This is a genomic window from Granulicatella elegans, assembly GCF_020735385.1.
In the GTDB taxonomy this organism is placed as follows: domain Bacteria; phylum Bacillota; class Bacilli; order Lactobacillales; family Aerococcaceae; genus Granulicatella; species Granulicatella elegans_B.
Map to the genome: position 1 here is coordinate 403,700 of NZ_CP085953.1, position 57,671 is coordinate 461,370.

At 31.8% G+C, this 57,671-nt stretch carries 45 protein-coding genes and 3 pseudogenes (2 of these 48 running past the window's edge); 4 read left to right on the top strand and 44 right to left on the bottom strand.

Annotated features, from left to right (window positions below; translation table 11 throughout):
• Both LK443_RS02100 and LK443_RS02105 read right to left on the bottom strand, forming a co-directional pair.
• A protein-coding gene (locus LK443_RS02100; RefSeq protein ID WP_227931943.1) for a BglG family transcription antiterminator crosses the window boundary here: on the bottom strand, positions 1-938 show its start. The gene continues 994 nt to the left of window position 1, outside the view; 938 of the gene's 1,932 nt are visible here — the first part of the coding sequence; it begins with the start codon at positions 936-938; its stop codon lies beyond the left edge, outside the window.
• Positions 939-1,214: 276 nt separating this feature from the next.
• The gene (locus tag LK443_RS02105; RefSeq protein WP_227931944.1) at positions 1,215-3,854 is read right to left on the bottom strand and encodes a YhgE/Pip family protein; all 2,640 of its coding nucleotides are present in this window, start codon (positions 3,852-3,854) and stop codon (positions 1,215-1,217) included.
• 129 nt (positions 3,855-3,983) lie between these two features.
• Between LK443_RS02105 and LK443_RS02110 the strand changes: the two genes are divergently transcribed.
• Complete coding sequence (locus LK443_RS02110) at positions 3,984-4,541, top strand: TetR/AcrR family transcriptional regulator (protein WP_227931945.1); 558 nt, start codon at positions 3,984-3,986, stop codon at positions 4,539-4,541.
• A 90-nt stretch (positions 4,542-4,631) separates the two neighbouring features.
• Here the strand turns inward: LK443_RS02110 and LK443_RS02115 are convergent, their stop codons facing one another.
• The 5 genes from LK443_RS02115 to LK443_RS02135 all read right to left on the bottom strand — a co-directional run bounded on the left by LK443_RS02115 (position 4,632) and on the right by LK443_RS02135 (position 9,748).
• Entirely contained in the window at positions 4,632-6,152 is a 1,521-nt protein-coding gene (locus tag LK443_RS02115; protein ID WP_227931946.1) for an ABC transporter permease/substrate-binding protein, read from the bottom strand.
• Complete coding sequence (locus LK443_RS02120) at positions 6,145-6,876, bottom strand: ABC transporter ATP-binding protein (protein ID WP_227931947.1); 732 nt, start codon at positions 6,874-6,876, stop codon at positions 6,145-6,147. Before LK443_RS02120 ends, LK443_RS02115 begins: the two co-directional genes overlap by 8 nt.
• A gap of 55 nt (positions 6,877-6,931) precedes the next feature.
• Positions 6,932-7,381, bottom strand: a complete 450-nt coding sequence (locus LK443_RS02125) for a MarR family winged helix-turn-helix transcriptional regulator (RefSeq protein WP_227931948.1) — start codon at positions 7,379-7,381, stop codon at positions 6,932-6,934.
• Positions 7,382-7,518: 137 nt separating this feature from the next.
• Positions 7,519-8,874, bottom strand: a complete 1,356-nt coding sequence (locus LK443_RS02130; protein WP_227931949.1) for a hypothetical protein — start codon at positions 8,872-8,874, stop codon at positions 7,519-7,521.
• Between the two features lie 13 nt (positions 8,875-8,887).
• Positions 8,888-9,748, bottom strand: a complete 861-nt coding sequence (locus LK443_RS02135) for a methyltransferase domain-containing protein (protein ID WP_227931950.1) — start codon at positions 9,746-9,748, stop codon at positions 8,888-8,890.
• A 181-nt stretch (positions 9,749-9,929) separates the two neighbouring features.
• Here LK443_RS02135 and LK443_RS02140 point away from each other — a divergent pair, with 181 nt between their 5' ends.
• Entirely contained in the window at positions 9,930-11,072 is a 1,143-nt protein-coding gene (locus tag LK443_RS02140) for a CobW family GTP-binding protein (protein WP_227931951.1), read from the top strand.
• A 313-nt stretch (positions 11,073-11,385) separates the two neighbouring features.
• On the opposite strand, the gene LK443_RS02145 is transcribed toward LK443_RS02140, so the two are convergent.
• From LK443_RS02145 to LK443_RS02205, 13 genes are all read right to left on the bottom strand, one after another.
• Positions 11,386-12,024, bottom strand: coding sequence for a hypothetical protein (locus LK443_RS02145; RefSeq protein ID WP_227931952.1), 639 nt, complete (start codon positions 12,022-12,024; stop codon positions 11,386-11,388).
• A 26-nt stretch (positions 12,025-12,050) separates the two neighbouring features.
• Positions 12,051-12,974, bottom strand: coding sequence for a flotillin-like protein FloA (gene floA, locus LK443_RS02150; protein WP_265416438.1), 924 nt, complete (start codon positions 12,972-12,974; stop codon positions 12,051-12,053).
• Between the two features lie 92 nt (positions 12,975-13,066).
• Complete coding sequence (locus LK443_RS02155) at positions 13,067-13,708, bottom strand: NfeD family protein (RefSeq protein WP_227931954.1); 642 nt, start codon at positions 13,706-13,708, stop codon at positions 13,067-13,069.
• An 82-nt stretch (positions 13,709-13,790) separates the two neighbouring features.
• Positions 13,791-14,000 carry a hypothetical protein gene (locus tag LK443_RS02160; RefSeq protein WP_227931955.1) on the bottom strand — a complete coding sequence of 70 codons (210 nt, stop codon included), beginning with the start codon at positions 13,998-14,000 and terminating at the stop codon, positions 13,791-13,793.
• Positions 13,951-15,705: a recombinase family protein gene (locus LK443_RS02165; RefSeq protein WP_227931956.1), complete on the bottom strand. Its 1,755-nt coding sequence runs from the start codon at positions 15,703-15,705 to the stop codon at positions 13,951-13,953. Before LK443_RS02165 ends, LK443_RS02160 begins: the two co-directional genes overlap by 50 nt.
• A gap of 55 nt (positions 15,706-15,760) precedes the next feature.
• Positions 15,761-15,898: a hypothetical protein gene (locus LK443_RS02170; RefSeq protein ID WP_227931957.1), complete on the bottom strand. Its 138-nt coding sequence runs from the start codon at positions 15,896-15,898 to the stop codon at positions 15,761-15,763.
• 303 nt (positions 15,899-16,201) lie between these two features.
• Positions 16,202-17,554 carry an MATE family efflux transporter gene (locus LK443_RS02175; RefSeq protein WP_227931958.1) on the bottom strand — a complete coding sequence of 451 codons (1,353 nt, stop codon included), beginning with the start codon at positions 17,552-17,554 and terminating at the stop codon, positions 16,202-16,204.
• A gap of 42 nt (positions 17,555-17,596) precedes the next feature.
• A complete protein-coding gene (locus LK443_RS02180) occupies positions 17,597-19,060 on the bottom strand; it encodes an ABC transporter ATP-binding protein (protein WP_010815646.1) in 1,464 nt (487 codons plus the stop codon).
• Positions 19,061-19,062: 2 nt separating this feature from the next.
• A complete protein-coding gene (locus LK443_RS02185; RefSeq protein WP_010815645.1) occupies positions 19,063-19,797 on the bottom strand; it encodes an energy-coupling factor transporter transmembrane component T in 735 nt (244 codons plus the stop codon).
• Positions 19,797-20,366, bottom strand: coding sequence for an MptD family putative ECF transporter S component (locus LK443_RS02190; protein ID WP_227931959.1), 570 nt, complete (start codon positions 20,364-20,366; stop codon positions 19,797-19,799). Before LK443_RS02190 ends, LK443_RS02185 begins: the two co-directional genes overlap by 1 nt.
• Positions 20,367-20,460: 94 nt before the next feature.
• Complete coding sequence (locus tag LK443_RS02195) at positions 20,461-22,194, bottom strand: ABC transporter ATP-binding protein (RefSeq protein ID WP_004838467.1); 1,734 nt, start codon at positions 22,192-22,194, stop codon at positions 20,461-20,463.
• The gene (locus LK443_RS02200) at positions 22,188-23,933 is read right to left on the bottom strand and encodes an ABC transporter ATP-binding protein (protein ID WP_010815643.1); all 1,746 of its coding nucleotides are present in this window, start codon (positions 23,931-23,933) and stop codon (positions 22,188-22,190) included. Before LK443_RS02200 ends, LK443_RS02195 begins: the two co-directional genes overlap by 7 nt.
• A 93-nt stretch (positions 23,934-24,026) precedes the next feature.
• Positions 24,027-24,650 carry a TetR/AcrR family transcriptional regulator gene (locus tag LK443_RS02205; RefSeq protein WP_010815642.1) on the bottom strand — a complete coding sequence of 208 codons (624 nt, stop codon included), beginning with the start codon at positions 24,648-24,650 and terminating at the stop codon, positions 24,027-24,029.
• A 306-nt stretch (positions 24,651-24,956) separates the two neighbouring features.
• Between LK443_RS02205 and LK443_RS02210 the strand changes: the two genes are divergently transcribed.
• Both LK443_RS02210 and LK443_RS02215 read left to right on the top strand, forming a co-directional pair.
• The gene (locus tag LK443_RS02210) at positions 24,957-25,313 is read left to right on the top strand and encodes a plasmid mobilization protein (RefSeq protein WP_227931960.1); all 357 of its coding nucleotides are present in this window, start codon (positions 24,957-24,959) and stop codon (positions 25,311-25,313) included.
• A gap of 1 nt (position 25,314) precedes the next feature.
• Positions 25,315-26,646, top strand: coding sequence for a relaxase/mobilization nuclease domain-containing protein (locus tag LK443_RS02215; protein ID WP_227931961.1), 1,332 nt, complete (start codon positions 25,315-25,317; stop codon positions 26,644-26,646).
• Positions 26,647-26,666: 20 nt separating this feature from the next.
• On the opposite strand, the gene LK443_RS02220 is transcribed toward LK443_RS02215, so the two are convergent.
• From LK443_RS02220 to LK443_RS02340, 24 genes and pseudogenes are all read right to left on the bottom strand, one after another.
• On the bottom strand, positions 26,667-27,164 hold the full coding sequence (locus LK443_RS02220; protein WP_002836648.1) for a TIR domain-containing protein: 498 nt from the start codon (positions 27,162-27,164) through the stop codon (positions 26,667-26,669).
• Entirely contained in the window at positions 27,165-28,586 is a 1,422-nt protein-coding gene (locus LK443_RS02225; RefSeq protein WP_002836649.1) for an SIR2 family protein, read from the bottom strand.
• A gap of 34 nt (positions 28,587-28,620) precedes the next feature.
• Positions 28,621-28,836 (bottom strand): hypothetical protein, encoded by a 216-nt coding sequence (locus LK443_RS02230; RefSeq protein WP_002836650.1) that lies wholly within the window; start codon positions 28,834-28,836, stop codon positions 28,621-28,623.
• A 100-nt stretch (positions 28,837-28,936) separates the two neighbouring features.
• Complete coding sequence (locus LK443_RS02235; RefSeq protein WP_005399336.1) at positions 28,937-29,152, bottom strand: helix-turn-helix domain-containing protein; 216 nt, start codon at positions 29,150-29,152, stop codon at positions 28,937-28,939.
• Between the two features lie 130 nt (positions 29,153-29,282).
• Positions 29,283-29,939, bottom strand: coding sequence for a DNA-binding protein (locus LK443_RS02240; protein WP_227931962.1), 657 nt, complete (start codon positions 29,937-29,939; stop codon positions 29,283-29,285).
• Between the two features lie 43 nt (positions 29,940-29,982).
• A complete protein-coding gene (locus LK443_RS09365) occupies positions 29,983-37,554 on the bottom strand; it encodes a helicase-related protein (protein ID WP_265416430.1) in 7,572 nt (2,523 codons plus the stop codon).
• Positions 37,555-37,636: 82 nt separating this feature from the next.
• Complete coding sequence (locus tag LK443_RS02255; protein ID WP_002836656.1) at positions 37,637-39,850, bottom strand: hypothetical protein; 2,214 nt, start codon at positions 39,848-39,850, stop codon at positions 37,637-37,639.
• 35 nt (positions 39,851-39,885) lie between these two features.
• Positions 39,886-40,848 carry a DNA cytosine methyltransferase gene (locus LK443_RS02260; RefSeq protein WP_227931963.1) on the bottom strand — a complete coding sequence of 321 codons (963 nt, stop codon included), beginning with the start codon at positions 40,846-40,848 and terminating at the stop codon, positions 39,886-39,888.
• Complete coding sequence (locus tag LK443_RS02265; protein WP_012290743.1) at positions 40,841-42,562, bottom strand: DNA topoisomerase 3; 1,722 nt, start codon at positions 42,560-42,562, stop codon at positions 40,841-40,843. Before LK443_RS02265 ends, LK443_RS02260 begins: the two co-directional genes overlap by 8 nt.
• A 63-nt stretch (positions 42,563-42,625) precedes the next feature.
• Positions 42,626-43,492: a CD1107 family mobile element protein gene (locus LK443_RS02270; RefSeq protein WP_002836659.1), complete on the bottom strand. Its 867-nt coding sequence runs from the start codon at positions 43,490-43,492 to the stop codon at positions 42,626-42,628.
• Between the two features lie 14 nt (positions 43,493-43,506).
• Positions 43,507-45,858, bottom strand: coding sequence for a leucine-rich repeat protein (locus LK443_RS02275; protein WP_227931964.1), 2,352 nt, complete (start codon positions 45,856-45,858; stop codon positions 43,507-43,509).
• Positions 45,845-46,084, bottom strand: a complete 240-nt coding sequence (locus tag LK443_RS02280) for a hypothetical protein (RefSeq protein WP_001080402.1) — start codon at positions 46,082-46,084, stop codon at positions 45,845-45,847. Before LK443_RS02280 ends, LK443_RS02275 begins: the two co-directional genes overlap by 14 nt.
• 14 nt (positions 46,085-46,098) lie before the next feature.
• A complete protein-coding gene (locus LK443_RS02285) occupies positions 46,099-48,678 on the bottom strand; it encodes a CD1108 family mobile element protein (RefSeq protein WP_019117163.1) in 2,580 nt (859 codons plus the stop codon).
• Positions 48,679-48,685: 7 nt separating this feature from the next.
• A complete protein-coding gene (locus LK443_RS02290) occupies positions 48,686-51,109 on the bottom strand; it encodes a VirB4-like conjugal transfer ATPase, CD1110 family (RefSeq protein ID WP_002842305.1) in 2,424 nt (807 codons plus the stop codon).
• Positions 51,000-51,410 (bottom strand): PrgI family protein, encoded by a 411-nt coding sequence (locus tag LK443_RS02295; protein WP_008902108.1) that lies wholly within the window; start codon positions 51,408-51,410, stop codon positions 51,000-51,002. The genes LK443_RS02290 and LK443_RS02295 overlap by 110 nt, the downstream gene beginning before the upstream one ends.
• 1 nt (position 51,411) lies before the next feature.
• Positions 51,412-51,702, bottom strand: a complete 291-nt coding sequence (locus LK443_RS02300) for a hypothetical protein (RefSeq protein ID WP_002838520.1) — start codon at positions 51,700-51,702, stop codon at positions 51,412-51,414.
• Between the two features lie 9 nt (positions 51,703-51,711).
• Positions 51,712-52,575 (bottom strand): VirB6/TrbL-like conjugal transfer protein, CD1112 family, encoded by an 864-nt coding sequence (locus LK443_RS02305; RefSeq protein ID WP_227931965.1) that lies wholly within the window; start codon positions 52,573-52,575, stop codon positions 51,712-51,714.
• A gap of 19 nt (positions 52,576-52,594) precedes the next feature.
• Positions 52,595-52,693: pseudogene (locus LK443_RS02310) on the bottom strand (Maff2 family mobile element protein); the annotation flags it as partial.
• Positions 52,694-52,846: 153 nt separating this feature from the next.
• Positions 52,847-54,706, bottom strand: coding sequence for a group II intron reverse transcriptase/maturase (ltrA, locus tag LK443_RS02315; protein ID WP_227931966.1), 1,860 nt, complete (start codon positions 54,704-54,706; stop codon positions 52,847-52,849).
• 725 nt (positions 54,707-55,431) lie between these two features.
• A pseudogene (locus LK443_RS02320) lies at positions 55,432-55,560 on the bottom strand (Maff2 family mobile element protein); the annotation flags it as partial.
• A gap of 3 nt (positions 55,561-55,563) precedes the next feature.
• Positions 55,564-55,875: a single-stranded DNA-binding protein gene (locus LK443_RS02325; RefSeq protein WP_227931967.1), complete on the bottom strand. Its 312-nt coding sequence runs from the start codon at positions 55,873-55,875 to the stop codon at positions 55,564-55,566.
• Positions 55,876-56,040: 165 nt separating this feature from the next.
• Positions 56,041-56,853 (bottom strand): annotated as a pseudogene (locus LK443_RS02330) (VirD4-like conjugal transfer protein, CD1115 family); the annotation flags it as partial.
• 11 nt (positions 56,854-56,864) lie between these two features.
• The gene (locus tag LK443_RS02335) at positions 56,865-57,050 is read right to left on the bottom strand and encodes a transposon-encoded TnpW family protein (RefSeq protein ID WP_062570877.1); all 186 of its coding nucleotides are present in this window, start codon (positions 57,048-57,050) and stop codon (positions 56,865-56,867) included.
• 111 nt (positions 57,051-57,161) lie between these two features.
• Positions 57,162-57,671: the 3' portion of an ORF6N domain-containing protein gene (locus LK443_RS02340; RefSeq protein WP_000797008.1), read on the bottom strand. 480 nt of this gene lie beyond the right edge of the window; the window shows 510 of its 990 coding nt (coding positions 481-990); the start codon falls outside the window, past its right edge; it ends in the stop codon at positions 57,162-57,164.

Consider the following 57,671-nt stretch of genomic DNA (forward strand, 5'->3'; position numbering starts at 1 on the left):
CTTAAATAATCGTCTTGCTCAAAGTGAATACCCGCTAGCTCACCAACTAAAGCTATAAATTCATCTACTGTTTTCTCAATTTGAGTATTGGACTCTAAATAAGTATTTTCATAATTCCCAATAGTAATTAAGCTCTGAGAAAGAGAAATGATTTCCTTCTCGGCAACTTCTTTTCCAGAAACTTCATTCAATAAATCTCTAGCTAACAAGTATGTTTCAATTATTTTAGGATTATTGCTATCTAAATCATTTTGTTGTTCTATAAAATATCCGTGTTTCCAACGAATATCGAAAATGACCAAGTCCATTAATAAATAATGACGATATTCATAACAAACTAAAAATTTATATTTTTCTAACAACTGATTCATAATTTGGATAATTTCTTGAACTCTATTCTGATTAATACATCCATAATTCGATAATCCTGTTAAATTAAAATGAATTAATCCACTTAACAGCTTATTACGAAAGAATTTTCTAATATTGTCTTCCAAACCATCCAATGAAATTTTCCCTTGATGTTTAATCAATCTGATTCCATTCTTGTTAATTTCTTTTTCCAGTTCATGAATTTCTCTTCTTATAGTTGATTCACTCGTGAAATTTTCAATGGAATAATCTAAAATATCAATTTCATTTTTCAGTATAAATGTAGATAATAGTTTATACTCTTCATTTTGCTTATTTGTTGTTTGAGAAACTTGAAAAGTTTTCTTCAATTGTTCTTTATATTTTTCATCTATTTCAATATAAATCCCCGTACTAGGTTTTTTCTTTATTTCTGAAGAAAAAGCTTTTAAATATTGATTAATTACTGAAATATCATTGTAAATCGTTTTAGTGGAAACCAGATACTGTTGAGCTAACACCTTCCCCGTAACAGGATCGTTTTCTTGAATTAACCGATTCAATAGATCTACCTGTCTATTATTCATTAAAATCACCCTCCAACCATTTCCACATTTCCATTTTAAACCGCTTGCAAAAATATATTAAGTCAACTTTTTTCCAGAACATTGTGGAAGTTTTATTTTCCACTCGTAAAATTACAAATTTCGATTATAGAAATGCAGAATTTATTTTCTATTATTTTCCTACTTTATCCCTTCTTAATCAATACCTCCCATCAAATTTGTAAATCAAAATATAAAAAACGACTTTTAACTATTAGAAAAAATCTAATAGTAAAAGTCGTTAATTTATCCTAAATTCTACTCTTCCCCCACACCAGGTCGATACGCAATAACTCCTAATCCCATAAAGATGACTAACGTCACAATTAAGAATATTACTTGTTCCTGAATCGTTCCTGTCATCGAAATCGTTTGTCGTAATCCTGATACTGAATAACTCATTGGAAGCCATGGATTGATACTCTTGAAGAAATCATTCGTCAATGCAAGTGGATAAGTTCCTGCACTTGAGGCTAATTGTAATAATAAGAGTATTAATGAGAAGAATGCTCCCACACGAGAGTTCCATGTTGTTAATGCCGTTACCATTGCCATAAATGTGATGCTCGCTAATACAATAAGAAATAATGTTTTCATTTCATGGACTGCTGTTAATCCAATAGCATGTACTCCAGCATAAACAAGTATTCCTGCTAACACCGCAATAATTCCATTAATTTCTAAACGAGCTTTAAACCAAACCCAACGTGTTTCTGGATGTCTTCCAGATGGTAGTTTTGCAAAGATCATATTCGTTGATAATGCTGCCACAAACAATGCAACAGAAATCATATATGGAGCCATCGCAATTCCGTTAACTGCTACGGCATCATGATCTGTTTTTGATAATGCCAATGGATTGGATAAAGTTTTCGCATTTGTTTCTTCTGTCGAAGCTAATGCTAATTGTTCATTTGCATCCATTAACCCACTACTTAATGTAGTGACTCCATCATATAAAGTTTCCAATCCAGTTGAAAGAGTATTTCCTCCATCAGCAAGTTTTTCTGAACCTTCTGCAATTTTTTGTGATCCATCCGTTAATTTAGAAGAACCCGAAAGGAGTTGCTCAGATTTTTGATTTAACTGACTTGTTCCTGATTGTAAGGTAGTCATTCCAGATACTAATTCTGAAGATTTTTGATTTAATTGATTACTTCCAGAAGAAATTTTTTCAATGTTTGTGACTAGTTCAGGAGCTTTTTGTGCCAATTGTCCGACTCCGGAAGTTAAAGTTGAAGATTTTTTGGCCAATTGAGAAGAACCTGACGCTAACTGACTGACACTACCGTTTAAAGTACTGTTTTTAGAGCTTAAATTCTTGGCTCCTTGGGCAACTTTATCCACTCCACTTGTATAAACACCTACACCACTTTGAATAGCTTGGCTAGCTGGAACTAGTTGTTGACTTACTGCTGTCTGTAATGTCCCAATTCCTCCTGTTAATTGAGTTAATGACGTAGAGGCTAATGGCAACACTTGTCCTGCTGCAGATTGTAATTTAGCAACACTTTCCGCTTGAGATTTTGCATTTTCCAAATTCTCTTTTAATTCTTGAATCGTCAATAAAATTTCTTTTGCAGCTTGCACACTCGTATTCGTTTGATTTGATACAGCTTTTGTTAATTCTGCTTGTTGTTCCGCACTTAAAGTACTATACGCATTTGTTGATTGAATGGCTGTTAACGCAGCTTGACTATTCTCCTTTACACTTTGTGCTGAAGCAGCAATTGTAGATAAAGCATTCGTTACTTCACCCATTAATGCTGTACTTCCAGTTGCATTCGCTGATTGAATGGCTTGATTTAATTGATCTAAACCAGCTGCCAATTGAGAAACTTGACTACTCTTTTGTGCAGATGCCTCTAATTGACTCGATAATTGCTGAATTCCTTGATTTAATTGTTGAACTCCATTTCGCAAAGTTTCTGATTGCCCTGCCAATTGACTCGCCCCTGAAGATAAGCTATCCACTCCAGAAGTGTATGCTTGAACTCCACTAGATAATTGATTCAACCCGAAGTCTAGTTTTACCACTCCTCCAGCATACGCTTGAACCCCGTCGTTTAATTGTTGGATTCCAGATGCTAATTCTGGAGTTTTAGAAGATAATTGATTTAAGCCATTATCTAACTGAGAAACAGCTCCTGTGTAAGTTAACAATCCATTATGGAAGCTTACTACACCTGAATCGATTTTTTTAACAGCATCTGTATAAGTCGTTAATCCACTCGTAAATTGCTCTGCTCCATTTGAAAAAGTAACACTTGATTGAGCTAAAGTTTGTAAATTAGTTGCTAATTGTTGGCTTCCCTCTTTTAATTGATTGGAACCTGAAGCAAGAGTTTGACTTCCTTGCGAAGCTTGTTCCATTCCATCTTTTAAAATGCCCATTTTTTCAAATAAAGCTTTTGCATAAGTTTCTGTCACGTTTTTCGCAACAGTTTGCCTTAATTGAACCATTGCTGAATCACTCATTTTACTAGCGATAAAACTATGACCACTAGAAGTTTGGTAATCAATATTCATTTGTTCTGGATGATTCGTTAAAATCGATGCAGCTTTTTGGGATAAATCACTAGGTAATGTCACGACCATATAATAAGTCCCATCTTCTAGTCCTTCTATCCCTTCTTCTTCTGTTACAAAATGAAAATTCAACGCATCATTATCTTTCAAATTCGAAACCATATCTTCACCAATATTCATCGACTCTCCATTATACGAAGCAGCCTGGTCTTTATTGACAACTGCTACTGGTAATTCAGATAACTTTCCATATGGATCCCACATAGAAGATAAAAATATAATGTTATATAAAGCTGGAATCAGTGCAATTCCTACCATCACAATAATAAAAGTTGGTTTTTTCAAAATGGCTTTCCATTCTCTAAACATATAACTCCTCTTTTCTGTACACACTGTCTAATTTTTGATAAAATAGATTATACATCAGTAAAAACAGATATCAAGCAATAAAATTCATTTTTAGACACAGTGTGTAAAAATGTTTATAAAGGAGATATTATGACAGAGAGTAATAAACGACAAAAAACAAAACAAGCCATTGAAAATGCCATGGTACACTTACTAGCAGAACAGCCTTTCGATCAAATTAGTACGGTAAAATTAGCCGAAGAAGCCGGAATCAGCCGTTCTAGTTTTTATACGCATTACAAAGATAAGTACGACATGATTGATCACTACCAAAGTCGACTTTTTCATACGCTAGAATATATATTTGGGAAATGTGCTGATAACAAACAGCAAGTTCTTTTAGAAATTTTTGAATATTTACAGTCTGAGCCTCTTTTAGCCGCATTATTATCTGAAAATGGAACAAAAGAAATTCAAAATTTTCTTCGCAATAAATTGCTTATTTTACTAAAAACGGATATATTAACACGCTCTGCAAATCGCCCATTAAATGAAACAGATTTAGAATATTGTGGCGTTTATTTAGCCAATGCATTATTTGGTGTTTGTCAAACATGGATTGCTCACGGTAAAAAAGAAAGCCCTCAAGAAATAACAGACTTTTTATTCCCACTAACAAATGCCGTTAGTGAAGTTTTTTCTAAATAAACACGAAAAAGGCATAAATCATACGATCAAGATTTACGCCTTTCTTTTTTTGACGTTTTTAAAAGCAAGAAGATTTTTTTCTTGTCTTTCTCACCGTTTTAATAGATTAACCTTCACTAAATATTCTCTAGCAACTTCTTCAGCAGGTCTTCCATTTGCACCTACTTCAAAGTTCATTTGACTCATTTCTTCTTCAGAAATTTTTCCAGCTAATTGATTTAAGACTCCTTCTAACTCAGGATGTTTTTTCAACAATTCTTGTTTCATTAGAGGAGCCCCTTGATACGGTGGGAATAATTGTTTATCATCCTCTAATACTTTTAATTGGTAACGTGAAATTTCTGCATCTGTTGAATAAGCATCTGTAACTTGAATATCACCAGATTGAATCGCTTGATAACGTAATGCAGGTTCCATTGTAGCTACATCCAATTGTAAGCCATACATACTTTGCAATCCTTTATTTCCGTCTTCACGATCATTAAATTCTAGTGTAAATCCAACTTTTAATGGACGATTCACTTTTTTTAAATCAGAAATTTTTGTTAATTTTTCATCTTCTGCTAGTTGTTTTGGTACGGCAACTGCATAAGTATTTTGATACGCCATTGGTTTTAAAAATACAAAACCATCTTGTTCTAAAATTCCTTTACGAGCTACTTCGTACACTTCTTCAGGTTCATGACTTACTTTAGGTTTATTCTTCAATAAACTTTCTGTAATCGTTCCTGAAAATTCTGGGTAAATATCAATATCTCCCTTTTTCAATGCTTCATATAAAAAATTCGTCTTTCCGAAGTTTGGCTTTACTTCGACTTTTAATCTTGTTTGATCTTCAATTAATAACTTATACATATTCATCAAAATCTCAGGTTCTGCTCCTAATTTCCCTGCAATCACTAGTTTATCTGATGTTTGCATTTTAACAATTGTTGGAGCATAAGAAGCTCCTAATCCAATCATTAAGACTACAAAGGCTGCCAAAATCGTTCTTAATTTTGCAGTTTCCATCCATTTCAATAAGAAGTTGAATAAAATTGCTAAAATTGCAGCAGAAATAGCACCAATCAAGATTAAACTTGAATTATTTCGATCAATTCCTAATAAAATAAAGCTTCCTAATCCCCCTGCACCAATTAATGCTGCTAAAGTCGCTGTTCCAATAATGAACACCGCTGCAGTACGAATCCCCGACATCATTACAGGCATTGCTATGGCAATTTCAAATTTTTTAAGACGTTCAAACTTTGTCATTCCAAACGCAATTCCTGCTTCAACTAAACTTTCATCAATTCCTTGTAGCCCTGTAATTGTATTTTGTAAAATCGGGAATAGCGCATATAACACTAAAGTCGTTAAGGCTGGCAATGTTCCAATTCCCATTAATGGAATAAATAATCCAATTAACGCTAAAGATGGTAATGTTTGAATAATTCCTGCAATTTGTAATAAAAATCCAGAAACCTTTTTCGATGGACTCACTAATACTGCAATAGGAATAGCAAGGACTACTGCTAATAATAAGGCTAATAACGAAAGTTGAAGGTGTTGCCCAAGGGATAACAGCCACTCACTATTTCTCTCTTGAAATGTTCGAATGAATTCATTCATGATGTTCTCCCCCTTTAAATAATTCTTTGACAAACTCATTAGCAGGTTGCGTTTGAATTTCATAAGGAGTAGCTACTTGTACAATTTCTCCATCTTTTAATACAGCAATTCTATCAGCTAATTTTACGGCTTCATCTGTATCATGTGTGACAAATAAAGTTGTCATTTTAAATTCTTGATGCAGTTGTTTTGTTAAATCTTGTAATTGTTTACGGCTAATGGCATCTAATGCCGAAAAAGGTTCATCCATTAATAATATTTTTGGAGTCGCAATAATAGCCCGAACAATTCCTACTCGTTGTTGTTCTCCTCCGGATAATTCTTTTGGATAACGATGTGCATCATCTTCAAAAGAAAGTCCTACTTTTTCTAATAATACCCTCGTTTGTTCTTGAATTTGTTCTTTTTTCCAACCTTTCATCTCAGGAATTAAAGCAATATTTTCTGCCACTGTTAAATTTGGAAAAAGTGCAATTTGTTGCAAAACATATCCAGTTTCTAATCGTAATTCTCGTTGATGATGATCTTTAATCCGTTTTTCATTTAAGTAAATATTTCCATCTGTCGGTTCAATTAATTGGTTAATCATTTTCATCATCGTTGTCTTCCCTGAACCAGATGGTCCCACTAACACCATAAATTCACCATCTTCAATGCGTAAATTAACATTTTTTAAGACAGGTTTTTCTTCATAGCGTAATGCTACATTTTTGTATTCAATCATTTTACCTTCTTCTTTTAGTAAAAGCAGATTGTATCAACAAACGGCTCCTCTAATTTTACTCCTGTTCTCCATCTTTTAAATTTTGCAGAATTCGATTTAAATAGTTTTCTACTTGTACAATTTCTTCTTCCTTAAATCCTGCATAGAAGATTTTTCCTAATTCACGGCTAACTTTTTCTCCAATTTCTTTTTGAGATTTTCCTAATTCCGTTAAATTCACATATTTTCTACGTTTATCTTTCGGACAATCTTGCATACAAACTAAGCCTTGTTCTTCTAATTTTTTTAGCATACTTGTTAATGTGTTGTTCGCTAAACCTGTTCTACAGCTCAATTCTGTACATGTAATATACCCATCAGTATCATTCCATAAAACAGACAGTATTTTTTCTTGTTCACTTCTAAAAAGAGCATCCGGTTCTTTACTCAATAGTTTTTGATAAAGTCTTCCATTTAATAAACGAATATGGTGAATGAAACATCCCCCATTCTTTTTACCATCCATGCCATTTATTTCCCTTCGTTTTTTATTTCTATATAGAACTATATTCTTTTTTATCTACTTTGTCAATTACTTTTATATAAAAATTCTATAAAAGCACAAAAAAGAGCGTTCTGACTCGAACACTCCTCTTCCATTCATTAATCTACTTTTTTCATTTCTTCAAACATTTCATCATTAACATAACAGCCAAGAGCTGGGTTTTCTGATGGGTTAATCACTACATCGAAAGCTTTTGTTACTTGCGATAACGTCTGAATCATTCCACTCCAGCTTTCATCATAAATTTGTCTCAATCTCTTCCAATCTGTATAGAAGACCATTGCTTCTTTTTCATCTTTCCCTGGTAGAATCGCAATATTCATTTTTTCTCCAGATTGTAAGTCAATTTGAGCATTTGAATCTGCATTTTCTAATTTAATTGGTGTTAAAAATTTTGCTTTTGGTAATTCTAAGCATAAGAAACGATAGTATAATCCGTGCATAATTTTTTGTTCTTCTGTTTGTGGCATTCCTAATTGACCTAATAACAAGATCCATCTCATGGTGTCAGGATTTGTAACTGGAATATCTTCTTCTGCTACTCCTGTATAATCAGGTGCTACAATAATTCCTTCTGCAGCAAGAGATGTTTGTTCTGTTACAAGATGGACTCCTGTCGCTCCGTTTTGGTAGAAAGTTTCTAAGAAGAAATTCTCAATTCCTTTTCCATCTTCTCCTTTTTGAATACGACGTAATTCAAAAATGTCTGTATCTGCAAATCGAGAAGCTAGCCTTTCTTCATACGCTACTGGAGCGACAAAAATCATTGGCGAACTGCAAATAAAGCCACCTTCTTCTCTTTGTTGTGTTTGAGAGAATAAATAAGGTTCTTCTGTTTTTTTAGAATAAACCGTTACTAACTCATCTGCTTGTAATAATTTATCTCGCACGGCAATCATTAATTGTTCAATCTTGCCGACATTTGCAGTATGCTCTTCTAGTGTTTCTTGTGAAGCATTCATATGACAGTATAGTAAAAATACACGTGCAATTTCTGATAAATCCGCTAAGCTTAAGGTCTCAATATCTCTTTGTGTTAAAACACCTTCTTGACGTCCCACAAAGACATTTCCTAATGTATTAACAAATGTTTTATAGATTTCTTCCTTCTCGGCACCTTCTTCATGTAACACCGTTCCTTTTTTAATACCTAAAGGCATCGCATCTTCTAACCAAAGAGCCACTGGTTCATCTGTTACTTCAAACACTTTTTCTCGCTGACCATTTTCCATTGCATAAATCGCAGAAGTTGTGACAGTTCCATTGTCATCTCCAAGATTTGTCAACCAAACAAAATCCCCTACTTTTAATGTTCCTTCGACATTTCCTGTTACCACTAAATCTAGAGAGTCATCACTAATTTTATAGACATCTTCTACCCCTAATTTGAATATTGGTTTGTCTTGAGCGGTTGCTTCTGTTTCTTGTTTTTTAAATAAATCTTTTAATCCCATTTTCTTTCCTCCGTTAATTCTTTTCTCCAACTAATATCCATAAATGAACTGTAATTGTTTCTAAAGGATGATTTTTACTATATTCCTGATCTTCAATACTCGCTCCCCAATATAAAGGAGTCATTTGTAATAAGTGTTCATACATTTCTTTTGTCAGTGTCACTTGATAGGAAACTTCCTTCATCTTCATAGATGGATATTCTTGTTTAAATCGTTCTACAATATCCTTATTAGAATAGTGTTGTTTTTCTTGATTACTTTTATATAATTGTTGTCTTAATTCAATTAAATAATTACTTCCAGGAATAATTTTAATTAATTTTCCTCCTAATGCTAATACACGGTTGAACTCCTTATAATTCGAAGGAGTTAACATATTTATAAGCGTGCAACAAGATTCATCCCCGAAAGGTAACTGGGCTAAATCTGCCACAATCCATAAAGCTTTTTGAGAATGATGATGACTAGCCGCTAAAATTCCTTCCTTGGCAATATCCATCCCTACTAAAGGAATCGTTTCTAAAAATGGCGATAAATAAGCAAGTGGGCTTCCTTCTCCACAACCAATATCAACCATTAGTTGATTCTCCTGTTTTGGAATAAGCGTCAAAACTTCGTCTAATAGCGGATTGAAGAAACCACTTTGCGCTAATTCATATCGATGCGTAAATAGCTCTGCATCATAATCCTCATTCGCTTTTTGTTTCATCAAATGGAGAGTTCCTTTTTTATTAATATCGAAACGATGACGGTTCATACAGACCATACTGTAGCCATCTACGCTTTCAATAGCAGAATGACAATAGGGACATGCAAATAACTGTTGATGTTTTTGTATAAACTCTCGACTCCAGTCGATTTTCTTTTGCATCATTCACACTCCTTCTCCATTTATTCCTGGTTTTCAGTATACCATAAAATTACTTTTCTGTTTGAGTTTCTTTCCTTCTCTAATAAAATAACCATTTTTTTATTTTGACATTTTTCCATGCAATGATACAATAGAAGAGAGTCGTAATTATACCGATTTAATGACATGAATGGAGGAAAACAAGATGAGTAGCAAAATTCCAGTAACCATTGTTAGCGGATTTTTAGGAGCAGGTAAAACCACGCTCATTAACAAAGTATTAAAAGAAAAACACGGCGAACATATTGCCGTAGTAATTAATGAATTTGGAGAAATTGGTGTCGACCATCAATTTGTATTAGATGTAGAAGAAGAAATTTATCAAATGGATAACGGCTGCTTATGTTGTACGCTTCGTACAGATATTGCAGACATGTTAAAATCTATTTTAATGGTCAAAGAACAAAACGGTATTAAAGTAGACCGTGTATTATTTGAAACAACTGGTTTAGCAGATCCTGCACCAATTGCTCAAACCTTTATCAATGTACCATTTTTAAATGAACACTTTATTTTAGACGCTGTTTTAACAGTTGTCGATTCAAAAAATTTCTTATATCAAACCACTCATCAAACCGAACCAGCAAAACAAGTTGGTTTTGCAGACAAAATCTTTATGTCTAAACATAGTTTAGTAGACGATACGATTTATGCAAAAGTAATTAGCGAAGTTCGTTCTATCAATCCTTTTGCTGAGATTCAAGATTTAGATGCTCGCCCAGTTGAAATGAAAGATATGTTTGGACTTGAATTATTCTATGCTTCTGAAAAGAAAATTTTGGAAATGCAAGAAAATTCTGAAGAAGAATATTGCGAAGCTTGTGGACATACTCATGCTCACGGGGAACATGATGAATACTGCGAAGAATGTGGTCACGCTCATGCTCACGGTGAACACGATCATGACCACCCCCACGATGAAGAACATCACCATGACCATAATCATGATCATCACCATCATGGACATCATCATCACAAACATCACCACCACAGTGGGATTAATTCATTTGTCATTGAAACAGAGAAACCTCTTGTTTTAGCTCATATTAACGAATGGTTGAATGAATTAGTTTATATTTATGGCCCTGAATTATATCGTTATAAAGGGATTTTAAGCGTGGAAGGGCTAGATTATCAAATCATTTTCCAAGGGGTTCAAATGAGTTTTGATATTTCTCGTGGACGTGATTGGAACGATACAGAGCGTAAGTCGACTTTAGTGTTTATTGGTAAAAACTTACCAGAAGATACATTAAGAGAAAGCTTTGTTGCTTGTACAAATAAATAAATTACGTAGAGTATGACATAAAACAGAAAAAACATTTCTTACTGTGAGACTGTGCAAAAAGTCTCACGGAGAAATGTTTTTTCTTTTTTTATTTTTTCCTCAAAATCTTCTCAATTTCTTATCGGAGTCTTCATATTATTTTCAAAATTTCACTCTATACTTTAGTCATTCCCAAATAAGAAATATTATCCTCCCAAGTTAAATATTTCAAAATCCTTTTTTCCACCGACTTTTGTGTCGGTGGTTTTTTATTGATTCTAAAACCCACACAAAAAAGGCTAAGCATTTCTACTTAGCCTTCTTTCTACGATTACTATCGCATACTTTTTGGTTTTGATAACACTTCACTTGCGACAATTGCTTTCTTCCATTGTAAGTGATGTTTCAATACTCGATTTTTCTTTATATAGTTTGTTGCACTTTTTACGGATTCCACCACTAATTCACCTTTTGAACCCATATGTTGAACTTCTTCTTCCTGTAATTGGATTGCTTCCATTTCTTCTACAAAAGCTCGAAGATGTTCTAATAATTCTTCTGGCAAATTCGGATTATTCAAATATAATCGTTTTAATTTTTCAGTATGAATTAATATAGCACTTCTTCTCATGCCATCAATTTCTTCTGAAGAAATAATCGACACTCTTTGAATGAGTTCCTTATCAAATACAGATAAAGAATAGTCCTCTGGTGAAAATTGTCGAAACACTTGTACCATTTTTAAAAATTGTTGTCTCATTTTCTCTGTATGAGATAATGTCGTTTTTGTTTCCGGCATTTCTTCTACGACAACATCTTCCACCTTTTGATTTTTGGAATGATGACGTTTAGACGAAATTGGTTTTTCTTGAAAAGAATGATTCAACCAATCGTGCAGTTGGTTCAATCCTTTTTCTTTACTCTTTATTTTTAAATTAAGATAACTAGCAGCAGACATGATCACAAGAATCAATACATACAAGAGAAAGAGTACAATATTCATGATTCACTCTCTACAGAAGATTTGCTAATCGCTTCTCTCATATCTGTATCCGATTGAATATTTTTCAATTGATAATAGTCCATGACTCCAAGTTTTCCATTACGAAGAGCTTCTGCCATCGCTAATGGAATTTGCGATTCAGCTTCTACAACTTTTGCACGCATCCGTTGTACTTCTGCTAACATTTCTTGTTCTTGCGCTACAGCAAGAGAACGACGTTCTTCAGCTTTAGCTTGTGCAATTTTCTTATCCGCTTCTGCTTGTTCTGCTTGTAATTTTGCTCCGATATTTCTACCGACATCAACATCTGCAATATCTATAGATAGAATTTCATACGCTGTACCTGCATCCAATCCTTTTCTCAAAATAGTTTGAGAAATAGAATCCGGATTTTCTAAGACTAATTTATGATGAGTTGCTGAACCAACTGTGGTAACAATCCCTTCACCAACACGGGCAATAATCGTTTCTTCACCAGCACCCCCAACTAATCGTTCAATATTGGCACGTACCGTTACTTTTGCTTTCGCTTGAACTTCAATCCCATCCATCGCAACCCCTGCAATAACTGGAGTTTCAATTACTTTTGGATTAACAGATACTTGAACAGCTTCAAATACATTTCTACCTGCCAAATCAATGGCAGCGGCTTGTTCAAATTCTAAGTCAATGTTGGCACGTTGTGCTGCAATTAACGCGTCAATGACTACATTGACATTCCCACCTGCTAGATAATGGGCTTCTAATTCATTAATATCGATTTTTAATCCTGCTTTTGTTGCTTTAATCATTGGACGGACAATATATTGAGGAGGTACTCGACGTAATCTCATCCCCACTAATGTGCCCACTCCAATTTTTACATCAGAAAAATACGCTGTGATCCATAACCCAATCGGTACAAATCTAAAAAATAACATGACTACTGTTAAAATTAGAAATAGTATCACAATGAGTCCAATCACTCCTGTTGGATTATTAAATAAACCTTTTTCTAACACTTTACTCCCTCCTACTCATTATTGTTCTCCAAAACTTGTACGACGATTTTACTTCCTTCTACTTTGACAACTTGTATCCTTGTATCTTCTGGAATAACAAATCCCGTACTGACAACATCAACGATTTCACCGTTTAGTTCAGCCTTTCCGCTTGGACGTAATACCGTCACTGTTTTTCCTGTTTGATTGACTAAATCGTCATATACTTTTGAGGTTGAATAGCCTTTTGATTTTTTTAGAGAAGAAAGTAATACTAATCCTTTCTTATGAGAAAAATGATTTCCTCTTTTTACCAATAAAACTAACAAGACGATTGCCAACAATAGTGACATTAAGATTAAAACGACTAAATCCATGACAGCCTGGTTTGCCCAGTACATCCCCCCTAATACTAATACCGTCCCTAGCACTCCTAAAGCTCCAATTCCTGGAATTAACACTTCAAATCCTAAAAATAGGAAACCAAATACAAATAGGATAATGACGAAGAAATTCCAGTATGGATGAAGGAAACTGTAGGTTGCAAAACTTATTCCTGTTACCACACTGCCTAATAAGTTCCATTTGGAGAACAAAGAAATGAAAACACCAATGACAGCTACTAACAGTAATAATAAGTCTACATACAAAAGACCACCCCCATTCGTTGCCATCATTATAGCACTTTTCCTTTTTAAATACACTGAATAATTCTTAATAAATGCTTAAATTTAAAGTGTTAAATCATCTACCATTTTACGATGAATCGTCTTCCATTTGAAAAAATTCTTTCACTTGTTGTAGTTGTTTTTCGAACAATTCCATATCGATAAATCTCGCTTGACAAGCAAATTCCTTATCGCCTACAAACACAATCACAACCGGAACAGTTAGCACTTGATACTGACTTACCACTTCAGGATGCGTTGTCTTTTGCTTGGGAACATAATTTATTATCCTCGTCATTCTTGTGGGAGCACAATTTATTAATGTCATTGTCTTTGGCATTTTTTCTTTTATCTTTAAAGTTATTAGAATTTTGACTATCTTTAACTCCTGTTTTGAAATAGAATGTCAGGTCATATGGATGGACTGTTCCGTCTTTGTCAATTCTACCCACCACGACTTTATCGACTATGCTTTCAAATACTGTTCTGTTAAATTCCTCTATAATTTCTTTATTTTCTAAGACCTTTTTAAATTGCTTTAGTCTTTCTTTAATAGAGTTTTCATCTTTTATTGTTAGCTCTAGGGTTTTCTTTTCATCAAGTAATTCTTCTTTTTGTTTTATCAGTTTTTTATACTTTTTAGCATAAACTTCTTCGTCTATACTATCTTCTAAATGAAGATCAACTAACTTTCTTTCTTGACTAATGATTCTATTTAATTGGTTTTCTATCTTTTTCAGATCCTTGACTAAAGTATTATCATTTATTTCTTCTTCAACAATTTTTAAAAAGTCATCTATTATTGTTGAATCTGCATGGCATAATTGCCTATAGCTTTCAACAAATGCTTTTTCTATTGCTGCTTCTTGTATTCCTTTTGAATGAGGGCAATATTTTTTACCTTTTTTAGTTGACCTTACACATTGCCAGTTAATTTTTTTATAAATTGAACTAGTGTGCCAAGTTCTTCTTGAAAGTATTTCACCACAAAATCCACATTCCAGCATACTTGAAAAAGCGTATTGTCTTGATAGTTTTTCTCTTTTTCTATCCTTATTAGCAATGGTGTTTCTATTTTGTGCTCTCCTGAGTCTAATTTCTTGTGCCTTTTCAAAATCTTCTCTTGATATAATTGGCTCGTGATGATTTTCAATGTGATATTTATCAGATTCCCCAAAGTTTGCTAGTCTTCTTTTTGTTATGGGATCAACGGTAAAAGTCTTTCCCATTAGTATATCGCCAATATACTTTTCATTCTTAATTACCCCTAACACTGTAGTATCAGACCATTTTGTTTTACCTCTAGGAGTGAGATATCCTTGTTCTTCTAGTTCCCTGCCAATGACCGAACCACCATTGCCTTCTAAATATCTTTTAAAGATATATCTAACAATTTTGGCTTCTTCTTCATTTATAGAGATACTTTTTGTTATAGGGTCATAGTCGTATCCAAGGCAACCTTGAAAACCAATAAGTTCCCCTTTTTCCATTTTCATTTTCAGTCCTTTTTTTACATGGGCTGAGGTATTTTCTACTTCTTGTTGAGCTACTGAACTTAATATTGTTAATAGTAACTCTCCATCCATTGTCAAAGTATCTATATTTTCTTCTTCAAATACTACACCAACATTATTTTCCTTTAATAGTCTTACATATTTCAAAGTATCTAATGTATTTCTTGCAAATCTTGATATAGATTTAGTAATTATCATGTCTATATCTCCATTTTGGCAATCACTTATTAGTCTCATAAAATCTGCTCTTTTAGTAGCAGTTGTTCCTGTTGTTGCTTCATCTGCATATATACCAGCCAAAGTCCAGTTTTTATTATTTTTTATTAGATTTGTGTAATAATCAACTTGCGATTTATATGATTCAAGTTGGTCTTTACTATCTGTACTTACTCGACAGTATGCTGCAACTCGTTTTAAATCTAAATCCAGTGTATTTCTATTTCTTGCTCCTGTATTTGAAGCTTTTATTACTTTTACTTTAGTATTCATTTTACCTCCTTCCCATTTTGTATCTTTCTACAATGTTATTATATCACAAGACTAATTACTTTCTATCCATCTTCTTATAATCATTTTCTAACCTGTTCATAATTTTTGTATATTCCTTATCATTAATTAATCTAAGATCATAAAGCCTACATAACATAGCAACTCTCATACTATAAATCTTAATTGCTTGCATTTTAACCTCCTATGTAAGTTAACTTTTTTACCTTGGTAAGTGAATTAAATTTGAAATATGCTAATCTCACATAATCAATTTCAAGAATATTCGCACTTCAAAGTTTTTTTGATTTTTATAGAAGGATGACAAAATACCCCTCACTTTATAAAGTGAAATTTGCCCTCTTTGGTAACCTGAATTTTTATTTTTTATAGTATTTTTGAGTTTTAATGATTAATTTGAGCATAAAAAAATGAGGACTTATGCTACTAGGCATAAATCCTCTAAAATGAAAGAAACTCTTTCGATTGTTATTTGTATTTAGTTTTTCAAACCAATTTTATCCATCCTATTTAATTCCCCAAACATCATTACTACACCAGCTATTATCATAATTAAATCTACAAGGGGTTCAGCAAACCATACTGCTTTAACTCCAAATATCATTGGTAAAATAATCATGGCAGGTACGAATAAAAATAACTGTCTTAGCATTACTATTATGCCGGCTTTTTTAGCGTTTCCTATTGATTGGAAGAATGTTATAGTCATTACCATTACTCCATATAGGATAAAGATAGAATAAAATAGTCTAAAGTTTCCTATTCCCTGAGTTATAATACTTTCTTCTACTCCAAATAAAGACAGAATATTCTTTGAAAATGCTAATGCTGGTATCCAAAATATTGATGCAAGAACTAATCCTCCGATAGAAAATACTTTCATAGCTTCTTTTACTCTGTCGTATTTTTTCGCTCCAAAATTTGTACCAACTACAGGTTGTAAACCTTGACTCATTCCCCAAAGTGGAATGAATGAAAAGGCATATATTCTAAGTGTTGCTGCCATCAAGATAGCATTTGTATCTCCGCCATATTTAAATGACATTTTATATAGCATTGTTTGTTGAATCATAAATAAAATTTGCATCATCATAGCAGATGACCCTACGCCAAACATTTCTTTTTTTATTTCCTGATCAGGTTTGATTTTATTTATTTTTACTGCTTTACTTTTATATTTGAAGTAATGGAGTGTTATTATTGCTTGAACAAATTGTGCTGTAATAGTTGCAAGTGCAGCCCCTTCAATTGCATATTTTCCCATTAATTTCATTAGAATGGGATCAAGAATTATGTTTAAAAAAGCTCCTAGCCCCATAATGAGCATTGCTTTTTTCATTAATCCTTCTCCACGCATAACCATGTTTGCTGATTGAGTAAAGTTTACAAATAAAGAACCAATGAAAATTACTCGTAAATATCTGATACCATATTCTTTAATTTCTCCACTTGCTCCAACCATATCTAAAAAATGTGGTGCAAGTAAAATTCCGCCTATTGTAATAATTGATGAGAATAGAATAACCCAAAAGATTAAATTCCCCATAATTTTATCAACTGTTTTTTTGTCGCCCTTTCCTATAGCTCTTGATAAAACCGATGCTGAACCTACACCAATAAGTGTAGATACACCACTATTGAAAAATGTAAGTGGCATAGCTACACCACAAGCTGTCATTGCGGTTTGTCCTATAATATTTCCTGCAAAAATTCCATCCATTAGTGGATAAAGACCTATTACTATCATTCCTATTACAGCAGGGATAGATAATTGAAAAAGTAAATCTATAGGTCTTTTTGTTAATAATTGTTCTTTCATATCTTGTTTCATAAAATTACCTCCTTTTTTTTATCCAGATTTTTTTAGCAAATTTTAAGTTTGATCGAAGAATTCCCTAATTTTTCCCATATTCTTTTCATCTTTAATACCATGCCATTTGACTTTTCCATTCTCCATAAACATAAAATAATCACAACAACAGTCTACTAATTCCGGATCATGTGTGATAATAAAAATAGTTTTTCCGTCCTCTTTAAGCCTTATCATTTCATTAGAAACTTCTTTCATATTCTTAAAATCCAAACCACTTGTAGGTTCGTCCAAAATCAGTATTGTCCTATCAGAAGCGATAGCACTTGCAATTGCAACCCTTTGTTTTTGCCCTCCGGATAATGACATTGGATGGCAATCTATAAAATCCATTAAATTTAACTTTTTACATATTTCATCGATCTTTTCTTCTTTATTCTCATCGTTCTCTATACTCAAAAGAATTTCTTCTTTAACTGATTCGGTAAATAATTGATGATTAACATCCTGCTTCACCATAAAACATTTTTTTAGCCTTTCTCTTGTAGCATAACTTTCTGTTTGTATATTTAAAGTTCCTTTTGCTTTTTCTTCAACTCCACATAAGCATTTTGAAAAAGTTGATTTTCCAGAACCATTATTTCCTAAAACAGCCACAATAGATTTTTGAGGTAATACAGCATCATTAATTTCAAAAAACGGCTCTTTTCCATAACTAAACATAAAATTCTTAATCTCTATTTGTTCCTTAGATTCTATATTTTTTATACGGCTACTGGTATCAATAGGGTGTATGCTCCTTAACCCCATATTATTTAAAATGCTGTTAGGTAATTTCTTGAACTCAACACAAGAAAATTCTTTGTTAATTTTTCCATCTTTCATATAAATAAATCTATCTGCAATATCTATTAAATATTGTAGTCTATGCTCTGCAATAACCACAGTTGACTTTTTTTCTTTCCATTTTTTTATGATATATTTTAACTTTTTTATAGTTTGTATATCTAAATTAGAAGATGGCTCATCTAATACATAGATTTCAGGCTCCATAACAGCAGCAGAAGCACAAGCAATTTTTTGTTTTTCTCCTCCTGACATAGAAAACAAGCTCTTATCAAGCAAATCTTTTATATTTAATTCTTTTGTTACCTTGCCAATTCTTCTACAAATTTCTTCTCTTGAAATCCCAAAATTTTCACAGGCGAATGCAATTTCGCTTGTTGAATCTACATTGAAAAATTGAGTTCTTGGATTTTGAAATACTGATCCTACATATTGACTCAATTCATTAATAGAATTTTTAGAAATTTCATGTTCATTTACAATAACGCTACCAGTCAAATTTCCGGAATAATACCCGGGAATTAACCCATTTATCAACCTACTTATTGTAGTTTTTCCGCAACCGGACTCACCACAAAATACAACTACTTCACCAGCATTGATATTTAAATTAATATTATAAATTCCAGCATTCTTATTCCCGCTATCATAAGTAAATGACACGTCTTTAAATTCAATCAATGCTATCCCCTCCTATATAAAAATAGTCCTGTAAAGGCAACTGAAAAGAGTAAAATTAATAAATCATATATAGTAAACTTTACTTTTACCACAGTACTTCTCTTTTTCAAAGCTCCCAATCCTCTACTTATTGCTGCCGCCGACAATTCATCACCTATTTTTACAATAGAAACGATTAAAGGTATTGTTACATATTCCAAGTATAAGCTTGGATTTTTCCACGCCTTTTTATTTTTAAAGCTAATTCCCCTCATTTTCATAGCAGTCTTAATAGAATTGTGTTCTTCTTTCAAAGTTGGAATAAACCTGAATGCAACTGCTGTTGGAATAATAAATGCATTGGGAATTTTCCACTTTACCATGGCTGCTATAAACTCGCTCGTTTTTGTGGACATTACAACATAATATCCCAACATGAAAATTGGAAATAGTCTTAAAATTAAGGCATTCAACAATACTGAAATTGTATTTATGAGTGTAGGCAATGTGTACATATCTTTCGTAAAGTGTGCCATAATAGCCAAGGTAAATAGCCCTCCATAAATGAAAGCTATCTTAACTTGTTTATTAGATAATAATAATGCTATTGCCACAATGGCGGATATAAGGCTAACTAAAATATCCTTATATCCGACAGACATTATGGTTGTTATAAATATCATAAATAAAATTTTAGTACGAGGATCTAAGAAAAAGCCCTTTGGTTTATTCGGTTCGTATACCTCATACTCTTCCATTAAATGATACCCGCTCTCTCAAAGTGTTTCTTAAGCATTTTCCTCCCTAAATTTGCACCAATAACTGAGCCGATAAAAATAATTCCAAATGCAGCAATCCCCATCCAAGAAGGCATATATTTTGCGAGTGCAAGTGCATATTGTTCTCCCATTTGTTGCTTAACACCTTCCATATAGGTATCTGCCATTACCCACATTGGCATTTGACAACCTATCATTCCGCAAGAAAATAGCCAAAATCCAATAACATTCTTTTTAAAACTCTTAAAACCACCTGATTTCATAACCAGATCACTGATAATTCCAAATGGAATATATCCCACTAACGCTAACCATGTATAGCCCATAAAATACCAAAACACACCAATAATAATTGACATAATCGTAACCATGCCAAATTTTTCTATTTTGGTTAAAAACAACATAAATGGAATTCCTGTGACTATAGGAATGAGAAGATAGATAGCTGGGTATAAGATAGGAATTGCATTCATCATCCCTACTACAAAAAACAGAACTAAATAAATAGCTGTATAAATTCCTACATTGATTAGATCTTTAGCTGACAATCCTTTTTTTCATTTTTTTTAATCCTCCTTAAATTAAAATAATATAAATCTACATGAGCTATATTTGAATAATTCTCATATAAATCATTTTCACTTATGACAATTTCCAATTAACTGCCTTTTGTCGTGCCTCAACAAAATTTTTATAGATACCTTCTGCTTGAATTAGCTCTTCATGTGTGCCTTTTTGATTTATTTTTCCATTTGCTAAAACAAGTATTTGGTTTGCATTTTTTATTGTCTTTAGTCTGTGTGCTATCATTATTACTGTTTTATTTCTTGTGAGTTCCTCCATAGCAACCTGCAATTTATCCTCATTTTCAGGGTCTACATTTGCAGTAGCTTCATCGAAAATAATAATAGGTGCATTCTTTATCATTGCTCTTGCAATTGATATTCTTTGTCTTTCTCCACCAGATAAACTTGCACCTCCCTCTCCTATAACTGTTTCATATTGTTCAGGAAGCTTCATAATAAATTCATGACAACACGCTTTCTTTGCAGCTTCTATAACTTCCTCATGTGTAGCATCTGGCTTAGCAAACTTTATATTGTTCTCAATAGTGTCTTGAAATAAATAAACATTTTGAAAAACCATACTAATTTGTCTCATTAATGACTCCAATGAATATTCTTTAATATTATGTTTACCTATGCTGATTTCTCCTTTCTCTACATCCCAAAATCTCGCTATCAAATTGCAAAATGTAGTTTTTCCAGCTCCTGAAGGTCCAACTATAGCTGTCATTTGGTTTTGTGGTATCTTGACAGAAATATCATCAAGGATTTTTTTGCCTGAATAAGAAAACTCTACATTATCAAAAGAAATATCGAAAGTAGTAGGCTTTATGTCTTTTCCATCAATATCCATCTGTGGAAATTTCTCTAACTTCTTTGTTTGCTCAATAGATCCACTAACAACTCTGAGAGAAGTTGTTGCACTTCCTGCCAATTTTATTTGAGAAAAAGCAAGAAAAGAAATTATAATCGTCATAACTGTATTTAAGAATGAGAGTTCTCCATTGATATAAAAGAAAATACCTGCACCTATTATCAAAATGCTAAACAAATCCAAAAGAATATTTTGCAAAATCGTATAAGGTGTAAACAGTTTTTCACAATCAAGATTTATTTTTCTACTATTTTCAATAGCACCTCTGACTTTTTCATCTCCTTTCCCTGTTAAATTGAAGGATTTTATAACAGACATTCCTCCAATTTGTTCTAAAATGGCATCAACTAATTTAGCAGATGCTTTTTGTCTTTTAGGAAGAACACTCCTTGATTTGCTTTCCATTTTTGAGAGAACAAATAAGTACAATAGGCATCCAATTGCAACAATAAAACCTATTCTCCACTCAAATGCTAAAATCATTATTGTAAATATTATCGTGTTTATAAAACCTGATAATGTATTTACCATAACCATTGCTGCGGTATTTTCTACATCTTCTAAAACAGTTGTAGAAATTCCAACCACTTCACCAATATTGTTTTCATTGAAAAATCCCATAGGTATTTTTTTTAACATTTCACCTATTGCTACTCTTTTATTTGCCACCATGAAATAACTTGCATGGCATTGCTGTAATTGTGAAAAATAATTTGTAACACTTCTTCCGATTATGCTAATAACAAGAAGTATTAATGCGATCCACGCGGGCATCATGCTCATGTCTTTTTGGACAATTGCTTTCACTATAAAATAAATAGCACTGATTTGAAGCATATGAAAAATCGCAAACAAAAAACTTACCCATATAGAGTGATATACATTTTTCTTTTCATCACCTGAGAAATCTAAAATCTTTTTTAAAGCACTTAACATTTCATCCCACCATCCTTTGTTCCTATATGAGCGTTCCACATATTTCGGTATAATTCACAACCTTTTAATAATTCATCATGCTTACCGTATGAAACAAGTTTTCCATTCTCAATTAAGAATATTTGTTCTGCATCTGTTATAGTTGATAATCTATGAGCAATAATAATCACCGTTTTATCTTTTATAAGCTTTGATAAAGCTTGCTTTATAATCACTTCATTTTCAGGATCTATATATGAAGTAGCTTCATCAAGTATTACAATAGGTGCATTTTTGAGCATTGCTCTTGCTATAGATATTCTTTGCCTTTCTCCACCAGAAACATGGCTACCACTACTTCCGACAACCGTATCGTAACCATGTTCCATTTTCATAATAAAATCATGACAACCCGATTTCTTAGCAATGTCTTCTACTTCTTTATCACTGGCACTTGGATTACCCATTCGGATATTTTCCCTAATACTTTCGTTGAACAAAAAATTATCCTGCGAAACAAAGGCAGTTAAACTATATAATTGCTTTAATGGAATTTCATTAAGATTGTATCCACCAATATTTATATTTCCTTCCGTAATATCCCAATATCCAGCTATTAATTTTGCTAAAGTTGACTTACCACTTCCACTTGGTCCAACAAAAGCCACTGTTGTCCCTTCTTTTATGTTTAGGGATATTCCATGAAGAATTTCTTTTTCTTCTTCATATCCAAACTTTACATTTTGTAAATCAATATTATATTGCTGGATAGTTACTTCTCTATCAGAATGCTCTTGTTCTTTTCCTTCTAAAATTAAGTTAATAGAATTAGCAATAGTTCCTATCTTAGCAAGACCATCAACAAAATTGATTGTTTCAAGTAAAGGTCCTGCAATACCTAAAGATAGAATAATTACAGATATAAATACTTCTGCACTTAAACTGCCGCTAATGTAGAAATACCAACCAAATGGAAGCACTGTTATCATTGTAGTAGGAGATATATTTTTAGATAAAGATACAGGTAACTGACAGCTCTTCATCCATTCATAAAAGTATCTTGCATTTGCAATGACTTTATCTTTGTACTTTGCGTACGATCTCTTGTCTTGATTAAATGTTTTTATCACTTCTATTCCATTGACATACTCAATAATTGCAGAATTCATTTCTCGATTTACCTTTACAGATCCTTCATATTGAACAGCATAATTTTTCATTACGAGTCCCATAAAAAGCATTCCCACAGGAATGGATACTAATGATAAAAGAGCCATTCTCCAATCAAGAAATAATAAGTAAATAAATATACTCAAAGAACCTAAGAGATTCGATGTCATTTCAGGCAACAGGTGAGCGAGCGGTTTCTCCATACTTTCAACCTGATCCACTATAATCTGCTTAAAGTTTCCGCTTGGAACAGAGATTATTTCTCCTAATGGCATCTTTGGAAGTTTTTCAAGCATTCTTAAACGAACATCTTTCAGTACACTAAAAGTTGCTTTATGGGATACAGATAAAGCCATAGAGTATAAAAATGATTTTAAGATGTAGGATAACAATCCTATTCCTAACCATAAAGAATAAATTTTAAAATCCTCATTTCCCTTTAACAATTCAACTAAAATACGACTTGCTGCAATATATGGAATAATCCCTGCAATAACACCGATACTCGCTATAAATACAGATGTTTTTAACTTTGAATGTTCCTTTTTTGCAAGCTCCCACAATATAGTAGCAGGACTTTTTTGTTTCATAATCAACACCTCCAAATGAAATAACTTAATTAGCTAACTTAGTTATCTTTATTTTAAAAAATATAAGGGCGTTTAATACCCTTTCCCTTATATTTAAAAACATCGCAATTTCTCCCATCCATCATAAAAAAACTTCGAAACTATTCTTGTGTTTAACTTTACTTCTTCTTCTGTTTGAGAATGTATTATAATTTCACACAATGCATTAATATAAGCATGGTTTAACAAATGCATTGCATCTTTAGGGACTTCTGATTTTATATTCTTTTTCTTTGAAATAATCTGAAACGCTTTATGTCTGTTTATATCTTCCTTTTCCACAAGAAGCTCTATAAAATTATCATATTTCGTACCATATGATTTATATATTAAAAGATTAAATAAATCTTTTTTGCTAAACATATATAATGCAGATTCAATTGACCCTTCAATGTTAATTTTTGATAAATCTTCTCCACAATTTTTTTCTATGTTTTGAAAAGATTCCTCTTCAAACTTGCTATAAAAACCCAAAAGTTCGTTTGCCAATGGATCAACTAAACTGATAAATAAATCTTCTTTATCATTAAAATGCCTGTAAAAAGCACCCGTTGTAACCCCAGCATCTTTGCAAATTTTTCTTAAATTAGCTCGTTCATAGCCATCATTTAAAAAATTAACTTTACCACTATCCATAATCTTTTTATGTGTTAAATCATAACCAGTAATTTCTGTCATATCCCACTTCCTTTACTAACGGCTAAATTTATAAGTTTGCGGCATATAGATAACTTAGTTATCATTATATACTCTTATCTTATTTTTGTCAATAGGAACAGTAGAAAATCATACTTAATTATGATATAATTACTAATAATTAAATACAGGCTTAACGCTAATAACTTTAATAGCAAGCACAGTAAGTGAGTACCCACTTACGAAAAATTAATGGAGCAGACCTTTACGGAATGCTCCATTTTTTTAATTTTTACCTTGTTAGGGAGAACCCTAAGACCCCAATATTTTATGATAAGGAGAACTACTATGGATAATAGAAAAAGAAATAATCAACTAAAAATATATTTAACAGATGAAGAAAAAGAAGTATTTGAAAAGAAAATGAAACTTGCTAATTGTAAAACTATGTCCCACTTTCTTAGGAAATGTGTATTGGAAAAAGAGATTTATGTTGTAGATTTAGAACCATTTAGAAACCTACAATGGCTACTTTCGAATGCAACAAATAATATAAATCAGATTGCAAAAGCTACTAATACAACTGGTGTTATTTACAAAAATGAAATTGAATCGATGGATAAGCAGATAGAAAAATTATCAAAAGAAATATGGCAGATCCATTCCCTACTTCTTAATAAATCAAAAGAAAGTTCTGGTGATTAGTATGGCAATTACGAAAATACATCCTATAAAATCAACTCTAAATTTGGCAATAGACTATATAACTAAGAGTGAAAAAACTGATGAAAAAATCTTGGTATCTTCATTCAAATGTCATCCATCTACTGCACACATTCAATTTATGAAAACACGAGAAGACAATGATACTAAAGGTACAGTTTTGGCTAGACATTTAATTCAATCTTTTCTACCAGGAGAGGTTGATCCTATAAAAGCTAATGAAATTGGAATGGAATTATGTAAGAAAATTTTAAAAGAAGATTATGAATTTGTTCTTGCAACTCATATAGATAGAGGGCATATCCATAACCATATTATTTTTAATAATGTTAATTATAAGACTGGTAAATGCTACCAATCTAACAAAAAAACTTACCACAAAATCAGGTATCAAAGTGACGAATTATGTAAAGAAAATAAGCTTTCAGTTATTGATGAAAATTATGAAGCTTACAAAAGAAAATATAAAACTGCTAGTAAGTCTTGGTACGAATATGACCAAAAAAAGAAAGGAAATTCTTGGAAGTCTAAACTGCAATTTGATATAGATAGAATGATTAATAAGTCTAACTCGTGGAAAGAGTTTTTAGAAAATATGAAATCTCTTGATTATGAAATTAAGTTTGGTAAACATATTGCTTTTCGTCATAAAGATAAGCAAAGATTTACAAGAGCAAAGACTATCGGAGAAGATTATACTGAAGATAAAATTAAAGAAAGAATAGATTTAGCTATTATGAACAAAGCTAATCCTATTAAAAAACGTGTAGGAAATGTTATTGATATATCTACTAATGAAAAAGTACAATCCTCTAAAGGTTACGAAGTCTGGGCAAGAAAACATAATATCAAAACAATGGCTGATTCAATAATTAAATTAAGAGAACAAGGAATTAATTCAATCACTCAGCTCGATGATCTAATCAAAAAATCTGCTGATGATAGACAAGACTTATTAGATAAAATAAAGAAGATTGAAACTGAAATGAAGAGTTTATATCAAGATATGGAAAATATAAATACTATAAATAAGTATCGTGAAATCTATAAATACCATAAGAAAAATCCTGATGACAAACAATTTGCAGAAGAATATTATAGCGAACTTTCCGTATATAAAATAGCCGCAAAAGAAATCTTAGAAAATTATAATAAGCTACCAAAGACAAAAGAAATACTATCCAAACTCGATAAATTGCAAGAAAAAAAGAACACCCTTATGCAAGAGTATTCTTTGAATAAAGAACAATTTTCTGACCTTGTTCAGTATAGGAAAAACTATGAAAATTATTATGGGAAGGAGGTGGAGAGGTAGCTTCTCTCCATCATCATTTATTACAAAGTTGATGGTTTATGTTCTATTCCATACTCAATTAAATCTTCAATATTATCTTTAATATCGCTATAAACATTTTTGCTTGATAAGTATACAGAATCAAAACATTTAACATACTTTGACAGTTTTTCACCTTCTAATGTTAAATAATCAAAAGGATTGTTGCCCTTATCATCTTGCTCTCCCAATGCATTCTCCAACTTGTGGATATAAATTCCAACAATACCTTTGTTTAACTCGTATGCTTTTTTTATTTCATAATTTATCCATTTTCTATTTGCTGTTTTTTCTCCAATCAAAACAACTAAACATGAACGCTTGTTTAGCTGTTCATCAATCCATTCTTTAATTTTACTTTCAGTTTTTTCTTTTACTTCCTCCCAGTCATTATCTGAAAAGGTAGAGCTACTGTCTACTTTCCCCATGTTGCGAACCTGTCCTGCCCTCCAATTATCATTGTCGTAATGAAAGCTAAAAAACACCTGTCTTTTTGCCATTTAAAACTCCTCCTTATTTAATATTTTAACTGCTTGTACTATGTTTTTAATAGACATATCTATATCGCCATTGCTTTGTTTATTTGCCTGTTCAATTGCACTTATTATATGTTTGTCTAAAATTTCTTGAGTTGTTTGTTTAAATATTTCTTTGGCTGCCCCGCCAGTATATTCAATAGGCAAACATACTAATCCATGTTTTTTACATAACTCAAATTCATCCATCACTCCATGTGCAATATCTTCTGTTTTTTTGTTTCCAAAAATGAATATAGCGATGCCACAATTTTCAATCATCTGCTCTCTATTTTCTTTATATAGCTTATCTAAATCAATACCTAATGAACTATTTTGAGGAAAAGGCATAAGCGTTAAAAAATCATTTATTTTGGACTTATGAGTCAAACAATAATCTGCAACTCCATTTAATACAAAATCACCGACACCTTTACCATATCCATTCACAATATGATAACCATTTTTTGATAGTTCAAAAGATAGTTTATGAATAAAATTTTCTCCAGTTTCCTGAGAATAAGTCGAATAGGAGTACGCACTACCCGATATAAATATTGTTTTCCTTCTAAATCTATCAACAAGAGTACTTAATATTTCAGTGATTTCATCATATTTATCTACTAAATATGTAAAAATACCATATCTATTTAGATCTTCAATTTGTAGCTCCTGTCTTGCTTTTTTGTATTCATAATCCTCATCGGTATCTTGGATCCTTTTCATAATACAGTAATGTTTTCTTGTATTCTTTTCATCGAGCAATACCCTCAATCTTCCAATTACATAGTTAAAGTTTGGATCTTCAAAACTAAATCCTAAAAATAGAAATGTCTTGGTAAGCAAATCTCCCTCTAAAACTTCTCTGAATAACTTTCTTTTGTTATATCCAAATTCTTCATAATCACTTCTTGTAAGTACTGCATCTTCAGGAGTTTCTACATCTCCGTGTAGTTTATAAACGATTGCATCAAAATCATGATTTGTGCCTCTTAATTGCTCATCTGTTGTTTTTACATAAGGCTTTTTCATATTATCTTCTAAAGCTTTTTCAATTAACTTATCATAATTAGTCGTCCAAAAAGTGGAAATCGGTAACTGTGATAATAGTTTATGATTATCAGTAGGTTTTAGTAATTGAGAAAATTGCACTTTGATCAAGTCATCTATTGATGTTCTCTTCTTTGAATTAGCATAATACTGAGCTAAGCTAACCAAATCATTTTCTTTTTCAACATTTAACCCAATTTCTTTTGCAGGCTCTCTTAGAAGTTCTTTCCAACTACAAAATCCAGCAGGAATTGATAGTCCCGCTCCAATGAATGCTCCCAATTCATCACTTTTAATGGCTTTTTCAATTTCTCTAATCAAATCTTTTTTAGATACTTCACCTTTAATAATAAACACCTCCCCTTATTTTCTCGGTCCTAAAAACTTATCTTCATTCATTTGAATTTTCCTTTATCCAATATAAATTAGCTTCCAGCAAATTTACAATATCTTCATCTGTTTCATAACATGTTAAATTTATCTTTTTTATAAGTTTACTATCAATAATTCTCTGAATTAGTGCCGCAGAAAGGATTCCAGAGCCAGCTCCTGGATCAAGAATAGATATTTCATCTCTTTTAATATTTAACTCAATTAAAGATGCCATAAATTTTGCTGTTTCTTTACTCGTAAAAAACTGTCCTATTCTTTTTCAAGTTTCTTTAGATGCGATCTTAATATATTCATTTGTCTTATCTAAAACATAATCAATCATTTTCATCTTTAACTAACTCCATAATTTCGCAAAGATTACAATTTAATCCTTCACATATTCTTAACAATACGTCAGTTGTAATATTCTCCCCATTTTTCATTTTATAAAATGTACTTCTACTAATATTTGTTTTTTCCATTAATTCTGTGTTATTTAAATCTAGGTCAATCATTTTTTTAAATAGCTTTTTATAGCTGATTTTTAACATGACTATCTCTCCATTCATGAATTCTGTATCAATTATATTATAGCATAAATCTTCACTTTTTTCATAATATTATTCACTTTTCTAAAACACAAATACAAAAAAATAAAGGCAGTCCGAAGACTGCCGATATTTATCTCTCTGTATCTTTGCTATGGTCTTTCTTAGTTGACTTAGTTTTGTCATCTGTCTTAAAGCTTTTTATTTGCCCTAATATGGACTTTTTATCTTTATCTTGACTCTTTACTTGTTCTTTTGATTTTAAGAGCTTAGAGGACAAAATACGGACATTCTTATGTTCCTTTCCGTTGTTATCAATACTTGTTTTTACTTGTCCAAATATTTTAACAAAATCTCCTTGTTTTAGGTTCTCTAAATCTTTTGTCTTATCTCCATAGGCTGAACAATTGGTATAAATTTTATTCCCACCGTCATCTTTTGAAACAATTGAAAAGTTACTTACCTTGAACTTTTCTCCACTAGCATTTTCTCTTTCAAGATTTTCTACTTGACCTGCTATATTACCCACGAGATTTATAAGATCATCTTTTTCTTCAAGTTCATTGGTATTTCCAACAATCTTCCCTTGTTCTTTCATATCATCAATCATATAGTCAAAGTCATCATTTAATAGACCTGTTGTGTCTTTGATCATAAATAAAACATAGACTTCTTCAAGTGCCTTTTCATCAGTAACGCCTTTTTCTATGCTCACAAGTGCTTTTATAAAATCCTTGTAATTATCATTCATCATTTCTTCTAAGTTTTCTCTAATATCTTTGTATTCCATAATTTCCTCCTTGTACTAAATAAGGAGAGCCTTTCGCCCTCCTCTATCTTTCTTGTGCTTTTTCGTTTTTTTCTTGATTTTTATCTTTTTCTTCTTCCGATTTGAATTTTGATATTTGTCCCAATATAGATGGTTTCTCTTCCCTTGCCTGAAGATTATCCTCTACATCATAGGTTGATTCAAAGTAATCACTATCTTTAAAATCATTGTCATACCTATCTGGTATTCCATCATTATCAAGATCTTTTGCTAGTGGATCATAGAAGTTTCCATCATCATCTATTTCTAAACCTAGGGCTTGTTTTAAATCTTCTTCATCTACTGATACCAGATCGTCAAAACTTGACATCTTTATGGCTTCAGTCATATCTTTAATAGCTTGTGAATTAGATATATCTTCTTCTACAAAAGATTCTGTTCTAATAGCTACATTATCTACATACTGAGTCCATGTTTTTTCTTCTAAATTTACCTCATATTGAATCGTGTGCTTACCATCAGGTGTTTCTGTATAGGCAAGTCCTATATGGCTTAAATCAGGGTATAATTTGTCAAAGTCTTCATAGCTATTAGATTCTGAGAACTCGTAGTTAGAATAATCAACTATCGCCCTCTTTAAATCTTCTAATAATGGTGATTGGTTTTCTAATTCTTCTACTTCTCCCATATCTAAAAGTTTATTAATTTCAGCTAATCTTAGTGTCTTATCCCTTAACTCATCTGCTTTTTCAAATGGTTTGGTCAATTCTACTTTGGCATTTTCTAAAGATTCTTTATAGTTTTCAAGGTTTTGATTTAATCTTCCAAGCCTTGCAGGCATTTTTTCAATAGCATTATCAAGTCTTGTTATATTGCCATCAGTAGAGTTTGAAAACTCTCCAAAGTATTCTGCTTTTCCTAGGAGTTTAAAAGTATGAGTATTAGTCATAAAGTTATATGAAACTTGTAAGTCTAAATTTCTATATTTACCAATAACCTTGCTATCATTTATCTTTACCTTTTTTATTTCTTCTAATAGCTTCTCTCCAGCTTCTTTCTTATCTAAAATTTTATTTGCACCAAGACTGATTGAAGTGAATTTACTATCTCCTTCTCCTAATTTCTCAACACTTGCAATATCTTCTTTAACTGCTTGTATTTCCATTTCAGTTTTTAAAATACTTTGAGGATAAAATTTATTTACCTTATCTTCAAGCTTATATTTATTAGATTTATAGTTTGCTTCCAGCATTTTTAGCTTTGTAACTTCGTTATCTAAATCCATTTTTTCTTTAATTAGAGGATTGCCAGTGGCTAAAGCCTTAATTTCTGAATAAGATAGACTTGCTTCATCAACATCTTCTGCAACTCTTACTGGAGTTTTTGAAGTCATAATTTGAGAAATGAATTTTTGCTTATTCTCTATCGTCTGCCACAAATAAGAATCAAAGGTATTTTCTGTTACATATCTAAAGATATTGACTTTATCATTTTCATTACCTTGACGAACAATTCTACCACTTCTTTGCTCTAGGTCAGACGGTCTCCATGGGACGTCTAAATCGTGTAAGGCTATTAGTTTATTTTGTACATTTGTACCTGCTCCCATTTTTTGAGTAGAACCTAATAAGACTCTTACTTCTCCTCTTCTTACCTTAGAGAACAATTCATCTTTTTGTTTGTCTGTATCTGCTTCGTGGATAAAGGCTATTTCTTCTTTAGGTATTCCCATATTCACTAGCTTATTTCTAATATCATCATAGATATTAAATTCTCCATCTCCTTTTGGTGTAGACATATCTGAAAATACTAATTGGGTCGATGAATTTTCTTTTGTCTTATCCCAGATTGAAAAGATATTTTTTACACATACATTTACCTTCGAATTAGGATCATCTGGAAGTAGTGGGTTTATTAATCTTTGGTCAAGGGCAAGTTTTTTACCATCATTTGTAATCTTTAGCATGTTATCTTCTGTAGGCTCGACTTGGTTATTTCTAACCGCATCAGCTCTTTCTGAAATAGCTTCTAATATTTCTTTTTGTTCCTCAGTAGGTTTTGTTTTAATAACTTCGAAGTTTGCTTCTGGTACTGGCAAATTTAACATATCTGAAGTCTTTATATCTGCTACTTCTTTAAACATGCTCATCAACTCTGGCAAGTTATAAAACTTTGAAAATCTTGTCTTTTGCCTATAACCAGTGCCTTCTGGAGATAATTCAAAGGTGTTTTCTGTTTCTCCAAAAGTAGAAGCCCAAGCGTCAAAATGTTCTAATCCTCTTGCCTTTAAATCGTCATACTGAAGGTATCTTTGCATGGTATAAAGCTCTGTCATTGAATTTGATATTGGTGTACCAGTAGCAAAAACAACTCCCTTTCCATCTGTCATTTCATCCATATACCTACATTTCATATACATATCTGAAGACTTAAAGGCTTCACTCTGACCGATACCCGCAACATTCCTCATCTTGGTATGCAAGAATAAGTTTTTGTAATTATGAGCTTCGTCTATAAATAACTTATCTACTCCTAGTTCTTCAAAGGTTATTACATCATCTTTTTTAAAGTCATCATTTAGTTTTTCCAGTCTTACCAAGAATTTCTTCTTTGTCTTTTCCAGTTGTTTTACTGTAAAATTTTCCCCTCTATTTCTTTTATTCTCATCAATAAAGGAAACTATATCATCTATTTGGTCTTGTATATGTCTAACCTGGTATTCCTTAGACATTGGTATTTTTTCAAATTGAGAGTGTCCTATGATGACTGCATCATATTCTCCCGTTGCAATCCTACCAATAAATCTTTTCCTATTTTTTGGTTGAAAGTCTTTTTTATCGGCCACCATAATATTTGCTGACGGATATAACTGCATAAACTCTCTACCAATTTGAGTGGTTAGGTGGTTAGGAACTACAAATAATGACTTACTTGCAAGTCCCAACTTTTTAGATTCCATAGCAGAAGCTACCATTTCAAAAGTTTTTCCTGCTCCTACTACATGGGCAAGCAGTGTGTTTCCACCATAAAGAGTCCTTGCTATGGCATTTTTTTGATGTTCTCGAAGTCTTATTTCAGTATTCATTCCATCAAATGTTAAGTTAGAGCCATCAAATTCTCTATTTCTAATTGAATTGAACTTTTCATTATAAATCTTTTCTAGCCTATATCTTCTATCAGGATCTTCAAATATCCAATTCTTAAATTCCTCTTTAATCAATTCCTGCTTTTGACTTGCAAGCATAGTTTCTTTTTTATTCAATACAGAAGTCTTAGACCCATCATCATTTATTACTTGATCAAATACCTTTGTATCTTTTAGGTTAAGGGCATTTTCAATTAGCTTATAGGCATTTACCCTACTTGTACCATAAGTCATGTTAGCAAGGTCATTAGTTGAGTCAACACTTTTACCTTCAATGTTCCATTCACTTGTATGTGGTGAGAACCTAACATTTATATTCCACCTATCATAACCTGGCGTTTTTAAAAGGTTAAAAGTAAAGTCTTCTATATCTTTTTGAGGTATCCAGGTTGCTCCTAACCTTACATTTATATCAGAAGCAGTTAGTTCTTCAGGCATAACTTCTTGTAATTTTTCTCTTTGATATTTGAGTTTGCCTAACTCGTTTAATAATGTGTCTTTCTTTTCAGAAGGTGCTAAATCTATTACATTTTCAATTTCTCCGATATATGAATTGAGATAACCAATCTTTTCTCTAATATTGCCACTTAAATACTCATCAGCCGATACATATGAAAAATGAAATGGATCGTCATTGTTAAAGTTTTCAAAGGGCATTCTGTTATTTATTAGGTCTGTATCCTTAATATCTAAAAATATCTCGCCCTCAAGCTCACCAATTAAGGTGTTCCTATCTTTACTTGTTATAGATTCCATATATTCAAAGTCTACATATCCTTTTTGTGAAACTGATAAGACTAAGGCTTCAAGGGAAGTATCTACATGATCTACTACCTTTGCCTTTGTTATTGTTCTTTTTGAGAATATATCACTCTTAGCTTTGAAATTATCCTCATCATCAAGTATTTCTATTGATGAAACCAAAGGAAAGTTTGAGTCTTCCTTTAAGGCTCTAGTATTTGATAAGGAGTTAATAAAGCCATGTTTCTTTGAAAAGTTATCATAGACTTCATTTAACTTTGCTTGTGACTCTTTTATTTCATCGTCTGAAAAATAGTCCTTTTGTTTTTCTATTACATCTTTTAAAGCATTCATTACATCAAGATAATCTTTTATCTTTTCTTTATTTTTATCTGATATATTCTGCTTGATTAAGACTGAGTTTTCTCTTAGGTAGACCTCTTCATCAATAATAGTGTAAGAAAAATTCTTAACATCATCTGTTGCTGGAAGACTTAATTCTTCATCTTCCAATAGTTCGACCTCTTCATATTTTGAATTTGAAGATATTTCCTTACTTGCAATATCCATTAAGTCTTTTAACTTTTCATCTTCTTTTTCATCACAAGTAATAGTATTGCCAAATCTGCCAGATACTTCTTTCATATTCCCTAATACCATCTGAGGATTATCTACAAAGTATTTATTATAAGTCAAACCCTTTTTATCAGTTGCTAGATGAATCCAATCATCATCTCTTTCTATAACTGAATCTCTCTTCTTTAGAAAAATAATATCTGAAGTAACTTCTGTACCAGCAAGTCCTTTAAATATTGTATTAGGAAGCCTCATAGCTCCTAAAAACTCACATCTTGCATTAATATATTTTCTAACAGATTCATCTTTTTTATCCATAGTTCCAGATGAAGTTATGAAGGCAATAATTCCTCCATTCCTAACCTTATCTATTGACTTTGCAAAAAAATAATCGTGAATCAGAAAGTTATTTCTGTTATATTCACGATCGTTAACTTTAAAATCTCCAAAGGGAACATTTCCTATTACCAAGTCAAAGAAATTATTTGAGAAGTTTGTTTCTTCAAAACCTTTAATTTGAATATTAGCTTCAGGATAAAGTTCTCTTGCTATTCTTCCGCTTAGACTATCTTTTTCTACTCCATAGACTTTAGAGCTTTGTATTTCACTTGGCATACTTCCAATAAAATTACCGACTCCTGCAGATGGTTCAAGGATATTCCCAGTCTTAAAACCCATATCTGTTATGGTCTTATATATTCCATCCATTACCTCTCTAGGTGTATAAAATGATGTTAGAGTAGACTCTTTAGCATTCAAATACTCATCATTTGTTAGATTTTCTTTTAAAATATTTCTTGCTTCAAGCCATTGTCCTCCCTTTTCTTCATCAAAGACATCGGCAAGACCACCCCATCCTAGATAATCAGCAAGATAGGCTTGTTCATACTCTCTTGGACTCCTATTTTCATTTTCAAGTCTTTTGAGCATCTTAATAGCTTTTATATTTTTATCTAGCTTTTCTGATGGTGTTAGGTATTCTGAGTAGATATGATTTTTCAAGTCATAATTTCTAGCAAAACTTAGCCTTTCCTTATTAGGTTCATAGCCTAGATTTTTTAAATCCTCTTTACCCCTCAATAAGTTTTCGGCTGCTTCTCTTGGAACATTGTATCTATCCATCATTTGGTCAATTTCAAGATTGTGGTTATCTATAAAGCTTTCTTGCTCTACTTGTCTTTCAATTTGTTTTTCATGCTCAGATAATTTGTATATCTCATAATTTCCACTATCTAAAAGGTCATCAATCTTTCTACTTTCTTCAAATGTTTCACCTTTATATAAAGGGAATTCTTCCCCATTAACTTCTACCTTAGTTCCAGCTTCAATTAAGTTAATTCCATCAAAGGTATTCTTATCTTCTAAAATAAATTCTTTTCCAACCTTTACTGCTAATTTTTCTGATGTTTGAGTTAGATTTTCAAAGATTTCTTCAAGGTATGAATCGTTTCTATATGGAATTACTTCCGAACCCCTAATCATACCTCCCATATACTCCATATTATCTCTAATGGTTACAGTTTTAAGTCCTCCACTTAGTTCATCAAAATCTGTAATGGTAAAGTCCTTATCTTTATATCTAACCTGATCACCTATCTTAAACTTAGGCTCTATCTTTTCCTTAACTTCTTCACCATCTCCAAGGTCAATTCTATAATGTTCGACAACTTCGCCGTCTACATAGTGATCAAAATAGAATTTGAAATATCCGATATAATCATCAGTCATTTCTCCAAATTCATTTTCTCCATGAGTTTGATTATGGTCTTTAATATCAATATCCTTTTGTCTTAGGATATTGATTAAGTCTTTAGTTACTATCTGCCCACTATAATCGGGAACTAATTCGTGATTTTCATTAAATTCTACAATCCAGTAATCTTTTCTATTTTCAGTGTTTTTGCCATCAAAAAAAGAAGCTTCATCAGCTTCCTTTTCTGGACTTATTTCATTTTCTAAGCTTCCACGTATTCCTTGATTGCCATTTTCTTCACTGTTGCCATCAAGTTGTTCATCTGTCCTTGGTATTCCTCTGGATTCCCTCTCATCATTTTCTCTGTCAATCCTTGTGCTTTCATCATCTTGACTTTCTCTCTCTTGATAAAGTCCACTGCCTGATTCTGAATTTCCTTCAGGTGGTTCAAAAGTGTTTTCTCCTCGTACATTTTCTGAAGTTTCTTCCAGTTCTCCATGTCTTCGCTCCCTACCAGGTAAGACAGTCTTAGAACTGCGTATGTTGGATTCGGAAATCTCTCCATAAATTCCAGATCCTTCTCCATCATGTCCAAGGTTTTCTCTTCGATCTTCATTGCTATTTCTTCTGTCGCTTCCATCTGTGAAAACTCGTCCATCTCTACTTCTTGACCTATCATCTCGTCTATATAAATCATCTTGACCTCCTCTATCTTCATTTATATTTTCTATATCTCTATTATAGTCGGCAGCGGCCCTTTCTGTCAGCAGCCTAGCTCGATCCATTTCCTTAGATTTTTCTATTGTGCTATCTATAATATCTTCGCTAACTCTTGATATTACAAGACCTATCTGTTCTAAAGAAATTGTATTAATCCTAGAAAAATTATTTTTTAAATTTTCCATATCCATAGGATAGACTGTATTAAACCTATTAGCTACCGCATAGGATATTGAGTCCCTCATAAACTTTTCAAAACTCAGTCTATCCACTATATCTATCCTTAAATCAGCAAGAGCCAAGTTAATGTATTCATCTCCATAAATTCGGCTCAAAGAAAATATATTTTTATTAAGTGAATCACTAGCTTCAAATGAAGAATCTCTTATTATTTCTTTTAAAGCCTCGTTATGATTTTCGTAATCAAACTGCCATAATTTAACCTCATTAATATTCCTATCCATTGATGTGGTCTGACTTATATCAAAGATATATGAAATTCTTTGATTTACATCACTTCCAACTAAAATTGGAATACCCTTTTGACCTCTCATAACAACTCGACCAAAATATTTCTTCCACATATCAAAAGTCGCACAAGCTCTAGCTTCAGGTTCCTTGTTATATATACTTAATTGGCTTGAAAAATCATATTTCTGATTATTACCTATAACTTTTAAGAGTTTTAAATATTCTTTTTCATCTTGTAACACTTCATACTTTATAGCTTCTTGTATATTCTTAAAATCATTTACTTGCATTTCCTACCTCCTTTTTTGAGTAATAAAAAAGACGATAGATTTTAAATAATCTACCGTCTATAATGTAATATAATTAAATGACCTATATTAATTCTTTAAGTTTTCCATATAAGTTCAATAATTCGTTAATATCCATATCCATTATAGGCTCATACATAAAAGAGTTTATATGAATATTTTCTGGAGTCATTATATTAACTTCATTAACTATATTAATTTGTTCTTCATTCGCAATCTGCTTATATGCATCAAATAATACCCTGGTCATATTATTAGTTTTATCTACATGATTCAGAAATTCCGCTTTATCTCCTGTTTTCAAATTATTTTTCACTTTCCAATTTAGCATACCATTATAATTATTAATTTTATCTAACATTATTTCCTCAGCTTTAAGTCTACAAGCCATTGATAATAAAACTTTATGCTCGAGCAAATTTAAGTTACTAGTTAAGTTTTCAGTAGTTTCATAAAGCTTTTCTATAACCAGATCATCCTCTTTAAACTCACTTGGTATATCAAATCTCCCTATATATTCTTTATATACTTTCCCTAAAGTTTTAAAATTAATAGTTCCTGAATTTTCTTTTTTGTGTAGTAAATTAGTTAATAGCTCATAATCGCTATCATAATAATTTGAATCATTAACAGATTTATCAAAACTATATTCAATTAGATTCCTAACAAATGGTATAAGTGCAAATAAGGAATATTTATCTGGTTTAGTTTTCCATGTTATAAAAGGTTGTTTTTGATATTTCTCTTCTATCAAATTTAAATCTTGTTTGTTTTCAACGATAAATCTAGATGTACGAGGTACATTTAGTCTAGAAGAAATTGTTCTATAAAAATCAAAATTATGAGATAAAATTATCATTCTAAAATTATCAATTGTTGCCATTTCATACAAATATTCTACAATAGCATACTTATTTTTATAATCAAAAGAATCTGCTATATCGTCTACTATAAATAGGACTTCATTGCTTTCTTTTTTTATTTTTTCTATGTCAAATATTATATTTAACAAATATAAAGATCTTTTCTCTCCTTGACTTAACACGTCTAATTTTTCTAAATTTGATCTATCTAAACTTGCTTGATTTTCACCCTTTTCAAATATAAACTCCACACGTGGTAGGTTTTCTCCTATTATCGCTCCCTTTAAATTTGATATTTTCATCTTATATGGAACAGTGAACCTATCTTCAAATATTTCTAAAGAACGATTCCACAATGTATTGTCTATATTGAGATTTTTAATATTCTCCTCTAATTCTTTATATATCTCTAATAAATCATCAAAAGATTTCTTTTCTTTCTTTATATATGAAGTCCATAATTCTTTTTTTAAATTATCTAAATTTTCTATTTTCAAAAACTCTATTAGTTCAGGATTGTTTTCTATTGTATCTCTTAATAATATGCCTTTTGTATCACTTAGTAACTTTTCTATCTGTTGAAATTCTGGAATATCTTTAATTTTCCCCTCTATTTCATATATTTTCTCTTGTAGTTCATCATTATTACCAATTACTATGCTATTATTTAAATTAAGTTTATTATCTCTTACAAAAAAATTATCTGAATCTAAATTTTTTGCAACATTCTTCAATTTTGGAAATGTGAATTGACCTTTTTCAAAAAAAGTATAACTACTGTATATAGTTTCAGCAGCTTCACAAAACTCTTTTATTTTATTTTGAAAACTACTGTCTTTTATTTTTTTAATTACACTATCATCAAAAATTGTAGAGTATTTAACATTAGGTAAATACGTTTTATTTTCAGCTTCACATAATTCTTTCAAGCTTAATAAAAAACTTTTTTCACTTAAATTCATGTCAGAAACTACTGTAGGCTCTAATTCATAAATTTTTCTTCCTTGTTGTGTTTTTTCAATTTTTAATCCTGAATATTGCACTAACTTTTTTAAAAAATTATTTTTTTGCTTTAATAAAGTTGTGATAGATTTTTTTGTTTTTTCGTCTACTAATAAATCTGCTACACTACTAGATTCATAATAATTCTCAAAGCTTTTTATTACAAACACTTGCTCTTTTCTTATATCTTGTCCATCTATGCTCACATTAACTTCTGCTTTTATATCGAATATTTCATCACGTATTTCGTCAGCTTTACCATCTTGAATTTTCTTAAAAGTTTTTGCAAAAGAAGTTTTCATCAATCCATTTTTTGCATATACTGTAATCACATTTGTATTTGTAAAATCAAATTCATGGTTAAACTCATCTATTCCATAACAATTCTTTAATTTACATTCTAGAATATCCATATCATATCCTCCTGTCTTTTATTTTATTATATCATTCACAATAATAAGTTTGCACTAACATGCATTATTGAACTAATAATGCACATTAAAACATCAACCACAATAGAATTGCCGGCCTGCTTATATAGTTTGCTTGAAGTGCAATTTTTTCTTCTTGAATGCACTTCCTCTAATTTGTCTATATCACTATCATCAAAACCCATGAGTCTTAGGCATTCTCTTTCTGTTAAATACCTATACCTACCATTTCCAATATCTATTATTCCAGAATTAGGTACTCTCATTTGTTTTGTAGAAATAGTATAAGAAAAATCTTTAATCACTTTGAGTCGCCCTCTAAAACTGTTATCTATGCTTTTATTTAAAAATTTCAGCATATAGGGTTGGGTCATTATATAAAGTTCACTTACATCCTTTTCTAAAAATTCACTTAGTGGTCTAGTTTCTTTCCTCTCCAATTTATTAAAAGAAAAGTTATTTGCTCCTAGACATGAAACAACAAATATCCTCTCCCTTTTTTGAGGTATCCCAAAGTCCATTGCATTTAAAATTTCATACTTACTTTCATATCCAAGGTCTTCTAACTCCTTTAGATAAATAAACAAGGAGTCCCTCATATTTCTATCAAGGACTCCTTTTACATTTTCCCAAATTATCCATTTAGGTTTATCTTTCATTTCTTTGATTATTCTAATTGTTTCAAATAGTAAGCTTGATCTAGTTCCTGAATTCTTTACTCCTCCTTGCTTTTTCCCTATTCTTGAAAAGTCTTGGCAAGGACTTCCATGCATAATTAAGTCTATCTTCTCATTAGGAGCTTTATATCCTACTACTGATTTTGGCTTATAAGCCTCTCCATAAAGTGCGTTGTATGATTTAACACAAGCCTTATCTATTTCTACATAATCAACTACTTCATAAGATATCTTTAAATTAATAAAAGCCTTTCTAATAGCACCTATGCCACCGAAAAGCTCCAATATTTTTACCTTATTCATTTAGATTATTCTTGTACCTATCTACAAGCTCCCTTATACTATCTTCTATTTCTCTTAAAAAGTCTTCTTTATCTACTTCACCAGAGCTAATCTTTGCAAGTTTCATTTCCCATTCAGATGTTGTTTTAGCTGACTTAAACTTATCCTCTACAATTGATACAAGTCTATTGCCTTTTTCTGTTACAAGTAGATTTTTCTTATCTCTTCTTATAAGGTCCTTATGGATAAGATTTTCAATAATTCCTGCTCTTGTAGCTGGTGTTCCTAAGCCTTTTCTCTCCACTTCTATATCTTTATCCAGTGATTCAATCCCTGCATTCTCCATAGCCTTTAAAAGTGTATCTTCATTATAATGACTTGGAGCTTTTGTAAATTTCTCCGATATATTTTTAGAAGTTAGCTTAATTTTATCTCCAGTCTTTACATCTGGTAATTCATTTTCTTGCTTTTCTTTTCCATAAGCCTTTAGATACTTGGTATAACCTTCATCGATTATAGTCTTTCCACTTGCATTGAAGTTAAATTTATCATATTCATATCTGATTTTTCTACTAGATTCCTTTAAGTTATCCGAACATGAAGCAAGTAGTTTATCCTTAATTAGATTATAGACTTTGCTTTCTTTATCAGATAAATCTTTAACTTTTCCAATACCTGATATAGTAGGAATAATCGCATAGTGGTCTGTAACCTTAGATGAATTAAAAATAGACTTAAAGTTTGATTCGTTGATTTTAAAACCTTCTTCAAGTCCTTCTAATAATTCTTTCATAGTAGTAACCATATCATCGGTTAAATACCTGCTATCTGTTCTTGGGTATGTGATTAGCTTTTTTTCATACAGACCTTGTGCCATATTTAAAGTGTCATTTGCTGAATATCCAAAATATTTATTTGCTTCTCTCTGTAAGGTAGTGAGATCATAAGGCTTATCTGGTTTTGTGCTTATTTCTTTATCCTCTACCTCTGTAATAACTATTTCATCTTCTATCAAGTTTAAAAGTTGCTCTGCCACTTCGATTTTATCAATCCTATCTGATACAAGTTTCAATCCTTTATAAGATAGGTCAACTGTATAATATTTTTGCTTCTTAAATAGATTTATTTCACTATCCCTTTTAGCTATTAAATATAGAGTTGGTGTTTGTACTCTACCAACTGAATATGTTTCCTTGTAAATGCAAGAATAAAGCCTACTTAAATTCATTCCTACCAGCCAATCTGCAATAGCTCTTGCACTTGCCGATCCATATAAGTCTTCAAATTTTTCTCCGTCTTTAAGATTTCTAAAACCATCTTCAATAGCTTTGTTTTCCATTGAAGATATCCAAAGTCTTTGAATTTTCTTCTTACATTTAGCTTGATTATATACAAGCCTAAAAATAAGTTCTCCCTCTCTTCCAGCATCACAAGCATTTATAACTGTGTCGATATTCTTATCGTTTAAAAGTTTCTTTAAAACTCCATATTGTTTTTTAGTGCTTTTAGATACTTCATAAATATATTCTTCTGGAATTATAGGAAGATTTTCTATTGTCCATTTCTTCCATTTTTCGTCGTGTCTTTCTGGACTTGCCATTTGAATTAAATGACCGACACACCAAGAAACAATGTATCCATTCCCCTCATAATATCCGTTTTTTCTTGTTCTTGCTCCAATTACTTTTGCAATTGTAACTGCTACGCTTGGCTTTTCTGCTATTACTAATTTCATTAATACCTCCATAAATAAAAAAAGAGCGAAAGATTTCTCTCTCGCTCAAACTTTTAAAAATTATTATAATAGTTCATCTTCATCGTCTTCATCTAAAGATTCTTCATTACTTTCTTCATTGTCAGATTCATCTTCTGACTCACTAATATAATCCTTATCATCTTCTTCAAAGTCTTCCAACATTTTATCTTCCTTAGCTTTGACTACCTTAAAATAGTATCCTGCTCCTATAACTCCTCCAATTACAAGTGCAATAATTAGAAATGAACCTATTCCACTTTTCTTTTCTTCTTTTACTGGAACAGTCTTAGGTTCTTCTTTTTTTACTTCTTCTTTCTTAGGCTCTTCAACCTTTATAGTATTTTTGTCTTCTGATTCAATCATATTAAGTAGGTCTTTCTCTCCTACTTCTGTCAATAGCCTTACATTATCTTGATTTGATGAGTGATCCACTATTAGGTGCATAGTTTTTCCACTTTTAGTTTGAAATGTTAAAAATTGTCTCACATCTACTGGATTTTCTTTATCTTTTTCTGTATCTCCACTTGGTGTTATATCTTTTCCATTCCTATCTACATTTTCAATTACTGAACCTCTTGCCTTATTTTCTTGTGTCGCAAGATTATTTACTGCCTTTGTATTACCACCTTTTACAAGTGGGGTTTTCTTTGGAGGATTATTTGAAGGCTTATTTGCTTCACTTGTATTTCCTGGTATTCTTGGAACATCTTGATAAGGAATTTCTTCTTTTGACGGTGTAAAAACATCATCTTTCAACATTTTTTCAAATTCTTCTTTTTGTGGTTCATAGATTGATTCGTTTTGACTTTCTATTTGCCCTTCATTTGTCATTGCAAATGTAGTTGCTGGTACTGTAAATGTAAAAAGGAGTAACGCTATGGCTACTCCTCGTTTAATACTCTTATTCATTTTTCTATCCTTTCTTATTTTACATTTTTAAATACATAGAATGCTTTTCTAGCATTGTCCCATTCTATTGTTTGGTTTTTACCATCTTTAATATCTCCATGACTTGCTCCAAAAGCTTTAGCAATGTTTGAAATTGAAGCATGGATTCTTCCATTTATAATAACTGGCTTAACATCTGAATTGTAGACTTTACCATCTGAATCTTTCATAACACCAGTATCAATATTTAGTCTTAATGTCTTTTTAGCTAGGATATTATTCTCTTTATTGGAGAAAATAGCTTCACGAGTAGAGTTGTCATACTCAACATTAAAACCTAGAGTATAAGCGATATATCTTACTGGAATCATAGTTCTTCCTTGATCCACATAAGTTTTTACATCCATATAGACTGTTGTCTTACCATCTTTGTTGATAATGTTATAAAAGTTTTTGTCAACTTGGAAAACTGCAAATTCTTTTTCATCTTTAACTTGTTTTTTGTATTGTTGTTCCTCTTGCTTTTTCATCTTGTTAAGATCAAATTGATTTAGGATGTTCTTGTCATCAGCTTTCAAAAGTTCATCCCACTTCTTATCTTGAGATTTCTTATCTTCTTTCTTTTCTTTGTTTTCTTTTTGGAGTTTTAGAAGTTCATCTAATTTCTTAGATAGGTCCTGGTTTAGATTTTTATCTTTTTCATCTTTGGCTTGTTTCTCAAGTTCTTCTTTTGCTTTTTTATTTGCTTCCTCGATTAACTTCTTTGCTTCTTCAATTTTTTTATCTAATTCTTCTTTTAACTTTTTAATTTCTTCTTCAGAAGATTTTTGTTTTTCTTCTAATTCTTTAATCTTCTCTTCTAATTCTTTTTTTGTATTTTCAGAAGTTTCTTTTAAACTATCAATAGCCTTTTGAAGCTCTTCAATTTTCTTGCAACATTCTGACTTAGAATTTTCTGTTTCTTTCTTTTTAGACTCTAGGTCTTTTATCTTAGTATCTTTTTCATCAAGAGCTTTTTCCAAACCTTTAATTTTATTATCTTTATCCTCAATTTCTTTAGTCTTTTTTGCAAGTTCTCCTTTTAAAGACTCGAGTTTTTCTTGAATTTCTTTGATTTTATTTTCGTTTTTATCGGTCTTTTCTTTCTCAGCTTCTAACTCCCATTTTGTAGATGAATAATCTTCTTTTAGTTTTGCATTTTCATATTGTAATCTTTTTAGTTCATCTTTAAGCTGAGTAATTTCTGCTATTAGTTCATCATTATTGGAGTTTTTAAGTTCCTCAATTTCTTTATTCAATTGAGCAATCTTTTTGTCTTTCTCTCTAATCTCTTCTTCTAGCTTAGACTTTTCTTGTTTTAGTTTCTCTCCATTATCTTTGCAAGATTCTAACTTTTCCTTTAATTCATCTATCTTTGATTGGTCTTCTTGTTTCTTACCATTTAAGTCTTTGATCTGATTTTCTAAGTCCTTAATGTTTTTTGTTAAATCATCAATCTTATTGTCCTTTTCATCAATATCTTTCCCTGTTAAATCTGTTTGAGTATCAACAGAATATTTATTTGGATTGTAAATAGTCATCTTTCCTTGATACATATCATTGTTATAATCAAATTCAAGTTCTACACTATCTACATTCTTATCAAAGACAAACTCTCCATTTTCAAACCTTAATCCATTAGGAATAGATTTGAATCCTTGATTTCCGTTAAAACCAAAATGATTTTCGTAAAATGGATTTTGTTTTGGTCTATATTCAACTTCTTGATTGTGGAATACTCCCTTACTGTTAATATTTGGATTGCCTAAAACTTTTATAGTGTGCAATTTATTTCTTGAAAAAGCATACTGTTCAATTGTCTTCACAGACTTCGGTATAGTTATTTCTTGGAGGTTATTTCTTTCAAAAGCATTATGTTCAATATTTACTAGAGTATCAGGTAATGCCACTTCTCTAAGTCCACAATTGAAAAATGCTAAACCACCAAGATAAGTTAGACTATTTGATAGTTTTACTTCATCTATACTTGCTTCGTAAAAGGCAGCATAACCTAAATGCTTAACAGAATCAGGAATAATTACTTTATCCCAATGTTTGCCACGCCCAAATTCTCTTTTATATCTAAGTTCATCGTTTGAATGACTTAAAGAATAATTTCCATTTATAGACTTCGTTCCTTCAGGAAATACTAGAATATTTGTCTTTTCTTTCTTTTCTAAGCCCTTATCACTAAAAGCGATTATATTTCCCTCAGAGGAATACATAAAATCATCTTCCGTCCAAGTAACATCAGACTTTGCAAATGCACTTGTATGCACAGTTGATGTTAAAACTAATAAAAGAGCCATAAAAAAGGCTCTTAGTCTGTTCGTATTAAATTTCTTCATTATGAATGTTCTCCTTTTCTTTTAATTTCTCTTCTCTTTTTCTATCATTGATTTTCTCCATTAATTCTTCCAAGCTAATATTGTTCCTCCTAAGAGTTACAATTATTTCTTCATTTTCAACCTGTATTTCTTCATCGCAAATTTCCTTGTATTTTGCATTTAAATCTTTCAATTTCTCTTCTATTTTTTTCTTTTTGTTTCTAATACTTATAAGCTTCCTGTTCACATAATATCTCCCTTCTATCTAGGTCTTCCAAAACCATAAAAGTGTGATTTCCAATATTTTGAATTTATTGATGTGTATTGAATTGGATCTCCTGCGTGAATCATCATTCCATTACCTGCGTATATTCCTACGTGAGATATTGGTGTTCCACTGTTATATGTTGAATGGAAAAATATAATATCTCCAGGTTGAGCTTCACTTGGACTGACTGGGTTACAATAGTCTTTGTATATTCTCCATGCAGTTGTTCTTGGCATTCTCTTTACACCAGACTTTGTAAATGACCAACATACAAAACCTGAGCAGTCAAAGTTAGATGGTCCACTTGCTCCAAACACATATCTTTTGCCTATATGTTTTTCTGCTTCATTAAATAAGGCTTTGGCAGTAGCTGAATCAAAAGCAAGACCAGGATTTCCAAAGTTTGGATTATCTACTATTTCTCCTAAGTCCCCATTACCTGATCCAAAAACATCTCCCATATTTCCCTTAGCTTCAAGAAGAGCTTCATAATGAACTACATTGTCTGGATAATCTTTAAATATTTCCCTAACAACTTCATCCATTTCTCTTTTCTTTAAAGTTACAATTAACTTTTTATATTCGTACTCTTCTTTTTCATAGCTAGTATAGGGATTACCACGACTATCATATCTAGTTCTTTCTACTGTTCTTGTTCTAATTTCGATTTCTTCCTTAAAATCAAGCTTATACATTTTATCGAAAAGCTCTTTTAAAATTCCTTTTACTTCAGATGCTGATTTTACTTCACCACATCTTGAAGTTATATAGGATAAAAGTTCATGGGTATTATGACCAATTTCTCCATCTTTATTTATAATATATTCGTCATATCCAGGATGACTTGTTTTTACACTTTCGATTTGTGATTGTAGGTCATACTCCATTGATGAAAATTCTTGATTAACTTCACTTAGAACTGTATCTTGTGATAGGTATGTTGTTGTCATTACTGAGTTAACAGAGTTACTTAATCCACTCATACCAACACTTCCACCACCAATCATGATTGATAGCATAAGACCTAGTCCTATTACTAGAAATAGAACCATCTTACTTTTTCTTACGATTAGCTCTTTAGAAGCCTTACCTAAACTTAAAATAGCTTTTTTAACTCTATCTACCAGTCTTGTTTCGTGCTTTTTAGCTATCATGCTTTTCATTTGTTTTCTTTGGTAAAACTTCTTAAATCTATTTTTCTTTATATAGGAGTCTGACTTTTTTAAATCTTCCAAGCCACTTTTAAACTCCAACTTGCTTTTTCTATTTCTTATTTTCTTATCAAGTGTAGATAGCTTTTTTAATGACTTTTTCTTTTTGTCTAACTTATACTTCCTTATTCCATGCTGAAGTTTAGAGCTTACATTAGCGGCCTTTTCTCCAGATTCTACACCAGTATTATCAGATCCTGAACTTAAATAATCTCTCACTAACTCTGATGACTTAGCTCCAGATAATAAAACCCCAGAAGATAGACTTCCTTTAGTTTTATTCTTTAAAATATTATCCTTTAGCTTGCTTTTAGACTTTTCAAGCTCTCCAATCTTTTTATCTGATATAAAGTCTTTAACATCTTGTGCCTTCTTAGAATCTTTCGGTGTAACTTTCTTAGATTCATTTTTTAAGTCATCGATTTTCTTTCGAGTAAATTTATCACTTTCATAATTTTTTCTCTTGTAGTAAGTCTTCTTTTTATTAACTTTCTTTTGTTCTGAAGGTTTAAGGCTTGTTTCTTTTTCATCTTTTATAAATTCTTGATTATTGTCTTTAAACTCAGGATTATCAAAAGTTTTATCTGTATCAACTTCGTTTAGCTTATTTTCTTTATCTTTTTCTTTAGAAATTTTCTCCTTATCTCTAAACTTCTTTTCTTGATAAAGTTTCTGCTTTCGCTTTTTATCGATATTAGCATTACTGTCGTTCTTGCTCACTTCATCTTTAACAAGCTTATCTTTTCTATATATTCTCTTGCTTTTCTCTGCTTCGATAGGTTTATCTTCACTTGTCTGGATTCGCTTAGACTCTTTCTCGTTGATTTTGTCTTGGAATTTATCCTTACTATGGATAAGTTTATCCTCATAATTTTTAAGAACTTTTCTTTTACTTGATGCCTTCTTATTGCTTATTGGTTGAGCGTTAGCTGAAATATCATCTGTTGTTAATTTATTAGAATTAATATTTCTACTATTTTCACTTTCAAAATTTACCTTTTTGAAGTCTACATCTAACTCTTCATCAAGTTTAAAGCTTTCATCTGTCCTTATTTCAAGATTAGTTTGTTTTGTTTCTTCAACCTTATCCTTATTATCTAAAAATTCTTTTCTAATTCTTTCCTTGTTTTTAGACTTCTGAAAATCTTTTAGTTTATCTTGTTTTTGATCTTTAGCTAATACATTCTCATGAATAAGTTTAGATTCTTTTTCTGAAATTTTATCTCCGAACCTATCCTTATTCTTAATAATCTTATTGGTATAATCATCTGAATGAACAAGTTTACTATCCATATTCTTTTCAGGAGCGTCCCTATTTCGTATAATTTTCTTTTGAAAATCTTTTTTTAGTTTTTTATCCATATCACACCTACTTAGCTTCTTCTGGTTTTGTTGTCATTAGCTTATATAGCATGGTGTCTTTAGGGAATTTATCTATAAATGGAACAATAGTATTTCCAAAGAATAAGAGTCCCTCACCTGCATTTGAATTAGTTATATAGTTTAACTGATAAGGCGATATTTTTAATTTCTTAGCAAGAATATCCCTATCTCCAGATGCTTGATTTAACATTAGAACAAAGTCTGTATTATCAAAGATATTTTCAATTTCCTGACTTGTTAAAAGGTCTTTTACGTTTTGTGTTATACCTGTTGGAATACCACCCCATTTTCTAAATCTTTTCCAGATTTCTACTGAATATGAAGCAGTTTGTGGGTCTTTTAATAAAAGGTGGAACTCATCTATATAGTATCTAGTAGACTTGCTTCCTCTATTTAGGGAAACCTTGTTCCAAACCTGGTCTTGAATTACAAGCATACCTATTTTTTTAAGTTGTGTTCCTAGCTCTTTTATATCAAAACAGAGTAGTTGTCTATTTAAGTCAACATTTGACCTATTATTAAATACATTAAGACTTCCCTTAACATAAATTTCCATTTCTGTTGCTAGTTTTCTACCGACTCCCTCTTCTTGAGATAGGAGCATATCGTATAAATCTCCTAATATTGGCATATTTTCTGGTTTTGGGTCTTCAAAATATTTTTGGTATATCTTTGGTAAGCACCTATCTATAACTGATTTTTCTGCAGCAGTAAGACCAGATCCTCCTACTACAAGTTCAAGCATAGACATTATGAAGTTTGCCTTATCCTTTAAAGGTGCGTCCCCATCTCCATAGTTCATATTAATATCTAGTGGATTAAGGTAGTCCTTTGATTTTGCTGAAACTTTAATAACTTCTCCATTAAATTGTTTTACAAGGTTTGAATACTCGCCTTCAGGATCACAAATAATTACATCATCGTCTGTTACAAGAATTGCATTTGCCATCTCTCTCTTTGCCGAGAAAGATTTACCAGAACCTGGTGTTCCTAATATTAATCCGTTAGGGTTCTTGAGTTTCTTCCTATCTGCCATAATTAAGTTTTGGCTAAGGGCATTTAAGCCATAGTACAAAGAATTTGCTGAATCAATAAATAGCTCTTCTGTTGTAAAAGGCATAAATACTGCCGTTGATGATGAAGTTAAAAATCTTTTTATCTCGACTTGGTTAACTCCTAGAGGTAAGACAGAAACAAGTCCTTGCTCTTGCTGATGAGATAATCTTTTCACCTGACAATTATGTCTGTTAGCAATTGATGAGATTTGAGCAATAGTATTTTCTAATTTTTGATTAGTCCTAGCAAAATTCATCATTACTATGGTAACTACAAAGAGCCTTTCATCTCTATTTTGTAAGTCAGATAACATGGACTTAACATCCGCACCAAAAGTATTTATATCTGATGGAATAATATCCATATCATATCCTGCTCGAACTGCTTTCTTTTGTTCTTCAATTTTCATTCTATCCAGGTCTGTATTTTTTCTCTTAATGAGTTTAATGGCTTCTGCTTGTTCAACTACATCTATATGAAAAGCTACATAAATATTGTCATCAATATCTAAAAACTCAGATAACATTCTGTCTGATAACTCACTTGCAAGTATTTGAAAATGGCTTACTGCTCCAATATATTTACCAAATTTAAAATTATTTACTGGTGCAAAATTAAAGATATTGGGAGTTATATGTGACTTTGTAGACTCTTTCTTCTTCAAATCTTTATATGAAAAATAAAAGTTTTTGTCTGGATTTAACATATCGTGAACAAGTCTTAGCCTTTCTTCACCATCAAGGCTTTCTGCTCTTACTCCCATAGATTTAAAGTTAGATAAAATATCTACTTCAAGTCTATTTAACTTTGCTCTTGCTTGCTCTAGGTTATCGGCTTCTGTTGTAAAGGTTATATACTTCATCTTTTTAAGTCCGTTATTGCCCTTTGCAAGTTGAAGCTTTAACATCTCCCTAAACTCTTTTCTTACATCGTCATAGAAGTCTCCCTTATCAGCAATTTTAATTGCATCTTGTAGGTCTTTATTTCTTCCTAATTGATTTACATACGAAAGTTCAATGTGGACACTTGGATCAAAAGAATTTAAAAAGTTGGCAAATTGGTTAAAGATTAAATCTCTATCTTCTTCCAATGCCAACTGGTAATTTATATCTTGAAATGAAATTGTCCTTGAATAATTTTTTTCATCTAACTGGCAAATGCCCTCTGGTAACATTCTTATATAGGGAATTGTATCTTCAACAGTAAATCTCTTTTTCTCTTTCTTTAAAAGTACACTTAGAAGACTATTTGTTGGATCTTTCTTTGTTTTTAGCCTTCTTACTTCCTTTCGGTCTTTTTTTAATTGTTTTTCCCTTAGATTTAAGTCGCTGATTTGCTTTTTTCTTTGCTTCAATGTATGCCTCCTTTCTTATTCTCTTAGTTGGTTGATAAAACTTATGAAGATAGAAAAATTTAAAATATTTTTCAAAAGTTAAGGTATCTTTTTCATATAAGGTTATAAAAAAGATTGGCAGGGTTACTATTAGCATTACAATGATAGAAACATCATTAGGTAGATATTTCTTCATAAATAAATAGGTTGGTATACCAATTAGTCCTGCCACAGAAAAACCTATAAGTTGTCTTTTGGTTAAGTTAAAGGCAACCTTTGTTTTAATCTTGTCCAAATCTTTTGGTATTGGTACATATGCCATTTTAATCTCCCTCTACTTCTTCTTTGGAAAGTTCAAGTATATGGTCATAATTAGATGTTGTTTCCTCTTCCAGGTAGCTAATTCTTTCTTCTAATTCTTCTTGTTTTTCTTCATTTCTGTCATTGTATTCGCCTTGATACATAACAAATTCATTGTGACATCTTCCGAGTCTATTTATTCTCCTCTTTAAGTTTCTAATCTCTTCATTTCTTTTTTTCTCTTTTAAGATTTCATAAGTTCCTCCTAATAAAATTCCAAGTCCCAATAAAGCACAATTTTTCTTTTTTAACATTTATTCCTCCTAGTGCGTATTCATAATACTTTTTGCAACTGTTCCACTCTTAAACATCATAAGTCCAAGTAGTAGAGCATATCCTAATATACTAAACAAGCTTGCGTGAATATCTGTAATCTGTACCGTTCTTATTAAAACGGTGTAGATACCTAAACATACCATCAAAAACAAACCTTGTAGTCCCAAGGCAAAAAGTCCCTTGATATAATTTGTTCCAATCTGACCCCATTCTTTATTTCCCATAGTCGCAAATGGTATGGATGATACTGATGAGTAGACATATATTTCAAACATACGCCCATATACTATTAAGGTAATAGTTAAAGATATACATTGAATTGCAATCCTTACAAGGCTTGTTTCAACTAATATCATTAAAAGCTCACCTATTTCTTTTTCTTTTAATGTATCAACCATTGCAACTATCTGATCTCCTGAAACAGTGGCAGAAGTAGTGATTACCCCTGCCGCTTTGTTTACAAGATTTTGTGCCACATCAAAGACTGCCATTGAAAATTCAAAGGCATGGCTTGCAAGGTAGACTGCTATAAACATCTTTATAATGTATTTGAAAAACTCAAAAGTATCTGTATCGTGCATATTATTCTTTTGCATAACCATATTTATGAGTTCAATACATAAAACTGCTGTTATGATAAGACCTGCTATTGGAACGATCACATTATCATTAATGTTTTTTATGAAGTTATACACTTCTCCATTCCAACCCATTGGTGTCTTCCCAACATCAGTTGCAATAACTCCTACCTTGTCATTTATATCTAAGAACATGGACTCAAGATTTGCTTGGATACCGCCCAGTAGAAGGTCTTTGAAAAACTCCTCTATCTTGTCGAATATCCCAAACATTTAATTTCTCCTTTTCTTCTTACTTGAGTACATTTGCAAGTAGTGGAATTAATTTAATACCGATTAGTACAATTCCCCCACCAGCCATAAGCTGCTTAATACCTTGAGATTTAGCACCAGATAGTGATAGGTAATCCTTTGATGTTATCTCCGGATTTTCCCCCACTTCACACCGTGCATGCGACTTTCACCGCACACGGCGTTCCATCACAAGAAAGATTTTCACGTTTTAACTAAGACTTACACACTTCGTAACAAATTATTTTTTTCTCTAAATTAGTGGCAATTCTGCCATTTTTCTAAGCTTATTACATTTCTCAATCTGCTTGACTGTTAACCCAAGCTCTTTTATATATTTTTGGATTGTATCTACTTTTGTTGCATGGATGAGTATATGAACTGCTTCTGTAACAAGAATTAAGTTGCTGTAACTGTCTGTACCGCCTTGTTCAAGCGGTATCTTGTGATGGCAATGTATGTCGTTTGGTATAAGTTTTACACCTGTTACTCCACATCTGCCATATTGAGCTGCAAAGAGCGAGATTCTGTTGTCTGCAAACTCTATGCTTTTATCAAGCACAGGATGTCTCATCAACCAAACAAGTGTATCTACATCAATTTGCAGATTTTTATGAATAAAAGCTCTGCCCTTTACAGTGTATTTATTTACAATCTTTTTCTTGTGTTTTGCGTCCTTTGTCCTAATATATCCAACTGGAATTAGCGGATGTCCATTAAGGAAGCGAAGCTGTTTACTTTTTCCATATTTTGCTTTGATAAATCCTTTGTTTAGCGTTCCACTGGTTTTAATATCAAGTCTGTTGTTCATCTGCTTTTTAATGTGAAAGGCTATTTTAGCAAAGTCCAAACTTACATTTGTTGCTATTTGGTAGTAATTATGCAAGCCTGAAACAGTGGCATTATACTTGGCTATTGCTTTGTACTGTTCCTTTTCGTTTGCAGGTCTTTTTATATCCGCAACACATTTAGAAATATCTTCTTTTGCATTTTTCAGTGCCTTATCACTTATATGCGACTGTACAACAAACTTTTTGCCTTTTGGTTTAACCTTAAGCTTAAATCCTAAGAACTCCGAATACCTTTGTTTTAGATTTGTTATTTTAGATTTTTCTTCACTCACATTTAGTTTTAATCGGTCTTGCAACCATTTTGTAACTGCCTGATAGGTTCTTTTTGCATCGTAGTAATTACGGCAAAATATCTTAAAATCATCAGCATACCTTACAATGTATATTTCTTTTAGGTTGCTTGTTCTTAAAGCTCTGTAAGTATGGCTTTTTATCTCTGTTCCTTGACTGTTCGTTCTCTGTTTATATGGATAATGCGTAGGCATTGTCAGCCATTGAGATGAAACCCACCAATCTAATTCGTTCAAGACTACATTAGATAGTAGCGGTGATAATATTCCGCCTTGTGGTGTTCCCTTTGTTGGTGTAATTACCTTTTTATCGGGCATAACTATGTCTGCTTTAAGCATTTCCTTAATGATACAAAGTAACTTTTTGTCTTGGATTCCTAAATTCCAAAGCTGCCTTATGAGCTTTGCATGATATACGTTATCGAAAAATCCTTGTATATCAATATCGACTACATAGTGTAAGTGCTGTATCTGCATTAGTCTTGCACATTCTGCAATAGCGTGTTCCGTACTCCTGTTAGGTCGAAACCCATAGGAACTGTCATGAAACTTGGCTTCACATATCGGCTCTAATATTTGCAAGATACATTGTTGTACAATTCTGTCTACAATAGTCGGTATTCCTAAAGGTCTTATTTTCCCATTAGGCTTTAGTATCTCCACTCTCTTTACAGGGCGTGGTTTATACCAATGAAACTGTTTTTGTATGAGAGAAATGTATTCTTCTTCATTTAGCCTTGATAGATGTTTTATTGTTCTGCCATCTACTCCGGCTGTATGACTTCCTTTGTTCCCTTTTATACTACGATAGGCAAGTTTAATATTTTCTCTTGAAGTTATCAACTCCATTAAATTTGAAAATACTTTATTATTACCGCTATCTTCATATAAATCATCAAGGACTTTTTGCAAGTCATAGTATTCCGTATAACGGATTTTGCTTTGTTTCAGTGTTTGTTTCGAAGTGGACACAGTCACCATCTCCTTTCGGATTTGATTTTCTTTGTCATACTCGAAGCTGTGTTTGTCTTAATTTCAGTTCTTGTACTTTCCTGTGACTGGTGGCTATCCCTCCACGAACTTATTATTTTCGCTTCATAGGTACTGTGCCACCGCTTTCACCAAGATAAAGAACGGTTATATGCTGTTTTTACAGTCATTTTCCCATTCAACACTTCTTTAGCATTAGACTGCTTCCGTGTTCTTGGCTTACCACGTTCCGACAATCTTATCATTGAATACGTTTAGGTTCTTCCTCTAAGCCTGTGTTTAGTTTTCACCATATCGCCTGTAACAATATATGGATTTTTATAACAACCATTCTTACTCATCCACAAACACCCCATCTTTGATGGGAATTGCCGTTAGGCAAATTCAAACGTTTAGACTTGTACATTCGGAAGTACGTCAGTGCTTTGGTATACACATTCTCACCATGCGTATTCGACACCCGGCATATAGGTAGCACCGTCCACCTCTGAACAGCTTTCGTGTCTGATATGAAATATCAGTCTTACGGCTACTCTCTGCCGACTTCACCGAGCTTTTGACAATGAAATAGTCTAATATTCATTGCCAATCGGAGTATCAGTGTAGGCATTTCAGGGCGTTACCCCATCATTCTACCTATCAGATTGTCAGTTCTCCTAAGTTTTGAACTTTTAGTCCTTCGACTTAGTGCATAAGCTTTTCACTTATGAACGTGTCGCACGATTGTCATTTCCATAGCCTTCCATCAGGTTAATTACACCCCATGCTCCAAGTCCTGCACCTACTGCCATAACTAAAATCTTTAATACATTTACTGCCTGTGTAAAAAATTCCATTGTTTATTCCTCCTCATTTTCTTCTTTCTTTTCAATCTTGTTATATGACTTCACAACAAAGTTTTTGTAAGTCTTTCCGTCTTTTTCACGCTTCTTAAAGTAACCAAAGATATGAATCAAATCGCCTTTTTCAAAGGCTTTTGCTGTTTCTACCTTTTCACCATAGGCTGCACAATTGATATATTCCTTGCCTTTTCCGTACTTTTTTACAAGTGTGAAGTTTGCAACCTCAACAGCTTCTCCTTCTTTGTCAAAACTTGAAAAAGTTGGTTCTGCCAATAAGTTGGCATTGATGTTAATCATTTCTTGCTTCATTAAAAATTTCTCCTTTTCTTTTCAATAAAAAAGCGACTGGAGTTTTTTATTTTCCAATCGCTGATACTCTTGCTATTTAGTTTTCCTTAGTGGGATTTCTTATCCTTACCATCTTTCCTCCTGATTTTGAGTAATAAAAAAGCAGCAAATCTATGTTCTTTAGACTTACTGCACTCTTGTAATAACCGTTTCTCTATTTAATTTTGCTTTCCCTTTTCTCTTGATATATTCCTCAATATCAAACACATTCTTCTTATCATAGTCCTCCAAGAGCTTGTAGTTCTTATGCTTTGTAATATCAAATTTGTCTGATAAAAACGGTCTGACACCTCTAAGCTGAAAGATACATTTACTGCCATCCATAACCGTTATCTCATCTTGACTCATCAGCTCCTTTCCTGTCTTTTGGTAATTGAGTCCATAACTATTAGCATTGGAGCGTGTTTCAGAAGTGTTATATAGGTCTATGGTTTCTTTACCAAGTGTTTCAGATAATTCTTTTAGCGTAGTTTTCTCTTTACCTCCAAGAAACAAGGTACTATCACAGTTCCCTACAATCGTATCTGCATTATCTTTATAAATTGCCTTTAGCTGAGATTGTGCCTGCAAGATAATGCTTGCCGAAATCTCCCTTGAACGGATTGTCGCAATCAATTTCTCAAATTTGGGAATTAATCCTATATTTGCAAACTCATCAAGCAAGCATCTTACATGAACAGGTAATCGTCCTCCATATTCATCATCCGCCTTATCACAAAGTAGGTTAAATAACTGCGAGTACATAATAGACACCACAAAATTAAAGGTATCATCTGTATCAGAGATAATAACAAAGAGTGCTGTCTTTCTATCTCCAAGGGTATCAAGCTCAAGTTCATCTTCTTTCATCAAGTCCCTAAGCTCTTGAATATCAAAAGGAGCAAGTCTTGCACCACATGAAATAAGAATAGATTTAGCTGTTTTTCCTGTAACAACTTGTCAAGGACTTTCTAATCATTTTTATCTCCTTTTTGATGTTTTTTCATCTCCATTTCTCTAAGCATTATCCTTTTCAATTTATCTTGCATAGTTTCAGTCGCATTTTCATTAAAATGGACAATAACCTCATAAGTTACTTTTCCAATCTTTTTTATAGTCTTTGTTCCTGTATTATGTTCATTTTTATTTTCGTGCATATTAGTTTCCCTCCTGTTAGTTGCAATCAAAAAAAGACGATAGAGTTTTATTTCTACCGCCTTTCACAAGTCTTATAGCTATTCATTTAATAACGCTTTACCATTTACATATTAAATTTTCAAATCCTTATTGTTCAGCATTCCGCCAAACATCGTATGATACATATCCTTGGAAGATTCCTCTATCTTTGTAATACTTGATATTTTATTTCCTGCATCTTTTGATGAAGCTCCGCAAAGATAAAAGGCTTCACTGTCTGTTCCATAGTCAATGGCAATATATCTATCGTGATACTTTTTACCTGCAATTTTCATCTTCAGATTGATATTAGGGTAATCTTTTCTAAAATCGTTTAGGATATTTTTTGTCAGCATATCCTTGTTTTTCACATTGTCGCTAAAGACTATAATTTCAACATTGTCTTTTGCAGCCCTTAATAATTCTAAGGTTTTCAAGCCTATATAGTTGTCTATCACATAAATACTTTTCTTTGCAGACTTATATATTTTGGTATAGGCAACATCTGCTTCAATCTTATCTCCGTTCATTAAAAGGAAATGCTTGTATGTGTCCGGATCTATAAAATTATCCATAACCTTTTTCAAATCTTCTTTTGTAGC

What these genes read in the sequence shown, in the direction of transcription:
- LK443_RS02220 (WP_002836648.1), bottom strand. Translation starts at nt 27,164, where the DNA reads ATGGCAAAAAGACAGGTGTTTTTTAGCTTTCATTACGACAATGATAAT.
- LK443_RS02170 (WP_227931957.1), bottom strand. Translation starts at nt 15,898, where the DNA reads ATGCAAGCAATTAAGATTTATAGTATGAGAGTTGCTATGTTATGTAGG.
- LK443_RS09365 (WP_265416430.1), bottom strand. Translation starts at nt 37,554, where the DNA reads ATGCAAGTAAATGATTTTAAGAATATACAAGAAGCTATAAAGTATGAA.
- LK443_RS02235 (WP_005399336.1), bottom strand. Translation starts at nt 29,152, where the DNA reads ATGTTAAAAATCAGCTATAAAAAGCTATTTAAAAAAATGATTGACCTA.
- LK443_RS02335 (WP_062570877.1), bottom strand. Translation starts at nt 57,050, where the DNA reads ATGCACGAAAATAAAAATGAACATAATACAGGAACAAAGACTATAAAA.
- floA (WP_265416438.1), bottom strand. Translation starts at nt 12,974, where the DNA reads ATGTTATTTTTTAGATTTGTACCGATTGGGTTATGGATCACAGCGTAT.
- LK443_RS02195 (WP_004838467.1), bottom strand. Translation starts at nt 22,194, where the DNA reads ATGTTAAGTGCTTTAAAAAAGATTTTAGATTTCTCAGGTGATGAAAAG.
- LK443_RS02160 (WP_227931955.1), bottom strand. Translation starts at nt 14,000, where the DNA reads ATGACGAGGATAATAAATTATGTTCCCAAGCAAAAGACAACGCATCCT.
- LK443_RS02185 (WP_010815645.1), bottom strand. Translation starts at nt 19,797, where the DNA reads ATGGAAGAGTATGAGGTATACGAACCGAATAAACCAAAGGGCTTTTTC.
- LK443_RS02140 (WP_227931951.1), top strand. Translation starts at nt 9,930, where the DNA reads ATGAGTAGCAAAATTCCAGTAACCATTGTTAGCGGATTTTTAGGAGCA.
- LK443_RS02265 (WP_012290743.1), bottom strand. Translation starts at nt 42,562, where the DNA reads ATGAAATTAGTAATAGCAGAAAAGCCAAGCGTAGCAGTTACAATTGCA.
- LK443_RS02135 (WP_227931950.1), bottom strand. Translation starts at nt 9,748, where the DNA reads ATGATGCAAAAGAAAATCGACTGGAGTCGAGAGTTTATACAAAAACAT.
- LK443_RS02110 (WP_227931945.1), top strand. Translation starts at nt 3,984, where the DNA reads ATGACAGAGAGTAATAAACGACAAAAAACAAAACAAGCCATTGAAAAT.
- LK443_RS02285 (WP_019117163.1), bottom strand. Translation starts at nt 48,678, where the DNA reads ATGGATAAAAAACTAAAAAAAGATTTTCAAAAGAAAATTATACGAAAT.
- LK443_RS02130 (WP_227931949.1), bottom strand. Translation starts at nt 8,874, where the DNA reads ATGGGATTAAAAGATTTATTTAAAAAACAAGAAACAGAAGCAACCGCT.
- LK443_RS02210 (WP_227931960.1), top strand. Translation starts at nt 24,957, where the DNA reads ATGGATAATAGAAAAAGAAATAATCAACTAAAAATATATTTAACAGAT.
- LK443_RS02215 (WP_227931961.1), top strand. Translation starts at nt 25,315, where the DNA reads ATGGCAATTACGAAAATACATCCTATAAAATCAACTCTAAATTTGGCA.
- LK443_RS02270 (WP_002836659.1), bottom strand. Translation starts at nt 43,492, where the DNA reads ATGAATAAGAGTATTAAACGAGGAGTAGCCATAGCGTTACTCCTTTTT.
- LK443_RS02260 (WP_227931963.1), bottom strand. Translation starts at nt 40,848, where the DNA reads ATGAATAAGGTAAAAATATTGGAGCTTTTCGGTGGCATAGGTGCTATT.
- LK443_RS02165 (WP_227931956.1), bottom strand. Translation starts at nt 15,705, where the DNA reads ATGAATACTAAAGTAAAAGTAATAAAAGCTTCAAATACAGGAGCAAGA.
- LK443_RS02175 (WP_227931958.1), bottom strand. Translation starts at nt 17,554, where the DNA reads ATGAAACAAGATATGAAAGAACAATTATTAACAAAAAGACCTATAGAT.
- LK443_RS02105 (WP_227931944.1), bottom strand. Translation starts at nt 3,854, where the DNA reads ATGTTTAGAGAATGGAAAGCCATTTTGAAAAAACCAACTTTTATTATT.
- LK443_RS02275 (WP_227931964.1), bottom strand. Translation starts at nt 45,858, where the DNA reads ATGAAGAAATTTAATACGAACAGACTAAGAGCCTTTTTTATGGCTCTT.
- LK443_RS02325 (WP_227931967.1), bottom strand. Translation starts at nt 55,875, where the DNA reads ATGAAGCAAGAAATGATTAACATCAATGCCAACTTATTGGCAGAACCA.
- LK443_RS02295 (WP_008902108.1), bottom strand. Translation starts at nt 51,410, where the DNA reads ATGGCATATGTACCAATACCAAAAGATTTGGACAAGATTAAAACAAAG.
- LK443_RS02305 (WP_227931965.1), bottom strand. Translation starts at nt 52,575, where the DNA reads ATGTTTGGGATATTCGACAAGATAGAGGAGTTTTTCAAAGACCTTCTA.
- LK443_RS02155 (WP_227931954.1), bottom strand. Translation starts at nt 13,708, where the DNA reads ATGGCAACGAATGGGGGTGGTCTTTTGTATGTAGACTTATTATTACTG.
- LK443_RS02255 (WP_002836656.1), bottom strand. Translation starts at nt 39,850, where the DNA reads ATGGATATTCTAGAATGTAAATTAAAGAATTGTTATGGAATAGATGAG.
- LK443_RS02240 (WP_227931962.1), bottom strand. Translation starts at nt 29,939, where the DNA reads ATGGAATACAAAGATATTAGAGAAAACTTAGAAGAAATGATGAATGAT.
- LK443_RS02205 (WP_010815642.1), bottom strand. Translation starts at nt 24,650, where the DNA reads ATGACAGAAATTACTGGTTATGATTTAACACATAAAAAGATTATGGAT.
- LK443_RS02200 (WP_010815643.1), bottom strand. Translation starts at nt 23,933, where the DNA reads ATGAAACAAAAAAGTCCTGCTACTATATTGTGGGAGCTTGCAAAAAAG.
- LK443_RS02300 (WP_002838520.1), bottom strand. Translation starts at nt 51,702, where the DNA reads ATGTTAAAAAAGAAAAATTGTGCTTTATTGGGACTTGGAATTTTATTA.
- LK443_RS02230 (WP_002836650.1), bottom strand. Translation starts at nt 28,836, where the DNA reads ATGGCATCTTTAATTGAGTTAAATATTAAAAGAGATGAAATATCTATT.
- LK443_RS02115 (WP_227931946.1), bottom strand. Translation starts at nt 6,152, where the DNA reads ATGAATGAATTCATTCGAACATTTCAAGAGAGAAATAGTGAGTGGCTG.
- LK443_RS02120 (WP_227931947.1), bottom strand. Translation starts at nt 6,876, where the DNA reads ATGATTGAATACAAAAATGTAGCATTACGCTATGAAGAAAAACCTGTC.
- LK443_RS02125 (WP_227931948.1), bottom strand. Translation starts at nt 7,381, where the DNA reads ATGGATGGTAAAAAGAATGGGGGATGTTTCATTCACCATATTCGTTTA.